Genomic DNA, 54,546 nt, shown 5'->3' with positions numbered 1-54,546 from the left:
TGCCTCCTCGCGCGTGCGCAGGTTCGTCCGGCGCCGCTTCAGGTACGCCGTCCCCGGGCGGCCCGACGGGCTCTCCGACGCGTCGCCGGCCCCCGTGTCGTCCGGTGCGCCGCCCTGCGGAGTGGCGAAGACCTTCACACCCCACTCCCGGCGCCCGGCGACGCGGGCGAGGACGTCCGCGAGCTCCTCGGCGCGGTCGCGCAGGAGACCCCGAATCTGCTCGTCGCCCCGGTAGACGGTCACGAGCCGTACGGGGGCGACCGGGCCGGTCTCCGCCGCCGCCTCGACGACCTGGTGATGGGCCCGCGCCGTCGCCTCCAGCCACGCCAGGTCCTCCAGGTTCCGTTTCAGGGCGGCCTCGCCGAACTGCGCGAGCGGCACCGTCCCCACGTACGCGGCGAGCCCGGCCTCCGTGACCGTCCGGACCGGCGCGCCCAGCAGCCCGGTCAGGCCCGGCGGCAACGGCGCCCCGGTGTCCCGGGCGATGGCGTACAGGTACGTTCCCGTCTCAGTCACGGCGGCGCTCCGGGTCGATCCGACGGCGCTCCGGCTCCTCGGCACGGCGGTGCTCCGCCTCCGAACGCGGCTCCTCGTACGGCGCCTCCATGGCCCGCCGGCCGCGCCGCCCCTCCTCCAGGTCGGCGACCCGCTCCCGCAGCCGGCGGTTCTCCTCTTCCAGGCCGCGCCGGTCGCCGGTCAGCCACGGGTCGTGCTCCCACCAGTCGATCCCCAGCTCGCGCGCGGTCTCCACCGACACGATCAGCAGCCGCAGCTTGATGGTGAGCAGCTCGATGTCGAGGAGGTTCACCTGGATGTCGCCGGCGATCACGATGCCCTTGTCGAGGACGCGCTCCAGGATGTCGCCGAGGTTGGCCCCCTCCCGCCCGCCGCTCGGCCCGGCACCGTACGGGGTGACGTACCCGCCGGTCATGAGGCCTCCTTCGTCGGCCCCATGACCAAGGTGCTCTGCTTACCGATGCCCTCGCTTCGCTCGGTCATGTCGTCGGCCCCATGACCAAAGGTGCTCTGCTTACCGATGCCCTCGCTTCGCTCGGTCATGATGCCTCGCTGCGGCCGCGCGGGTAGCGCTGGATCCGGCGGTACGCGACGAGGCCGCCCTCCTCGTCGACCTCGACCTCGTACAGCGCCAGCGTGTCCGAGGAGGAGGGGACGCGCCGGGCCTCGAGCAGTTCGACGCCGGCGACCCAGCCGTTCTCCGCCGGACGTATCGACACCACGCCCTCCGTGGTCTTGCCCGTGAGCGCGGTGATCTCCCGGCGTGCGGCGTGCGCCGCCTCCGCCGCCGACAGCCGCCGGGACCCGGCCGCACCCCGGCGCCCCGACCGCGGTTCGTCCTCCTCGTAGTCGTCGGCCTCGTACTCGGCGTCGTAGTCCTCGTCCACGTCGTCATCGAGCCGCCCGCGCGCACGTTCCGGCCGGCCTCTGCGGCTGACGGACACGGTTTCTCCCTTCCGGCGGGGCGGCCGGAACCCGCTAGGGGGCGCCGGTGGCCGGACCGCCGATCAGTCGGCCGAGGATCTCCTGCTGGGCCTCGGCCTCTTCCTCCTCCGAGATGAGACCGGCCTGCCGCCGCCGCTCGATTTCCTCCAGCTGCGCGCGGATCGCCGTCGGGCTGGTGAGCTGCTGCTCGACCTGCTGTTCGATGAGCTCACCCAGCTTGATCACGCCCTGCACCGGAAGGAACGGCAACGTGAGGATCGAGGAGACCAGGCCCATGGCTCAGCCTCCCGGTCCGGGCGTGATGACGAAGTCGTACGGCGCCATCGGGCCGAGCAGGCGGAGACCGACCCGCCCCTGCCACTCTTCGGCGATCTTCGCCACCGCCTTCTCGAACTCCGACCGCCGGTCGGTCTCGACGAGGAAGGCCACCTGGACGGCGTCCTCCGGGTGCGTCGGCCGCCGCAGGACGTTCGCCTGCGAGTACTCCGCCAGGGCCTGGGCCGCCCACTGGGTGTCGACGTCGCGCTTGGCGGAGATCGCCTGCTCGATGAACTGCCCGAGCCGGATCCGGGCGTCCCGGGTGAGCTCCTCGGGACGGTCACGGATCCGCTCCAGCAGGCTCGCCGCGTCCGGGTTCTCCGCGATGATCTCCCGGAGCACGGCGCGCTCCTCGTAACGGCCCTTCACGACGTACTCGACCCGCCCCTCGATCTCGTCCAGCGCCGCGAGGAACTGATCGTGGTTGGCGGCCAGCAGCTCCTGCTCCACCGCCTCCCGGCTCGCGAGGACCGCGCCGAACCGTAGCGGGAGGACGGGGACCTCCACGGCGGCGTCGTCCAGGAGCCGCTCGTGCGCGGTGAGGTCCTCCGGCCGGCCGATCGGCCCGCCCAGGTCGATTTCGCTGACGAGTGCCGCGATGTCCCCGTGCCGCACGAGGTCGACGTCGCCGTCCCGCAATCCGCGGGCGTCAGGGGTCAGCTCCACGTCACCCGGCAGGATGCCGTAGACGTAGCAGCCGACGTTCCGGGTCTGCTGGGCCTCGCGGGCCTGTCCAGGCGCCGTCATCTCACTCCTCCCCCGGCCGGCGGCGCCGACGTGGGGCCCGCTCGGCGTCGTCCATGCCCACGAACTCGCGGAGCTTCTCGCCGACACCCTCGATGGCGCCGCGGGTCTTGTACTTCGCGCCGCCCTCCTGCAATCCCTTCATCAGCCCCGGGAGGCCCTGCTCCTCGGTCTGCGTCAGGTCCAGGCGGTTGGCCGCCTCGGCGAACTGCAGGTACGTCTCGACGCTGGCGACGACGATCCGCGCGTCGATGGCCAGCACCTCGATGCCGACCAGCGACACCCGGACGTAGGCGTCGATGACCAGCCCCTTGTCCAGGATCGTGTCGATGACGTCGGCCAGGCCGCCGCCCGATGGGCGTCCGAGCCCCCCTCCGCCCGCCGGCTGTACTGCCGTGGTCATGGTTCCCCCCGTGGTCGCGTCAGTGTCACCTGCGGCGCTCGCGGCGTTCCGAGCGCTCGGACCGGTCCCCTCGCCCGGTGTCGCCGCTTCGTCTCCCGGAGGTCACGCGCTCGCGGCGCCCGTGCTCCTCCTCCTCGGGTTCCCCCTCCTCGTACTCGGGTTCCTCCTCGCCCTCGTACTCCTCCGGGTACTCGCCCGCGCGCTCGCGCTCCGGCTCCTCCTCGGGCCCGGCCCTCTTCTCCCGACCCTCGGCCTCCTCCTGCTCGCGCACGGCGGTCTCGTGGTCCTTGACGACCTCACCGTCGCGGATCTCGCCACGCCATCCCTCGATCTCGTCGGGGCGCAGGATCGCCTGGGTCATGACGTGCCGCCGGAAGTGCTTGAACTCCAGGCGCGCGCGGCGGCCCTGGGCGCGCCAGAGGTTCCCGGTGTGCTCGAACAGCCCTTGCGGGTGGTACTCCAGCACCAGCGCGATGCGGGTCATGTCGGGCCCGATCTCGCTGAAGGCCACGGCGCCGTCCACATAGCCCTTCGGCCCCCGGGACCGCCAGACGATCCGCGTGTCGGGGATCTGCTCGATGATGGTCGACTCCCAGGAGCGATGCGACCAGAAGACCTGCGCCTTCCACCGGACCTTCTCGTCGGACTCCTGCTGGACGTCCTCGACCTTCTTGGTGAACGACGGGAAGTCCTCGAACTGCGTCCACTGGTTGTAGACGAGCTGGAGCGGCGCGCCGACGTCGAGGGTCTCGACGATGTTGGTGACCTTGAGCTTCTTGCCCTTGCCGCCTTTGCCGCCCCCGCCCAGCTTCTGCTCCAGCTTCGTCTTGGCGTACGCCTTGACGGCGGCGAGGCCCGGAGCGAGCCGCTCTCTCAGCGACCCTTCCTTTCCGCCGCCGGACAGGGCGGACAACACCCCACCCCCCGCGCCCTTGGCGAGACCGGACAGCAGGCCGCCCTTGCCGCCCTTGGCGACGCCGGACAGCAGGCTCCCGCCGCCGCGCTTGGCCAGGCCGGACAGCAGGCCCCCGCCGGCGCCTCCCGTCAGGGCGGACAGCAGCCCGCCCTCACCGTGCTCGGAGTAGTCGCCGAGCCGGTCCGCGGTGCCCTCGATCCGCGCGAGCAGGCGCGTCGCGGCCCGCGTTCCCATGGCGGTGACCAGGGTCTGCAGCTCGCTGATCAACCGGTCGGCGTGCAGCTCCTTCAGCAGGTCGCCGCCGGGGAGCTGCTCGGTGGTCTGCTTCAGCGGGTCGGTCACCGAGCGCGTCTCCGTCATCGGCGCTCACCTCCGCGTCCGCCGGACGGGCGGTCGTCGCCCGCTCAGCGGGGCCTCCCGTAGCGGCCGGTCGTCGGTCTCCTCGTCGTACTCGTCCTCCGGCTCCGCTCGGCGGGATGCCCGGCGCCGCACGCCGCGTGGCCGGTCGGGGATCTCGTCCTCGGTGTGCTCATCATCGGCGGCGCCGGGCCGCTCCTCGTCCTCCTCTTCCGGCTCCTCTGGGAGGTCACGGCCCCGTGGCCGGCGACGGATCGCGGACGGTCTGCGCAGCGCGGCGGGCCGGCGCCTCGGCCGTTCCTCGCGCTCCTCTTCGTAGCGCTCGTCCTCCTCGTAGCCGCCCCGCTCCTCGGCGGGCTCCTCCGTCTTCCGTACGGCACCGGGCGTAGGCGGCCGCAGGAGAGACTCGGTCCGTCGCTGAAGACGGTCGCTGAGCGCGTCGATCTGGCTGCTGGCGGCGGTGACGGCCGCCGCCTTGCCGACCTCCACGAGGCGGCCGCGAACGGTGTCGGTCAGGTTCTTCACCTCGGGAGAGGTGTTCAGGAGTTTGGTGCCCTGCTTGACCAGGCTCGCCGGGTTCTTGGCGATGCGTCCCGAGGCTCCGGCCGCGGCGAGCGTCAACGCGAGCCTCATCTTGCGCCGGCGGCCCATCAGGTAGCCCGCGCCGACGGCGAGGGCGATCCGCAGTCCGTCCTTCATGATCGTGTCCCCCTTAGCGCCCGCAGCCGGAGCGGTGCCGTGCCCCCATCCGCCCTGACCGACCGTCGGCCTCGGCCGCCCCTACTGCCGATATCGCCGACATCCAGCGTAAAAACGATCAATACGTAGGTCTGTACCGATCGCCCTACCCGCCGCGTCGTCTGCAAAACCCGCCTGCGTGTGGCCCGGGTAACGGCGGGTACGGCGCAAAGTGAGGCGGTTTGCGGTGATCGGGGGATCACCGCGCCAACGGAACCGGACAGTGGACGCCGGCGAAGGCGCCCATGCTGACAAATACGGGGATTGTCATGACTATGCCGATGAGGCGGCGAGCCAAGGGCGGCCGGCTGCACGGGATGGAGCCGACCGGACTGCTGCACCGGGATCCCTTCGCGGACGTTCAGGAACTGCTCAACCGGATGACCGGGCTCATCCACGCGCCGATGGAGGCCGAGGCCGCGCGTCCGTGGGTACCGGTGGCGGAGATCGACGAGACCGACGAGGGCTACGTCGCCCGGCTCGAGTTGCCGGGCATCATGCCGGACGAGATCGACGTCGGCATCCGTGACCGCGAGCTCTGCGTGAACGGAGAGGTTCGGGAGGAGACCGAGGGATCGAACGCGCTGCGCGTACGGGTCGGGCGGTTCCACTACCACACGTCGCTCCCGTCCGACGTCGACGCGGACAACGTCGAGGCGAACCTGGAAGAAGGTGTGCTGACCCTGCGCATCCCGAAGGCGCGGCGAGCCCACGGGCACCACATCCCGATCATGGGCGGACGCGCCACGGAGATGCCGGCCGGCGGCACGGAGACCACCGGCATGCCGACAGGTGGCATGGAGACCGGTGGCATGCCCGCCGAAGGACAGACGACCGGGATGCCGGCCGGCGGCACGCGGGCCACCGGCATGCCGGGAGGAGGAATGCCGCCGTCCGGGGGCATACCGAGTGAGGGGATCCGGCCCGAGCGCTGAGGAACTCCGCGCGTAGTGTCGAAGGGACGGCCGGCCGCGGACCATGGCCGCGGCGGTGACGCTCCTCGTGGCCAGCCACGGCGTGTACAGCGACGCCTTCGCCCGGCTGCGTCGCCGTGAGCGGATGGAATTGTCGGCCGAGATGGTCTGGGCCTTCATGCCCGGCCACACCATCGCCACCAAGGACGTGGTGATCGCCGCGGCGGCCGAGCCCGCCTACCGGCTCGGCGGGGACGTGACTTCTCCACCATGGGCACAGCCGTCCGCATGACGGTGCTGGACGCCGCCGGGCACGACCTCATCGCCGAGCTGGTGGCGTGCGTGGGCCTGGCCTCCTGCCGCAGCACCCGCCGGGCCGGCGGAACTCTGGCCGAGATCGCGACGGTCGCCGACAGCGCGATCCGGGAACACAGTCCGGAGTGGCGGTTCATGACCGGCCTGCTGCTGAATCTGGAGACGGAGACCGGTCACCTCGAATGGGTGAACTGCGGTCATCCGCCCCCGCTGCTGATCCGCAAGGACAAGGTGATCAAGGAGCTCGCGCCGCTGGCCGACGACGCCACCGTCATGCTGGCCGAGTGGCGGCCCGCGACCCCCGGCTCCATCCAGATGCCGCCGCAGACCCTGCCCGTGCAGCGTCCCGACCGTTAGCCGTCGAAGCCGCGCCGCCCCGGGGTTCGCGTCGGCGGCGGAACCGGCAAGGTCAAGATTCGGTGCGGAGCGGCTCCCGGTTGCCACGTGCCCGGCTGTCGAGCCGGGCACGTGGCGCGGGGTGTCGGACCCTGGTGGGCATGAAGATCGAAGGTCTGTCGCGGTCCGGCACGGGAATGCCCGCCGTCCGCGTACCGCCGTCGTGGGGGCGCCGGGCGGTGGTCGGCGGTGTGGGGCTCCTCGCGGCCGCGTTGCTCGTCTGGGAGTTCTCCCGGCCGCACGCCCTGGTCGGAACGCACCAGCTCAACTCCTACAACGATGGCGTCTATTTCGGCGCGGCGTTGCGGCTGGCCGGCGGAGAACTTCCCTATCGAGACTTCACCTTGCTGCATCCGCCGGGTCTGCCGCTGATGTTGGCGCCTGCCGCGGCCTTGGCCGATATGGTCGGCGAACCGGTGGCCATGGCGATCGCCCGCGTGCTGACGGCCGTGATGGCGGTGGGAGTCGCCGTGCTCGGCACGCTGCTCGTTCGGTATCGCGGGCGGGTCGCGATGATGACGACGGGCGTGGCGCTGGCGTGTTCTCCGCTGACCTTCGATGCCGCCAACACCGTCGAGCTCGAGGCCTATCACCTCGTGTTCTGCCTCCTCGGCGCACTCGCCCTGTTCGGCGGGACCGGCACCCTCACGTCAGGTCGCCGCCGGACGTTCGCCGGTGGCCTGGCGCTCGGCTTCGCCTGTGCGGTGAAGATCTGGGCGGTGCTGCCGATCGCGGCCGTCCTGGCCGTCTACCTGGTCTTCCACCTGAGGGGCGGGCGACGCGGGCCGGTCGGGTGGCTGGTCGGCGGCATGACGGCGGGGGCGGCGGTGCCCGTCGCCCCGTTCTTCGCCCTGGCCCCCGGCAGATTCCTCCATGACGTGTTCTTCGTACAGCTCAGCCGGGGCACCTCTGGATGGGCGTCCATGGCGATCTGGGACCGGTTCGCGTGGATGACCGGCCTTGGCGGGATACCCGGGTTGACCGCGGCATCCGTCGTGGCCACCTGCGTGCTGGCCGCGCTGACGGCGGCGGTCGTCGTCGGTTACACCCTGGCCGGCGACCGCGTCGCGCTGGACTGGTTCATCCTCACCGCCGCGGTCGCGACGGTGGCCGGGCTGTGCGTTCCGCGGCAGTTCTTCAACGGCTACGGCTACTTTCCCGGTGTCTTTCTCGCGCTGCTCCTCGGCGTGGTCGTCGGCAGATTCGCGCGTGCGGTGACGATCAGCCGCTTCGGCACGGAACGCAACGTGAAACTCCTGCGGCGGACCGCGATGACGACTCTCCTGATCGTCGCCTACGCCGCCGCCCTGACGCGGATCGGTTACGCGCGGAACTACACGGCCTACTACGTCGACTCCGGGCGAGATCTCGCCTCCTACATCCGGCGAGGCGCCTGTGTGGTGTTCGACGGTGCCACCGCCCTGATCGAGGCGGACCGTCTCACCACGAACCGGCATTGCCCCGCGACGGTGGACGTCTACGGGCAATGGCTCGCGGCCGACCCGGCGCACCCGCCGCCCTGGACCGGACCGTTCGAGCCACGGCTGGTACGGGAGTGGGAGACCGCCATGCGCCAGGCCGACTACCTGTACCTGGTGTCACCGCGGAGCAGCTTCGTGCCCTGGACCCCTCAGGTGTCCTCTTACGTGTGGGCGCACTACACGCTGGTGTACACGGCGCCCGGCGCCTGCCTCTTCCAGAAGACGGCCGAACTCGATCCGAGACACCTCCCCCGCGACGCCGCGGATCGACTGATCGGCGCGGGACGCTCCGCCCAGGACGGCGGCGACCCGGAGGGCGCCCTGATCGACTACACGGCGGCGGCCCGCATCGCTCCCCGCAACGCGGTCCCGCACTACAACAAGGGCGTGCTCCTCCAGGGGATCGGAAGCTCCACCGAGGCGGAACTCGAGTACCTGAAGACCCTGGCCATCGATCCACGGTTCGGCAGTGCGCTCTACAACCTGGGCGTGCTGCTGTCCGCGACGAGACCGGCGAAAGCGATCTCCTTCTATGAGAGGGATCTACAGATCGAGCCGCGCAACGCGGCGGCTCACCTCAACCTCGGCCTGTTGCTGGTGGGGCGGGGTGAGATCGGCCTGGGCCGGAGGCATCTGCGCACGGCGATCCACCTGAACCCGCAGTTCCGGAACCAGGTGCCCGCGGGGGTCAAACTCTGACGTCCGGCGGGCCCCGGACGATCGACAACTTCTTATCCACACGGATAAGATTATCCACATGGATAAGAAGTTGTACGTGTGGATCCGTGCCCTCTTCGTCACCGCCCTGGTCATCTCGATCGCCACTCTCGGCGTCGCGGCGCTCATCGGCGGCAGCGCCGCCGTGTGGATCCGCGGCACCATCGTCGTCGTGATCGCCGCCCTGCTCATCGCGCTGGCCAGGCGCAGCCGCCACGGCAGTCGCGCCGCCTATCGGCGCATGCGGCTGATGTCCACCGTCGCCCCGGTGGCGATCGTGGTCATCGTCGCGCTTCCGCACGACGGCTTCCCGGCCTGGATGAAGGTCGAGCAGGCGGTCGTGGGTCTCCTGCTGGCCGTGGTCGCGGTTCTGGTGAGCCGCAAGGCCGTCCGCCGCGCCTACGCCGGGACCGACCACTAGGTTTGAGGGCCATGACCACCCGTCAGGCGGCGACCGCGGCCCGCAAGGAGCAGATCATCCGTACGGCGATCGCCCTGCTGGCGGAGCGCGGCCACCAGGCGACCACGTTCGAGGCGATCTGCCAGGTGGCCGGGCTCAGCAGCAAGCGTCTGATCACCTACCACTTCTCCAGCAAGGACGCGTTGTTCGCGGCCGTCGCCGACCAGGTCGTCGCCGACGCCGAGAGCTACATGCGACCCGCCCTCGACGCCGCGACCGGCGCCCGCGAGCTGCTCGCCGCCGTCATCCGGGCGAACGTGGCGTTCATCGCCGGCCATTCGTCGCAGGTGCGGGCGCTGCAGCAGATCCTCCTGAACGGCGGTCTGGGCGACTGGGAACGGCACCACATCGACTCGGTGAGCCGGCTGGCGGACCTGTTCGGCCACGGGCAGCGCACGGGCGCGTTCCGCCCCTTCGATCCGCAGATCATGGCGTCGGCGTTGCGCGCCTCGATCGACAGCGTGGCGCCTCTGCTCTCGGCCGGCCTCGACCCCGACCGGTGCGCGGACGAACTGGTCGTCCTCTTCGACCTCAGCACCCGATCCGCGTGAGCCGGTGCGGCGTCGGCGACGACGCGCAGGCCGTCCGCCTTGGCCAATTGGATGACGTAGCCGCCGACCGCCCCGACGGCACCGGTTACCGCGATGGTCGCGCCCGGCGGGAGGTCCAGCGTGTCCAGCACCAGGCGCGCGGTCAAGCCGTTCATGGGCAAGGATGGGGCTTCGGCGTCGGTCGCTCCTGCGGGAATCCGGCCAGCGCTGCTGGGGCCGGCGTCTTCATGGGTTGCTACCGTCGGCCGCCCGTACCGGCCACCCGCGGGGCAGAAGGGCGATCCGCCTACTTCACGTGCCCATTCAGAAGCGGTGGCTCTTGAAGTCGGCCAGCAGGACCTTGAGTTGCTTCTCCTGCTTGGCGGCTGGGGCCGGCTTGATGTGGCCGTGGTCGATGGCGTACGTCTTGAGGACCGCGTCCATCTGGTTGTCGAGCAGGGTCCAGGTCTTCTTGTTGACCGCCTGCAGCGAGGTGGCGTCGGCGTCCCAGTCATCGCGCATCTTCTGCACGGTGGCGTGGGAGGCGGCGCCCTTCCTGGCCCGGTCCTGGGCGATCGCCGTCTGGGCGAGGTTCTCGTACTTCGCCACTGCGGCGGTCGTCTGGTCGCCGGTCAGGGCCGGCTTCGGGCAGGCCGGCATCGTCTCGCTCTGACCGGTCGGGTCGCAGGTGACGTGGGGCTGGTTGTGGGCCCAGACCATCAGCGCGGCGGTGCCGGCGGCGATCACGCCGAAGGCTCCCAGTGCGATGTGCTCCCGGCGCGGGTTGGTGGTGCCTGACGGCGCGTGCGTCGCCTCGTAGGTCTCGGCGACGTCGCTGCGGCTGATCGTCAGGTAGATGACCGTCGCCAGGATGGCGCCGAGGAAGATCAGGCTCGTGATGAACGTGCCCAGGCCGAGTCCGACCGGGTCGCCGGGGTTGGCCGCGACCTTCGGGGAGGCGAGCCAGTCACCGATGTTGGCGCCGAGCGGGCGGGTGAGGATGTAGGCCAGCCAGAACGAAAGCACCGGGTTGGCGCCGAACTTCCACAGCCCGGTGATCAACACGATGAGGCCAAGCGGCAGGAACACCGACTGCGCGGGCGTCCAGTTGGTCAGCTCCAGCGTCCAGTCACCGGTGGCGGTGCCCAGCGCGAACGTCACCAGGACGGTCAGCCAGTAGAACGCCTCACGCGGGAAGGTGGTGATGCTGTGGATCGACAGGGTCCGCTCACGCAGCCACCAGACTCCGAAGACGATGGCCAGCAGGACCGAGAAGACCGTTGAGCTCAGCCACAGCGGGACGTGTTGCTTATCGGTGAGCATGTCGGTGTACAGCGTGCCGGCGACACTGACCACCACCACGGTCAGCCAGTACGGGAACGGGCTGTAGCGCTTGGTACGGAACTGGACCGTTAGCACGACCGCGAAGACCGCGGTGAACAACAGCATGGTGTTGGTCAGGCCGAAGCCGAGGGTCTCGTTGATGTAGTCGGCGAAACTCTCGCCGACGGTCGTGCAGAGGATCTTGATGATCCAGAACCAGACCGTGACCTCAGGCACCTTGTTGAGCATCTGCCGGCCGGTCGGTTCGCCCATCCGGATCTGCTGGGTTGTCGTCATCGAGGAAGACTGGCACAGCGTGTCTGAACAAAACCTGAGCGCTCGGCAGGCAGGTGGGGTTGGGTTACGGGAAGGTCCGTAACCTGACGATGTGACCATCCACCGCGTCCTGGTCGTCGAGGACGACCACGGACTTCGTGACGTTCTCGCCCGAGGCCTGCGCGAAGAGCATTTTGAGGTGTTGACAGCCGCGGACGGAGCAGGCGCGCTGCGGACGATAGATGACCAGATCGACGCAGTCGTGCTGGACATCGGGTTGCCCGACTCCGATGGCAGGGACGTCTGCCAGGCCATGCGCGCTGCCGGGTTGGACATGCCGGTCATCTTCTTGACCGCTCGTGATGGCCTCACGTCCCGGCTTTCGGGCTTCTCCGCGGGCGGCGATGACTATCTCGCCAAGCCCTTCCACCTGGCCGAACTCGCTGCCAGGGTCCGCGCGGTGCTGCGCAGAGCCGGTCGCGAGGCGGCCACCGAGGTCGACGGGCTGCGGCTGGACCCGGTCGCACACGTGCTGAAGACCGCGGACGGCACACAGATGCCCCTCACACCCACCGAGTTCCGGCTGCTGGCCTCCTTGATGGCGGCCCCTGGCACGGTCGTCCGGCGCCATGCCCTGGTGCGCTCGGCCTGGCCCGAAGGCGCCCAAGTCAATGACAACACCCTCGACCAGTACCTGACGCGCCTGCGCCGTAAGCTCCGTGAAGCCGGGTGTGAGCGGGGCATCAGCACCATACGCGGCGTCGGCTACCGATTCACATGAGGGCCCTCACGCCGGCGACTCTACGCGGCCGCCTCGCCCTGGTCGCGCTGACCACGACGGCGATCTGGGTCACGCTGCTCACCGTCATCTTCAACCTGGCGCTTCACGCACAGCTGCGTAGACAGTCTGATGACCTGCTGCGGACGCGGGCGGCGGCCGTGGCAGCGACCCTGCAGACCTGGCCGGACGGCCATATCCGAGTGCTGGAACCCTCCGACGACCGTGCTTTGGATGTCGGAGTCTGGATCTACCAGGGTCACACGGCCATCGAGCGCCCCAGAGCACCCAAAGGGCTGCAGGCGAGTGCGGACCGCATGGCCGGGCGGCGCAAGACCTTCATGGATATCAAGACGCCTTACGCCTGGAGGGTTTACTCGCTGCCGGTGATGTCCGAAGGCCGGCGGGTGGGCACGGTGGTCAGCGCGGTTGATCTTGACCCCTACAGCGACCTGGCCCGTCTGGTGCTGGCCGGTTCCGCCATCCTCGGCCTGCTGTTGCTCTTCGGCGTCTACCTGCTGACTCGCGCGGTCGTTCGCGGTGCCCTCCGGCCGGTAACACAGATGAGCGAGCAGGCCGCGCAATGGGGAGAGCATGGAACCCACCACCGGTTCGGCGCGGAACACCGTCCTGCCGAACTCGCCGGGCTGGCGAGAAACCTTGATCAGCTACTCGATCGGCTCTCCGCCGTCCTGCGCCACGAACAACAACTCACCGCTGAACTCTCACACGAACTACGGACCCCGCTGGCTCGGATCACTGCGGAGATCGACTGGCTGATCGCGCGAAACCGCACCGCCGCCGAACGAGACACCTCACATCAAGCGATCGCGGCGAGCGCGGCCACCATGCAGCAGATCTGTGAGTCCCTTCTCACGATCCCCGCCGATCGCATCCGTGACCGATGCTCGCTCCTCCACCTGGCCCGTGATCTGGCCGAGCGCAACACGGAGGGGCCGTCGATCGTGGTAACCGGTAAGAACGTGACGGCCGGGGTACCCGCGAACCTGGTCGAGCGCATCCTCGTGCCCCTGCTGAACAACGCACGCCGCTACGCGCGGACCCGGATCACCATAGAGTGCACGGCCGACGTGGAGATCATCATCACCGATGACGGTCCCGGCGTACCGGTGGAACTCCGTAACGCAGTGTTCGAACCAGGCCGGCGCGCCAACCCCGACGACGGTCACGACGGCGTCGGACTCGGGCTCGCGCTCGCTCGACGCCTGGCCCGTACGGCTGATGGAGACATCGCCATCGACGCGGCCGGACGGTTCGTCATCTCCCTGCCCCGCGGCTGATCACCCCGATCCCGGTCAGGGCTCTCCGCTGATCCTCAGGGAGACCGGAAGAAACCGTGGGAAGGCATCTAAAACCTGATGACCATGGGTGAACACCGCGAGCGTGCGTTTGACCTCACGCAGCCCTGCCCCACGGCTCGCCCGTCGAGGCCCGAAGCGCCGCGGTAACCCTTTTGTAGCTGTCATCCGGTTTCGTGCGGATAGCGTCGCCGGGTGCCGTCGGCGATTATCGACGCGACGTGACCGCGCTGCGAAAGGATCGGTTATGCCGTGGCATCCGTGGAGACAGGCATTCCTCAGGGCGGGGGCGGCCGTGGTCGGCTTCGACCCGTCCACGCGCACGTGGGTCACCGACGTTGCCCGGTCTCAGGGGATGGTCGACCTGCCGCCGCTGAAGGGCAAGGTGGTGACCGATCCCGCCTCGCGCGGCGAGGCGGCCGACGACTTCGGGCACTTAGTCCATCGGACCCCCGGGGCCGTGCTGGAGCCCGGCGCCGTGTCGGACATCATGCTGATGATGAAGTACTGCCGGACGCACGGCCTGCAGGTGGCCGCGCGCGGCCAGGGACACGCCACCTTCGGTCAGGGCCAGGTCGCGGGCGGTCTGATCATCGACATGACCCCGCTCAACGTGGTCGAGGTGCGGGAGGACACGGCCGTCGTGGAGGCGGGCGCGCTCTGGAGCGGCTTGGCGCAGGCGACCCTGGCCCACGGCCTGACCCCTCCGGTCTTCACCGACTACCTGGAGCTCTCGGTCGGCGGCACGCTCGCGGTGGGCGGTCTCGGCGGCCAGACCCACCACCACGGAGCCCAGGTGGACAGCGTCGTGGAGCTGGAGGTCGTCACGGGGGAGGCCAGCCTGAGGAGGTGTTCCGCACAGCTGCGCCCCGACCTCTTCCGCGCGGCGCTGGCCGGAAGAGGACAGTGCGGCATCATCACCAGGGCCACCGTTCGCCTGCTGCCCGCCCCCGCGACGGTCCGCCACTACCTGCTCTCCTACCCGAGCCTCGCCGCGCTGACCGCCGACCAGCGGCGCGTGGTCAACGACGGCCGCTTCGCCTACGTGGAGGGAGAGCTCGGGCTGCCGACCGGCTCCGCCGGCTGGAGTCACCAGCTTGAAGCGGTCGCCTTCTTCAACGGCACGACCCCGCCCGACGACGCCAGGCTTCTCGACGGTCTGGCCGACCAGCCCGGCGACCGGCAGATCCAGGACATGTCCTACTTCGAGTTCCTCAACCGGCTCGCCGTGGGCGTCGCCGATCTGAAGTCCACAGGTGAGTGGTACCGCCCGCACCCCTGGTGGAACATGTTCCTGCCCGCGAGCCGCACCGACGCCTTCGTGGAGGCCGCCATCAAGGACCTGACCGAGACCGAGGTCGGCGCCAGCGGCGTGGTCCTGCTCTATCCCTTCCCCCGCGCCCGCCTGCACCTGCCCTTGCTGCGCCTGCCCGACGAGGAGACGGTCTTCCTCTTCACGCTGCTCAGAACAGCCTCACCCGGAGCCGAGAGCCCGCAGGACATGGTGGAGGCCAACCGTTCCCTCTACCTGGATGCCCAAGCCGTCGGGGGTTTCCAGTACCCGGTCGGCTCCATACCCACCACGCCTGAGGAGTGGCGCACCCACTACGGCCCCGCATGGGCCGCCTTCAAGGCGGCCCGTGAACGCTACGACCCCGACGGAATCCTCACTCCGGGCCAGGGCGTTTTCCCTCCGGGACCGTGAAGTCCGCAGCCGGATCAGCGCGGTCCAGAAAGCGGAAGGCCCGGGCGGCCAAGATGTCCGGGGGCAGGGCCTCGGCCCAGGAGTGACAGCGTCGGGCCTCGCCGGCGGCTTCAATAAGGAAGGTTGCCGCCCGCACGGCGGGCGGCAACCTTCCTACTTCCCGACCCCTTACCGCTTGAAAGTGCGACGGGCCTCCTTCGCGGCGTCCTTGGCCTGCTCACCGACCTGCTTGACGCCGCCCTTCATGCGGTCCCTGCGTCCTTCGGACTCCAGGTACGGGTCGCGGGCTCCTCGGCCCGCCGCCTCCTTGCCGCGGCCCTTCGCCTTCTCCATCTTGTTCTTCAACTTGTCCAGGAGACCCATCGGCTCCCCCTTCCGTACGAAGCTGTACGGGCTGGTCATTCCCCTTCGTTGACGACCTATTCGGCTCTTCGACCTCGGCGTACGACTCTCCGTCACCGGTCACTCACTCCGCCGACCGGCGATCTTGAAGAGTAGGCTGGCGGCTCATGGAGGTCCACGATCGGCGGATCGGCCCGCACGGCGAGCTGGTCCTACGCGGCGACGGCGAGCACTTCGAGATCATCAGCAACGGCGTGTTCCTGATGGACACCCGAGCCGGCGCGTCCGAGCGCCTTCTGGTCAGGGCTGCCCTCGACCGCCTCGCCCGCCCGGCCGATCTGCTGATCGGCGGGCTGGGCGTGGGCTTCTCCCTCGCCGAGGCCGTACGCTCCCCGTACACCCGCGAGGTGACCGTCATCGAGCGGGAGCAGGCGGTGATCGGCTGGCACGCCGGCCCGCTCCGGTCGTACTCCGAGGGCGCCCTCGACGACCCGCGCGTGCGTGTCGAGCGCGCCGATCTCCTGGACTGGCTGCGCGCGCCCGGCGAGCCGTACGACGTGATCTGCCTGGACATCGACAACGGCCCGGAGTGGACGGTCAGCGAGGGCAACGCCGCGCTGTACGGCCCCGAGGGACTGGACCTGCTGGCGGGCCGGCTGCGGCCCGGCGGCGTCCTCGCGGTGTGGAGCGCCGCCGCCGTCACCGCGTTCGCGGATCGGCTGCGGAAGCGGTTCGCCGACGTGTCGGCGCATCCGGTCGAGGTCACCCGCGGCGAACCCGACGTCGTCTACCTGGCCGTGACCCGGGCGGCGTAGCGGCGTTCCAGCTCTCCGGCGTCCTCGCCGGGGCCGGGGCGCTCCGCGTCGCGCAGCCGGTCGGCCAGCGACCGCAGTCGCAGGTGCCAGGCGGCCAGGGCGGCGGCGCACCGGCCGCGCTCCTCCGCCGGTCCGGTGTGGGTGAGCGCCACCCGGGTGCCCGCCGGGTGGCCGCCGGTCAGCTCCCATCGCACCCGCCCGAGGGCGTCGCCGCCGGACGGCCAGGCGTACTCCAGCAGCTCCGGCGCGATGACCTCGGTCACCTCGCCCGGCGCGACGGGGTCGGCGACGGCCCCGGGCGGCGGGGTGCCGCCGGGGATGGCCCCGGACCCGGCGAGCGCCGGCCAGACCTTCTCGATGGGATGCGGGACGTTCCGCTCGAACCGGATGGTCCAGCCGCCGGCGTCCTCGAGCAGGTCGCCTTCGTCCAGGCCGAACGCCTCGGCGTACGCGTCGTGCCGCGCGGCGTAGTCCTCCGGAACCGGCGGTGTGGGAGCGCCGGCCAGGGCCGAGTCCAGCGAGGCCAGGCAGGCGTCCCAGCCGGCGGCGAAGCTGCCGGCCATCGGCCGGTCGGTGAACGTGTGGGTGAAGACGAGGAGGCAGCCCTCGCCGTCGGGGCGCAGTTCCCAGCGGAGCGGATCCTCGTACCAGGTGAAGGCCAGCACGTGCGGCGGGTCGAGCTCGGTGATCTCCCCGGTGCCTAGCGGGAGCTCCTGGAACTCCTGTTTGAAGCGAATCTTCCCGCCGGGGCGCAGGTCGATCTCCTCGACCTCGGAGGGGAACCAGTGCGCGAGATGGGCCGGGTCGGTCAGGGCGCGCCAGACCTTCTCCACCGGATGCCCGAGGCGGCGTTCGAACCGGAGGGCGCTGCGGCCGTCCGCGGTCTTCATGGTCGGGTTCATGTGTCGTCGGTCTCCATCCTGTCCAGGTGACGCTCCAGCGCGTCGAGCGAGTCGGACCACAGCCGCCGGTAGGGCGCCAGCCACGCGTCCACCTCGGCCAGCGGCTCGGGGCGCAGCTCGTACCACCTGCGCTGCGCCTCGGGGCGGGCCCTGACGAGACCCGCCTCACGCAGGACCCTCAGATGTTTGGAAGTGCCGGGCTGGGTGAGGCCGAGAGCCTCGGTCAGCTCCCCGACCAGACGGGGACGCTCGAGCAGCAGGTCCAGGATGCGGCGGCGGGCGGGTTCGGCCAGTACGTCGAAGGTCGTGCTCACCCAGGGAACATAACGGCACAGCTATATGTCTGTCAAGGAATACAGCCTGCGTCACCTCCTCCGAGGCGCCGGGACCCGTACGCTGCCGCTCGTGACCGAATTCGACGCGTACGAACGTGAGCTGTGGGCCGGCCGAGCCGACGCGTACGAGCAGGGCTTCGCCCGGCTGACGGCCCATGCGGTCGAGCCACTGCTGGACGCGGCCGGGGTGCGCGCGGGCCACCGCGTGCTCGACCTGGGCACGGGCCCGGGGATCGTCGCTACCGGCGCGCTGCGCAGGGGCGCGGTCGTCGCGGCCGTGGACGCCGATCCGCAGATGGCACGGACCGCGGCGCGCAACGCGCCCGAGGCGGACGTGCGCGTCGCGGTGCTGCCCGCCCTGCCGCACGAGGACGCGGCGTTCGACGCGGTCGCGGGCAACTTCGTCATCAACCACGTCGGCGAGCCCGAGACCGCCCTGCGGGAGCTGCGCCGCGTGCTCCGGCAGGACGGCCGGCTCGCGTTGACGTGCTGGAGGATGCCCGGCAGCGGCGTGCTCGCGCTGGTCCGCGACGCGATGGACCAGGTCGGCGTGCCGTGGCCGGACGACGTGCCGCTCAGCCCGTTCCTGGAGTACGGCCGGCCGGACGCGTTCGGCGATCTGGTGGGCCGGGTGTTCCGCGACGTCGCGGTGGAGGAGCTGACCTGGGACTTCGAGTTCGAGCCGGAGGAATGGTGGCGATCCGGGGCGATGGCGCGCGTCGGCTCGAACGGCGTCGTCCTCGCCCGGCAGGACGCCGCGACGATCGCGCGGGTCAAAGAGGCCTATGACGTGATTCTGAAGCCGCACGCGGTGCCGAGCGGGCGCGTGCGCGTACCCGCCCACGCCCTCCTGGCCCACGGCACGCGCTGACACGCGTTCCCGCCCGGTCGGGTGCCGCTATACGGTGAGCCCCGGAGTCGAAGAAGGGGCGGGCCGGTGCGGGCGGTGGCGTACGACGGGTTCGGGCTGATGCCGGAGGTACGAGAGGTGCCCGATCCGGAGCCGCCTCACGCCGGGGCGGTGATCCGGGTCGAGGCGACCGGGCTGTGCCGCAGCGACTGGCACGGATGGATGGGCCACGACCCCGACATCACGCACTTTCCGCACGTACCCGGGCACGAGCTGGCCGGAGTCGTCGCCGCGGTCGGCCCGGACGTCACCGGATGGCGTGCCGGCGACCGGGTGACGGTGCCGTTCGTGTGCGCGTGCGGCCGGTGCGCGGCGTGCGCGGCCGGCGACCAGCAGGTGTGCGAGCGGCAGACGCAGCCCGGTTTCAGCCACTGGGGGTCGTTCGCGGAGTACGTCGCGATCGACAACGCCGACGTCAACCTCGTGGCCCTGCCCGGGGAGCTGCCGTACGCGACGGCGGCCGCGCTGGGCTGCCGGTTCGCGACCGCCTTCCGGGCCGTCACGGCGCAGGGGCGCGTCGGACCGGGCGCGTGGGTGGCGGTGCACGGCTGCGGCGGAGTCGGGCTGTCCGCGGTGATGATCGCCGCGGCGTGCGGGGCCCGGGTGGTCGCGGTCGACGTCTCCCCCGGCGCGCTGGAGCTGGCCCGCCGCTTCGGCGCCGCCGCCTGCGTGGAGGGCCCGGACGGGGCGGCCGAGGCCGTCCGCGAGATCACCGGCGGCGGCGCGCACATGTCCCTGGACGCGCTCGGCAGCCCGGCGACCTGTGCGGCGTCGGTCGAGAGCCTGCGCCGTCGCGGACGTCACGTCCAGGTGGGCCTGCTGCCCCCGGCCGCCGGGCCCGCCGTCGTGCCGATGCACCGGGTCATCGCGCTGGAGCTGGAGGTCCTCGGCAGTCACGGGATGGCCGCGCACGCCTACGGCCCGATGATGGCCATGGTCGCGTCCGGCACGCTGCGGCCGGACCTTCTCATCACCCGGACGATCGGCCTGGCCGAGGCGCCGGCCGCGCTGGCGGCGATGGGCACCGCGCCCGCCGCGGGCGCCACCGTCATCGTCCCTTAGGCCCCATCGTGCAGATGGGCGAAGATCCGGCGCAGTAGCGAGTGCAGCACGGCGCGCTCACCTTCGTCGAGGGGGGCCAGGACCTCCTCCTGAACGGCCGACGTGTCGGCGGTCAGCTCCGAGAGGGCCGTACGGCCGGCGGCGGTGATCGTCACGGTCACGCGACGCCGGTCGGCCGGGTCGCGCGCCCGCTCGACCTGGCGCGCGGCGGCCAGCTCGTCGAGGACCTTCACCACGTCGCTCGGATCGATCCTCAGTCGGGCGGCGAGGTCGCGCTGCGCGTGCGGACCGAAGTCGGCCAGCGCGGCCAGGACGGCCAGGTGCCAGAGGCGCATCTCGCGGGCCGTGAGGCGTTCGGCGATCCGGCCGCGCGCCGTCTTACCCACCCGTGACAGCAGGTAGGGGGTCAGCGCCAGCAGGCTGGGCGGTGTCTCCTCCATGATCTGTCAAGTGTAGGGTACGCACCAATGATGGGTAATCACCTACTATTTGGGAGTCGTCGTGGACGCGCTGTATCCCCGCCTGCTGGTCGGCCGGTTCGCCGAGTGCTTCGGGTTCTATGACGCGGTGCTGCCCGAGCTGACCGGCGCCACACTGGCCCGGGGCGACGCGGCCGGGCCGTACGCGAGCTGGGACGTCGGGGACGAGGGCCTGCTCGCGCTGTTCGACCGCGCCGCGATGGCCGCGGTCGCGGGCACCGCGGACCTGCCCGTCGACGCGCCGGCCCAGGACCGGGCCATGCTCGTCGGCCGGGTCGCCGACGTCGACGCCGGATACGCGCTGTGCCTGCGCCACGGCGCTCGCCCGGTCGCGGCCCCGGCCGACCGCCCGGAGTGGGGGCCGACCCTCCGCAACGCCCTGGTCCGCGACCCCGACGGGAACCTGCTGGAGCTGCAGGCGTACTGAGCCGGCGCCACCGGCCGCGAGCGACCCCGGCGATAGCCGACATCGGTGATGTTTAGCGCCAGACGTGGCGGCTACCCTGCATTCCGGGCATCACCTCAGACGGGAACCGCCGCGCTGAATCTCGCGAATCGCAGGGGTCCCTGCTGTTTGAACGGGTTCAAATCTCCCGTACAGTGGGATCTCGTGACCCTCGCTGTTGGACTGCCGGAGCGGCTCGCCGTACGCACCGTCCCCGTGCGCGCGCCAGAGGACCTGCTGGCACGACTCCCCCACTCCACCGCCCTGGCCTGGGTACGGCACGGTGAGGGGCTCGTCGGCTGGGGCGAGGCCGCGCGTGTCGCCGTGCCGGCGGGCGAGAACCGCTTCACGTGGGCGCGGCAGTGGCTCGCGGCGCTCTTCGACGCCGCGACGGTAGAGGATCCCCTCCAGGTGCCCGGCTCCGGGCCGGTCGCCTTCGGCAGCTTCTCCTTCGATCCCCACTCCGGGGACTCGGTGCTGATCGTGCCGCGCACCGTCCTCGGCCGCCGGGACGGCCACGCCTGGTACACCACGATCGGCGAGCACGCCGACCCGCTGACCCTCCTGCGGCCCCCGGCGCCGCCCACCGGCATCCGGTGGGCCGACGGCGAGGTGACCACGCCGCGGCACATGCGGGCCGTGGCCGCCGCAGTCGAGCGCATCCGCGCGGGCGACCTGTCCAAGGTCGTCCTCGCCCGCGATCTGCTGGCCGTGTCGGACGAACCCATCGACAGCCGGATCCTGCTGCGGCGCCTCGCCGACCGCTTCCCCTCCTGCTACACCTTCGCCTGCGCCGGACTCGTCGGAGCGACGCCCGAGCTACTGGTCCGGCGTATGGGCGGCCAGGTCGAGTCGCTCGTGCTGGCCGGGACCATCGCGCGCGGCTCGGACGGCGACTCCAGCGCCGCCACCCTGTTCGCCTCGGCCAAGGACCGCGAGGAGCACTCCTACGCCGCCGACATGGTCCGCGCCGCACTGGCCCCGCTGTGCCGGGACCTGACGATGCCCGCCGAGCCGGAGATCCTGCGCCTGTCCAACCTCATCCACCTGGCCACGCCCGTACGCGGCCGGCTCGACGAGGAGCGCTCGGTCCTGGACGTCGTCGGCGCGCTGCACCCGACGCCCGCGGTCGGCGGCACGCCCACCGACCCCGCCCTCGCCCTGATCCGGGAGCTGGAGGCCATGGACCGCGGCCGCTACGCCGGGCCCGTCGGCTGGATCGACGCCCGCGGCGACGGCGAGTGGGGCATCGCGCTGCGGTGCGCGCAGATCGAGGGACCGCGCGCCCGGCTGTACGCCGGCGGCGGCATCGTCGCCGGCTCCGACCCGGCCGCCGAGCTCGCCGAGACCCAGACCAAGTTGCGCGCCATGCAGTACGCCATCGAGGGCTGAACCCCCTCAGGCCGAGCGGGACTCCACGAGCGCGCCGACTCCGTCGAGGATCCGGGCGAGACCGAACTCGAAGGCGTACTCGGGACTGAGGGCGGCCTGGTGAGCCTCGCCCGCGGCGGCGCCCACGCGGGCGGCGACGGGGTACCGGTCGGCCTCGAAGACCTCCGCCAGCAGCGGGGCGTGCGCCGCCCACCACTCCTCGTCGGTCAGGCCCGTACGGCTCTGCGCCTCCGCCGCCTCGACCAGCAGGCGCGCCGAGCTCACCACGTGCTGCAGGACGAGGGTCAGCACGGCGTCCATCTCCACGTCGGTCAGGCCGATCCCCTCGACGGCACGCAGCTCCTCGTCGTACTTCGCCAGCGCGTTCGGCCCGAGGGCGGGGCGGACCGTCGCGACCTGCAGCATCCAGGGGTGCCGGCGGTACAGCGCCCAGTTGGCGCGGGCCACCCCCGCCAGCCGCTCCCGCCAGCCGCCGGACGTCTCGACCGGGCCCGACCGCTCGCCGTAGACGGCGTCGACCATCAGGTCGACCAGCTCCGCCTTGCCGGGGACATACGTGTAGAGCGACATGGCGCCCACGCCGAGCCGCTCGGCGACCCGCCGCATCGACAGCGCGGCCAGTCCCTCGGCGTCGGCCGCCTCGATGGCCGCCCGGGTGATCTGCTCGGTGGTCAGCCGCGGCCTCGGGCCTCTCCGGGGACGTGGCTGGGCGCCCCACAACAGCTCCATGGTCCGCGTGGGATCTCCGCTGCCGCTGTACTCGGTCGTCACCCCGTAATTGTCTCCAAACCCGTCACCGTTCCGCCGATCGGCGCGCGCCCTCGCGACGTGGAACGGTCATCCACGCCGGATAAGGTCCAGATCATGAGCAACTGGATCGAACTGGAGGGCGCGGTCAACGTCCGGGACCTGGGCGGCCTGCCCACGGCCGACGGCGGGGCCATCCGCCCCGGCGCGCTGCTGCGCTCGGACAACCTGCAGGACCTCACCCCGGCCGACGTCCACCGCCTGGTCACGGACTTGGGCCTGCGCAACGTCGTCGACCTGCGCAGCGAGGCCGAGGTGAACCTCACGGGCCCCGGTCCGCTGACCGACGTGCCCACGGTCACGATCCACCACCTGTCCCTGTTCACCGAGGGCGGCCGGTTCACCGACGTCGAGGCCGACTCGCTCGACACCGAAAAGATCCTGCCCTGGCAGAGCCGCGAGGAGGCCGGCCCGGAGAGCGACCGATCCGTCGGGCACTACCTCGGCTACCTCGCCGACCGCCCCGACTCCGTCGTGGGCGCGCTCCGCGTCGTCCCCGGCGGCACGTCGATCGTGCACTGCGCCGCGGGAAAGGACCGCACCGGCGTCGTCGTCGCCTTCGCCCTGCACGTCGCGGGCGTGCCCCGTGAGGAGATCGTCGCCGACTACGCGGCGACCGGCGAGCGCCTGGAGGCCATCCTCGCCCGCCTGCGCTCCAGCCCCGTCTACGCCCAGGACCTCGACTCCCGGCCCGCCGACACGCATATGCCGCACCCGCAGACGATGGAGAAGTTCCTCGCGGTCATCGACGAACGCTACGACGGCCCCCTCGGCTGGCTCGAACGCCACGGCTGGACCGACGAGGACACCGCCGCCCTCCGCGCCACCCTCCGGGTCGAGGTGGGCCGGTTCCGCAACCGGTGACCGAGTGATCATTGCGGCCGGAAACCGGCCGCATTCCCCCGTACGGTGTCGGGCATGGAGATGCTTCGTTCCCCCGGACCGGCGCCGTCCCCCACCGCGGAGGCGGGAGGCGTCCTCGGCCGCCGGGCGCTGAACCGGGCGCTGCTCGCCCGCCAGCTGCTGCTCGCTCGCCAGACTCTGCCGGCGGTCCGGGCGGTCGAGCGTCTGGTCGCGATGCAGGCCCAGGCGCCGCTGGCGCCGTACGTCGGGCTGTGGACCCGGCTGGCCGGGTTCCGGACCGACGAGCTCGCCGACCGGATCGACGGCCGCGACCTCGTCCGCAGCACGCTGATCCGCGGGACGATCCACCTCGTCAGCGCGGCCGACTTCCTGGAGTCGCGCCCGCTCGTCCAGCCCGTGCTCGACCGCGCCCTCAGAACGGGGTACGGCCGCCACCTGGCCGGGCTGGACCTGGAGGAGGTCGCGGCCCTCGGCCGGTCGCTCGTCGAGGAGCGGCCGCGCACGTTCGCCGACCTCGGCGCTGCGCTCGGCGAAGTCCTGCCGGACCGCGACCCCGGCGCGCTCACCGCGGTCGTGCGTACCCAGGTGCCGCTCGTGCAACTGCCGCCCCGGGGAATCTGGGGCCGGGGCGGGCAGGCCGTGCACACGTCGGCCGAGGCCTGGCTGGGCCGGTCGCTGTCATCGGACCCCTCGCCGGAGGACCTGGCGCTCCGTTACCTGGCCGCGTACGGGCCGGCCTCCGTCAAGGACCTGCAGACCTGGTCCGGTGTGACCCGGCAACGCCAGGTGATCGACCGGCTCCGGCCGCGCCTGCTGTCCTTCCGCGACGAGAACGGCACCGAACTGCTCGACCTGCCCGACGCGCCGCGGCCCGACCCGGAGACGCCCGCTCCGCCCCGTTTCCTTCCCGAGTACGACAACCTGCTCCGGTCGCACGCGGACCGTACGCGCGTCCTCTCCGATGACCACCGCGGCCGGCTCGCCACTCCGAACGACTCCCCGCGGCCGACGTTCCTCATCGACGGTTTCGTCCACGGCACCTGGCGGATCACCCGCGAGCGCGACCGCGCCGTCCTCACCGTCGAGCCGTACGCGCCGCTGTCCGCCCGGGACCGTACGGCGCTGCTCGAGGAGGGCGCCCGGCTCCTGGCCTTCGCCGCCGATGGAGCCGACCACGACGTCCGGATCGGCGACTCGCCGGGCTGACGGTACGCAGCAACGAACTTGTTCCGGCCGCTTAATCCCAAAAATCGGTAGCACTCGTACGCAGTTGCGAACTATATTCTGCCGCCATGGATGAGGTGGCAGAGGTGGTCGCTCGGGCGGTGAACAGCCTGGCGCAACGGATGCGGGCCGAGCGGCCGCGTGACGGGCTGAGCCTGTCGATGGTCGGCGTGCTGTCCCACCTGGACCGGGCGGGGGCCCTGACGCCCGGGACGCTGGCCGAGTTGCAGAAGGTCGAGCCGCAGACGATGACGCGAACGCTGTCCCGGTTGGAGGAGGAGGGCCTGATCGACCGGGTCCCCGATCAGGACGACCGCAGACGGCTGCGGATCAGGCTGACCGAGGCGGGCCGGGGGCGCCTGGACGACCATCTGCGGCCGAGGACCGTCTGGCTGGCCCACCGGATGGAAGAGCGGCTGACCCCGACCGAGCGAGAGTTGCTGCGGCTGGCCGGCGAGCTGATGGAGTCGCTGGTCTCGTGGGACGACGACCAGGCGGTCACCCCGTGAGGCCGCCGGCGGCACTGCGGGACTCGCCGCGCTTCCGCGTGCTGAAGGCGCTGGCCGTCGGCTCGCCCGGCCTGCTGACCGGCGCCGTCGTCTTCATGCTCGCCGAGGGACTCATCCCCAACCTCGTCCTGATCGCCATGGGCCGGACCGTCGGCGCGGTTCCGGCGGCCGTACGATCCGGGCTGGGCGGACACGACGGGGAGGTGCTGCTGACCCGGCTGACCGTGGCCGGCCTGCTGTACGCGCTGTCGCTGCTGCGCGGCCCCGCCGAGGACGTCCTGACCGCGATGGTCCAGGCGAGGATGAGCGCCCTGCAGCAGGCACGGCTGATCGAGGCGGTCTGCGCGCCCGCCGGGATCACGCACCTGGAGGACCCGGCCGTGCTCGACCGGCTGGCGTCCGCGCGCGGCGAGCTGTCCGCCTACCAGCCCGCAGGGGCGGCGATGACGCTGATAGGGCAGCTCGGCGACCGGCTCTCGGGCGTGATCGCCTGTGCCGTCCTGGCCGGCTTCCGGTGGTGGCTCGGGCTGGGCCTGTTCGTCATGTGGCTGCTGGTCCGGCGGCCGCTGCGGGCGCTGGTCCGGGCGCGGATCGCGACGTTCCGCAAGGCCACCGAACCGCTGCGGCGCAGCTGGTACTACATTCACCTGGCCTTCCGCCCGGCCGCCGCCAAGGAGGTCCGGGTGTTCGGTCTCGGCCCCTGGCTCGTCGGCAACTACCGGGAGCACAACGCCGAGGCGATGCGGCCCGCCGGCGAGGAGATACGGCGGCTGAACGGCCGGATCGCCATGTCCACCGTGCTGATCCTGGCCGGGTACGGCACCGCCGCCGTCACCCTGGGCACGGCCGCGTACCGTCACACGCTGCCGCTGGGCACGCTCGTCACGATGCTGACCATGCTGCCCGCCACGATGCAGGTCGGCGGGCTGACGGCGGCCGACATCGCGCTGGAGACCATGCTGTCGTCCGTCCCCGACCTGGACGCGCTGACCGCCGACCTGCGGCCCGCCCCCGTGCCCGCGGGCGGCGGGCGTGCCGTGGCCGGACGACCGCACCGGGAGATCCGGTTCGAGGGCGTCTCGTTCCGCTATCCCGGCACCGATCGGGACATGCTGCAGGATCTGGACCTGGTGCTGGAGGCGGGCCGCTCCTTGGCCGTCGTCGGCGTCAACGGGGCCGGGAAGAGCACGCTCATCTCGCTGCTGGCGGCCCTGCGCACGCCGACCGCGGGCCGCGTGCTCGTGGACGGCGTCCCCCTGGAGGAGTTCCCGGTACGGGACTGGCAACGGCACGTCGCCGCGGTCTTCCAGGACTTCACCCGACTGCCGCTCACCGCCCGCGAGAACGTCACGATGGCCCTGTCCGGCGAGCCCGCCGACCCGGAGGTCCTGGCGGCGGTGGCGCGCCGGGCCGGCGCCGTCGAACCGATCGAGGGCCTCCCGGACGGGTGGGACACCATCCTGTCCGCACAGTACGACGGCGGCCGGGACCTGTCCGGCGGGCAGTGGCAGCGGATCGCCCTCGCGCGGGCGCTGTACGCCGTCGAGCGAGGCGCGGGCGTCCTCGTCCTCGACGAACCGACCGCCCAGCTCGACGTGCGCGCCGAGGCCCGCTTCTACGACCGCTTCCTGACCATCACCGAGGGCGTCACCAGCCTGATCATCTCGCACCGCTTCTCGACGGTCCGCCGGGCGGACCGGATCGCCGTCCTCGACGGCGGCCGCATCACCGAGTCCGGGAGCCACGACGAGCTGCTGCGGGCCGGTGGCACGTACGCCGAGATGTTCCGGCTCCAGGCAGCCCGTTTCGCACCGAGCCGGGAGGCACGCCGGTGAAAGGCACTTCCGCCCTCACGGCCCTGATCGGCACCGCCTGGCGGGCGGCGCCCATGACGTTGCTGTGGGCGTTCGCGGCGGCCACCGTCGGGGCCGTCGCCTCTGCCACCTTCCCCCTCGGCTTCCACTACATGGTGGATGGGGCGCTCGCGCACCGCTCCGATGAGATCAGCTTCGGTGTGGCCGTCGTGGCGATCCTCTTCACCGTGGCGACGACGCTCACCACGCTGTCGGTCACCGGGAACTGGACGCTCACCGACCGCCTCAACCTGTTCGTCTCCGAGCGCGTCGCGCTGCTGCTGAGCACCGCGCCCCGGCTGGAGCACTTCGAACGCCAGGAGCTGCTGTCAGAGGTCGACCAGCTTCGCGACGACCGCCGGAGCCTGGCGGCCGCGCCCCGGCAGCTGCTCCGGGCGTGGCAGGTGGCCATCCGGGGTGGCGTGATCATGCTGCTGCTGGCGACCGTGTACTCACCGGTCATGCTCGTGCCGCTGTTCGGGCTGATCCCGGCGCTGGCCGACCGGCGGGCCGGGCGCGTCCAGGCCCGCACCGGCGACGAGCTCGCCCCGGTCCGGCGGCTGATCGGCGACCTGTTCACGCTCGCCACCAGGGCCGAGACCGCCAAGGAACTGCGCACGTACGGCGTCACCGACGCGCTGGCCGCCCGCCACGCCGCGCTCACCGAGGACGCCCGACGGCGCGACGTCCGGGGCGCGATCCGCGGCGCGGCGTGGGAGGCGCTGGGCTGGACCGGGTACGCCGTCGCCTTCGTCGGCGTCATCATCGTGCTGGTGCTGCGGGCGGCGCACGGGCACACCTCCCCCGGGCAGGTCGTCATGGCCGTGAGCCTGATGCGACGCGCCCAGCGCCAGGTCGCCGGCGCCTCCGACACCGCCGGGTCCCTCGCCACGGCCGTCCGCACCGCGCGGCGGCTCGCCTGGCTCGAGGACTACGTCGAGAAGGAGACCCGAATGCCCGCCGCGGCGCCGGTGCCCGACCGCCTTCGCACGGGCCTCCGCCTGGAGGGCGTGGGCTTCCGCTACGCGGGAGCGGCCGAGGACGTCCTCCAGGACCTCACCGTGGACCTGCCCGCCGGGGCGACGGTCGCGATCGTCGGGGAGAACGGCGCGGGCAAGACGACGCTGGTCAAGCTGCTGACCGGGATGTACCGGCCGACCGCCGGGCGGATCCTGGTCGACGGCGCCGACCTGGCCGGCCTCTCCCCCGACCGATGGCGCACCCGGACCACGGCGGTCTTCCAGGACTTCGTCCGCCCCAACCTCATCGCCCGTGAGGCCGTCGGCATCGGCGACCTGCCCCGGATCGAGGACGAGGCCGCGGTCGGCGCCGCGCTGGCCACCGCGGGCGCCGAGGACCTGCCGGCCCGGCTGCCCGACGGGCTCGCCACTCCCCTCGGCCGCTGGTTCACCGGCGGCAAGGAGCTCTCCGGCGGGCAGTGGCAGCGGATCGCGCTCGCCCGCGGCCTGATGCGGGCCGACCCCCTGCTGACCGTCCTGGACGAGCCGACCGCGAGCCTGGATCCCGCCGCCGAGGCCGAGCTGTTCACCCGGTTCGCCGCGCTGTCCCGGTCCGGACGCCGGGCCGGCGGCGTCACCCTGCTCATCTCCCACCGGTTCTCCACCGCGCGCACCGCCGACCTGATCATCGTGCTGGCGGGCGGCCGGATCACCGAGGTGGGCGACCACGAGACACTGCTCGCCCGCGGCGGCGGCTACGCCGAGCTGTTCACCCTGCAGGCCAAGGCGTACGAGACCGGCTGAGCGGCCCTCTGGCGCAAGGCGGACGCCGACGACCAGGTGACGGATTCCGCGGATTCCGCGTCCAGGCGAGCGTTCGAGGTTCGCGAGCAGCGGCCTCAGACGCCGAGGAGCGACCGGACCGCGTCCTGCGCCGCCTCGCGCATCCGGGCATGGAACTCGGCGTTGGCCACGCGGTCGGTCCGTGCCTCCACGATCCGCAGACCCTCCTTGGCCACGACCTTGGACAGGTCGTTCAACGACTCGAGCCGGGCGTACGGGATGCCGTGCGCCGCCGCGATCGAGGCGATGTCCACCTGGTGCGGCGTGGCGAACACCCGCTCGAACGGCTCGGGGAACGACGCCTGCGGCAGCAGCGAGAAGATCCCGCCCCCGACGTTGTTGATCACGATGATGGCCAGGTCGGGCCGCTGGTCCTGCGGACCGATGACCAGGCCGTTCTGGTCGTGCAGGAAGGCCAGGTCGCCCAGCAGGGCGTAGGCGCGGTTGCCGTGCGCCAGCGCGGCGCCCATCGCCGTCGAGACGAGGCCGTCGATGCCGCTGGCCCCGCGGTTGGCGAGGATGCGGATGCCCCGGCGCGGGTGCATCGTCTGGTCCAGGTCGCGGATCGGCATGCTCGCCGCCGCCAGCAGCAGCGAGCCGCCGGGGATGGCCGCGACGAGGTCCCGGGCGAGCCTCGGCTCGGTCAGCTCGTCGGTGGCGTCCAGGACCGAGTCGACCGCGTTGCGCGCGATCAGGTCGGCGGTCCGCCAGGACTTCAGCCACGAGTCGTCGCCCGACACGACCGGGATCTCCGCCTCCTGCGCCACCTGTGTGGCCGACCGGACCGGGTCCGGCCAGCGCGCCAGCGACGGAGAGACGACGACGTGCTGCTCGGCGCGGCGCAGGAACGACAGCAGCGGACGCGACAGCCCCGGTTTGCCCAGCGTGACGACGACGTCCGGGTGGTGCCGGTCGACGAACTCGGGCACGCCGAGCAGGAAGTGGTGCGCCGACAGGGCGTGGTCGCCGTAGCGGGCGTTGCCGTTCGGCTCGGCCAGCACGGGCCAGCCCGCCATCGACGCCGCCGCGACGTAGCGCTTGACGTTGACCGCGCCGTCGCCGACGACCAGGACGCCGCGACGGGTCGGGGGCACGTGCAGCACCGAGCCGGGCGTCGCCGCGCGCACCTTGGTCCAGGCGCCGGTGACGTCGCCGTCCAACGGCTCGCACCAGTCCTCGTCCCCGTCGGGGATCAGCGGCTCGCGGAACGCGAGGTTCAGGTGGACCGGGCCGGGGTCGGGCTGCTGCGCCGCGTGCCAGGCGCGGCTGGCCAGCGACCGCCAGTACGCCACCATGCCCGGACGCTCCTCCGGTGTGCCGACCTCACAGCTCCAGCGCACCGCCGTGCCGTACAGCTTGACCTGGTCGACCGTCTGGTTCGCGCCGGTGTAGCGCAGCTCCGGCGGCCGGTCGGCGGTCAGGATCAGCAGCGGCACCCCGGCCTCGTGCGCCTCGACCACGGCCGGGTGGAAGTTGGCGGCCGCCGTCCCCGACGTACAGATCACCGCGACCGGACGGCCGCTGCGCTTGGCGATGCCGAGCGCCAGGAACGACGCGGACCGCTCGTCGATCCGCACGTGCAGCCGGATCTTCGACTGCTGATACAACGCCAGGGCCAGCGGCGCGGACCGGGAACCCGGCGCCAGGACGGCGTCGGTCATCCCGCAGCGCGTCAGCTCGTCGACCAGTACGGTCGCCAGCGCGGTCGCCGGGTTCATCGAGCCGCCTCTGCGTCCGTCACCAGCGGCGCCCCGCCCAGCTCCCGTTGCGCGTCACCCGCGCGCCGTCGCCAGGCCGCGCCGTCCACCTCGTATCGCCGCAAGGCGTCCTCGTCCACCTCGGGACGGCGCACGTCGATCGCGCCGTCGGTCACCGTGAGCGGGTCGGCCACGACGTCGCCGTCCAGCAGCGACAGGGTGCCGAGCCCGCAGGCGTAGGGCAGTTCGGGCAGCGCGGCGGCCAGCGCCGCGCCCGCGGCGAGCCCGACCGAGGTCTCCACCGCGCTGGAGACGACCACCGGCAGCCCGCACGCCTCGGCGACGCGCAGCGCGGCGCGTACCCCGCCCAGGGGCTGCACCTTGAGCACGACGACGTCGGCGGCCTCGGCGGCACGGACCCGCAGCGGGTCCTCGGCACGGCGGATCGACTCGTCCGCGGCGATCGGCGTCTCGACGCGACGGCGTACGGCGGCGAGCTCGTCCAGCGTCGCGCAGGGCTGCTCGGCGTACTCCAGCTCGCCGAGGAGCCGCAGCATGCGGACGGCGGTGTCGGGGTCCCAGGCGCCGTTCGCGTCCACCCGGACCTTCCCGCCGGGGCCGAGCGCGTCGCGGACCGCCTCGACGCGCGCCAGGTCGTCGGCCTCCGGCTGCCCGGGTTCGGCGACCTTCACCTTGGCCGTACGGCAGCCGGACGCGGCGGCGATCCGGTGGGCGGTGTCGGCGTCGACCGCCGGCACCGTGACGTTGACCGGGATCCGGGACCTCAGTGGCGCGGGCCATCCGTCATGCGCCGCCTCCCGGGCCGCGGCGAGCCAGCGGGCGCACTCCTTCGGGCCGTACTCCGGGAAAGGGGAGAACTCCCCCCATCCGGCAGGGCCCCGCACCAGCATCCCCTCTCGCCGTGTCACCCCGCGAAACCGCGTGCGCATCGGGATGGCGAACACGCGCAATGGCCTGACCCCCCTGTCCGGAGACGCTGCTTCCCGCATTACCTTAGGGCCGCGTGTCCCCCGCTCGTGCACGGGCCGGTCGGTACCGGGGCCGACGATCTCGGAGGTCCGGGCGGCTCCGGCGCGCGGGCCGCGAGGCGACGCCGAGGCGGAGCCGGGAGGTCAGTAGTACCAGGGGAAGCGGGACCAGTCGGGCGCGCGCTTCTCGAGGAAGGAGTCGCGACCCTCGGCGGCCTCGTCGGTCATGTACGCCAGGCGGGTCGCCTCACCGGCGAAGACCTGCTGGCCGACCAGGCCGTCGTCGATGAGGTTGAAGGAGTACTTCAGCATCCGCTGCGCGGTCGGGCTCTTGCCGTTGACCTTCCGCGCCCACTCCAGCGCGGTCCGCTCGAGTTCGGCGTGCGGCACGACGGCGTTGACCATGCCCATGCGGTGCGCCGCCTCGGCGTCGTACGTGTCGCCCAGGAAGAAGATCTCCCGGGCGAACTTCTGCCCCACCTGCCGGGCCAGGTACGCCGAGCCGAAGCCGCCGTCGAAGCTGGCGACGTCCGCGTCGGTCTGCTTGAACCGCGCGTGCTCGCGGCTGGCCAGGGTCAGGTCCGCGACGACGTGCAGGCTGTGCCCGCCGCCGGCCGCCCAGCCGGGGACGACGCAGATGACGACCTTGGGCATGAAGCGGATCAGCCGCTGCACCTCCAGGATGTGCAGCCGGCCCGCGCGTGCGGGGTCGATGGTGTCGGCCGTCTCGCCCTCGGCGTACCGGTAGCCGTCCCGGCCGCGGATCCGCTGGTCACCGCCCGAGCAGAACGCCCACCCGCCGTCCTTCGGGGACGGGCCGTTGCCGGTGAGCAGCACGCACCCGACGTCGCTGGACATCCGGGCGTGGTCGAGCGCGCGGTAGAGCTCGTCGACGGTGTTCGGCCGGAACGCGTTGCGGACCTCGGGCCGGTCGAACGCGATGCGCACCGTGCCCTGGTCCACCGCCCGGTGGTACGTGATGTCGGTGAAGTCGAAGCCCTCGACCGCCTTCCACGCGTCCGGGTCGAACAGCTCGGAGACCATGCGGTGTTCCTTTCCAGCCCGCCGGCGGCCCGCTGCCTGTCGGCGCCGGCTCTATTCAAGCGCGTCGGTGGTGCGGTTCCGTAGTCGGTATCCGGGATCGTCGCCGACGCGGCGGCCGCCTTTACATAGTAATTTGAATGATCAATCAAGTCTCGTCACTGCACTAGGCTGATCGGCGTCATGAGCCGAAGCCTGCACGCCGTCATCCTGCCGCCCGGCCCGTCGCTGTTCCGCCGCCTGGAGGCGGCGCTCGACGGCACCGGCCCGGCGATCTGCCCGCTCTCCCCCGAGCTGCCCGCCCCCGCCCTGACCCGGCTGCTCGACGCACTCCGCCCGTCCTGGGTGGAGACCACAGACGGAAAACGGCGGTACGACTGCGGTACCGGCTGCGCGCCGGGGCCGGCGGTGGCCGACGACACGGCGGTGCTGATCGCCACGTCCGGATCGACCGGCGCGCCGAAGGTCGTGGAGCTGGCGGCGACGGCGCTCCGGCACTCCGCCTCGGCGACGCTTTCGCGGATCGGCGCCGAGCCCGGCGACCGCTGGCTGTGCTGCCTGCCGACCAGCCACATCGCGGGCGTCCAGGTCCTCATCCGGTCCCTGGTCGCCGGCACCGACCCGGTGATACACCCGCGCTTCGACGTGTCAGAGGTCGCGGGATCCGGCGCGGCGCACATCTCGGTCGTGCCGACCCAGCTCCGCCGCCTCATCGACGCCGGCGTCGACCTGCGCGGCTTCCGGTCGATCCTGCTCGGCGGGGCGGCGCCGCCGCCCGACCTCGTGGCGACGGCCCGCTCGCGCGGTGGCCGGGTCTTCACGACCTACGGGATGAGCGAGACCTGCGGCGGCTGCGTCTACGACGGCGTCCCCCTCGACGGCGTGTCCGTCGAGATCGGCGCCGACGGGCGCATCCGGCTGGCCGGCCCGGTGCTGTTCGGCGGCTACCGGCTGCGGCCCGACCTGACCGCCGCCGTACGGGACGGCGCGTGGTTCGTCACCCAGGACCTCGGCGTGCTCGAGGACGGGCGGCTGCGGGTACGGGGCCGGGCCGACGATGTCATCGTCACCGGCGGGGAGAAGGTCGTGGCGGGCGAGGTCGCGACGGTGCTGGCCCGGCATCCCGGCGTACGGGACGTCGCCGTCGTGGGGCGCGACGATCCCGAGTGGGGCCAGCGGGTGACGGCCGTCGTCGTCCCCGGCGACGACCCGCCGGACCTGGAGGAGCTCCGCGCCTGGGTCCGCGCGGAGCTCCCCGCGTACGCGGCGCCGCGCCGGCTCGAGCTCGTCGAGGAGTTGCCGCTGCTCCCCTCCGGCAAACCCGACCTGGAGCGCCTGCGCCGGGGCTGACGCCGAGGGCGTGCCCGGTGGATCTCGCCCGTGGCGCGCGGCGACCCGCCGGACGCGCCTACAGCTGGTAGAAGTCGGTGTAGTGGTTCGGCGAGAACCAGGTCACGCCGGTGCTGCGGTTCACCACGATCCGGTACGCGTCGCGCGCGGCGCCCTTCGCGCGGGAGTACACGTCGTACTCGTAGTAGGTCGCGCCGCTGGGCAGCTCACCCTCGCGGTTGTAGAACCGGCCCCCGGTGTAGTTGTACTTGCCGTCCGGCCAGGAGTACCAGCCGCTGGTCGTGGGGTAGCCCTTGGACGCCCAGATCGAGTCGGCCGAACGGGCGTCGGCGCACCGCGAGATCGTGCAGGAGCCGTAGACCGACGCGCCGGCGTGGGTGACGCCGACCACGCCGGCCACGGACGCGGTCGCCGCGACGGTGACGGCGAGCCGGACCGGCCAGGTGGAGCGAGAGCGTTGGCGGGTGTGCACGGAGCCTCCTTGTCAGGGGGACGGTCACCCGTCATGATCAGTCTTGTCAGGGCGTCGTTGAAGCCCCGAACCGCCAAAAAATGGTGAATTCTTCTACTGGTCGAGGTAACCGCCCGCGCGACGTCGCGGTCCGGCGGGCCCTGCGGCTCTGGGAGAATCCGTCGTCGTGGTGGTACGCCCTGCATTCGCCCTGTTGATGTTGGTCGCCGCCGCGGGTTGCGCGAGTGAGCGCCATCCGCAGGCGCGGCCGACCAGGCCCCTGGTGATCCCGACCCCGTCACCGTCCCCCACCGGCCGGCCGCGGCTCGCTCGTCCCGGTACGGAGTGCGGCCAGGTCACCACCGTGACCGGAGGCCGTGCCACGGTCCAGGTCGTACGCGGCCGGACGAGTTGCGTCGAGGCGATGAGCGTCTTCGAGAAGTACAACGACCCCGACACTCCGGCGGAGGGCACGGCCGGCCTGGTGGTCATCGGCCACTGGACCTGCGGCACTCATGGCACGATCACCACGTGCACGTCGAAGATCGCGACGATCCGCACCCATCGCTGAGGCCGGCCACGCAGAGTGGTCTTGGTCACACCTGGTGACGACCCACCGAGGCGCTTACCCCGCAGGTCGGACGGGGTGCTGATAGCCTGTGCGGCTGGCAGGCGAGGGGGGCTTTGCCGTACCCGGGCGCGTGCACACGTGAAAGTTTCCGCTCTGCGGGAACAACCCGGCCACAATCGCGCGTTTCCGATAGTGCGCGCGCAAGCAGACGACATACGTCCCATACCGCTAGGACACGAAGGGAGGGAGGTGTCCTCATGCCGCGAACCGCTGCTGCGACCATGCCCGCAGGGCTGACGTCCTTCGAGGAGCTTCTCGACCGTGGCCGTTCTCAGGGGCACCTCTCGCTGGATGAGGTGCGCAATGCCTTCCAGGAAGCCGGCATCACCCCCGCGCAGGGCCGCTCCATCATTCGCCAGCTGACCGACGCCGGAGTCCGACTGGCCAGCGAGGACAAGACCGAGGCCGCGTCCACCAAGAAGGGTACGGCCACTGTCAAGAAGGCCAAGCCCGCCCGCGCCAAGAGCAGGACCGCGGGCAAGGCGAAGGCCGCCGAGGCCGAGGCGCCGCAGGCCGAGACCGGGTCCGAGCACCCGGCCGACCCCGACGCGGTGGACGTTCCCGCCGCCGAGCTCGAGTCCGATGACTACGAGGTCGACGCCCCGACCGACCTGGACGACCAGTCCTCGGTCATGGGCGACTCGGTGCACACCTACCTCAAGGCGATCGGCCGCCGGCAGCTGCTCACCGCCGCGCAGGAGGTCGAGCTCGCCAAGCGCATCGAGGCCGGACTCTACGCCGAGCACAAGCTCGAGACCGAGACCGGGCTCTCCGAGGACGACCGCGATGATCTCGAGCTGGTCGCCGAGGACGGCCGCCGAGCCAAGGCCCACATGCTCGAGGCCAACCTGCGGCTCGTCGTCTCGGTGGCGAAGAAGTACGCCGACCGCGGCCTGTCGCTGCTCGACGTGGTGCAGGAGGGCAACCTCGGCCTGATCCGCGCGGTGGAGAAGTTCGACTACACCAAGGGTTACAAGTTCTCCACCTACGCGATGTGGTGGATCCGGCAGGCCATTCAGCGTGGCTTCGCCGACTCCGCCCGCACGATCCGGCTGCCGGTTCACGTCCTGGAGATGCTGAGCAAGCTCAGCCGCGTCGAGCGGGACATGCACCAGCGTCTGGGCCGCGAGCCCACTCCGGAGGAGCTGGCCGAGGAGCTCGACAAGAGCCCCGCCCAGGTCCAGGAGCTGCTGCGGACCAGCCGCCAGCCGATCAGCCTGGACTCGACGATCGGCGAGGACGGCGAGACGCGCATCGGCGACCTCATCGAGGACACCGACAGCCCGGAGGCGTCCGAACTGGTCGACCGCCAGCTGATGGCCGACCAGCTGCGCCGCGCCCTGTCGGTGCTCTCTCCGCGGGAAGAGAAGATCATGGCGATGCGGTTCGGGCTGTACGACGGCACACCGCGCACGCTGGACGAGATCGGCAAGCACCTCGGGCTGACCCGTGAGCGGATCCGTCAGCTCGAGAAGGAGTCGCTGTCCAAGCTGCGGCACCCGAGCAACGCCCAGCCGCTGCTCGACTTCGCCAGCTGAGCGGACCGAGCCGACCGTACGAAGGCCCGCCGGGAGCACCCGCTCCCGGCGGGCCTTCGCGTTCCAGGTCGCAGGCGACCGCTCAGGCGTCGCGCCGCCGGAGCAGGAGTCCGGCGATGAAAAGCGCGGCGACCGCCCACCCGCCGAGGACTCCGAGGCCGGCCCAAGGGGCGATGGGGAGGGAACTGAGGTTGGTGGTGGCCTGGCCGGCCAGCCCGGCGGTCATGGGGGCGATCTGTTCGAGGTGTCGTCGCAGCGGGTCGGCGACGGCTTGGGCGAGGATCGGGGGCAGGTAGAGCAGGGCGAGGACGGCTCCGATCGAGACGGCGGTCTCGCGGATGGCGGTGGCGACGCCGAGGGCGAGCAGGGCGATGAGCATGAGGTAGAGGCCGCCGCAGGCGGCGGCCCGCAGAGTAGGCCCGTGGCTGATCGAGATGAGTGCGTAGCCGTGAGCTGGGTCGAGGCCGGCGCCGGGGAGCATCAGTCGCCCGATGAGCAGGCAACCGGCGACGGCGAGCAGTCCGGCGAGGAGGGTGAGGCAGGCGACGTTGACGGCTTTGGCGGCCAAGACGACCACGCGACGGGGCATGGCGGTGAGGGTGAGGCGGATCATGCCGTTGCCGTACTCTTCCGAGACGGCGAGGACGCCGAGGACGGCAACGACCGCCTGGCCGAGAGTGATGCCGGTCAGGGCGAGTTTGGTGGGGTCCTGCCCGCGGTCGGAGGATACGTGGGTGGTGGCGGCGATGCCGGCGCTGACCGCGACGGTCAGGACGGCGGCGCCGATGAGGAGCCAGGCCGTGCTGGCCAAGGTGCGCAGTTTGGTCCATTCGGCTCGCAGCGCGTCGATCACGCGTCTCTCCGGCGCAGCGTGACGGCGGCGATGCCGAGGGCGAGGGCGGCGTAGGCGCACAACACGGCAAGGCCGGCCCACCAAGAGAGCGGATAGTAGCCGTTTGCCATGGTGTAGGGGTAGGCGACCTGCGCAGATCTGGGGAGAGCGCCCAGGACGGAAAAGCCGGCGGCTGGAGTGAGGCGGAACAGCCACTGCTCAGCGCCACCGGACATCGATGAGCCGATGATGTATGGCAGGACGAACACGACGATGCCTGCCGTGACGGCACCGGCGCTCTTCCGGACGATGGTGCCGACGGCGAGGACGGCGACGGCGGTGACGGCGACCAGCGCGCCGGCGCCGGCGATGATGCGCGCCATGGTGGGAGTGCTGACCGGAAAGACGTAGGCGCCGTTCGCTTTGAGGATGTGCTCGCCGAGGGGGACGGCGACCGCAGCGGCGAGTGCTCCGATGACGAAGGCAGCGGCGCCGATGACGACTGCCTTGGCCGCGAGCACGCGATGCCGGTGCGGGGTGGCAGCGAAGGTGGTGCGGATCAGGCCGCGGCGGTACTCGACGGTGATGAACATCGTGGCGACCACGATGATCGCGATCAGGCCGACGATGAGCCCGAACACGATGGTGCTGGAGGGGGTGTCGGTGCCGAGGAGCCCTTCCACCACGGCGGGGGCGATGTCACCGGAGCCGCGCAGGACGAAAGAGCTGCCGATGCGGTGGTAGCTGCCGCCTGGCAGTTTCGGGTAGAAGTCCTGAGCGCCGATGCTCTGCTCGCGCCAGGCGCCTTGGGTGACGTGATCGAAGGTGGCGGTGGCCTGGGTGGCGAATCCACTGCTTGAACGATCGAACGACACGGGCGAGGTGACGAACAGCCCGACATGCACGGTGGAGGGAAGCCCCGCCAGGTGCGCGGTGCCGATCTTGGTCCAGGCCGTGCCGTCGGTGGAGTCGTAGCCGGTGAGCGTGTCGCCGGTCCGGGTCAGCCGCAACCAGCGTGGCGAGGTGTCGGAGACCGGCCCGGGCCGGCCGGCCTGGTCGTGGGTGTAGTTGTCCTGGAAGCGGACGCCGTGAGCGCCGGTCGCCATGACCGCGGCGTAGGGCGATCCTTGCTTGGTGCTCGGCCGCAGAAGGATTCCGGCCTTCGCCCAGGCCGCCAGGCCGGGGCGGGTCTGGGCGAGTGACGGGGCGACGTTGGTCGGGTTGGACGAGGTCACGCCGGTGAGTGAGCGGACCTGCGCGGTGATCGTGCCGTCGCCGGTGAGCGGTTGCTCAACGAACTGGTAGCTGTCAGCGACCGCTTCGCCGTCCGGTCCGGTCGCCACGTAGGGATGACCAGACTGACAGGTCGAGCCGGTGCCGGTGCAGGTGCCTTCGTGGGTACCGTTGGCGACAAGGAACGTGAACGTGGTGCACAGCACGACGGCGACGCCCAGGCCGATCAGCCAGCCCCGGATCGTGCGGAACTTGGTCCACTCCGCCCGAAGAACCGGCCGAAAGCTCTCCCGCTCAGGTTGGGCGGTCGGGCGGGGCGCCGCGGTGGTGGTCATCGTCGCGCCTCCCGGTGCAAGGTGCCGGCCTGGTACTCGGTCTCGCTGCTGGTGAGCTGAAGGTAGACGTCTTCGAGCGTCGCCCGGTGCGTGGTGACCTCGGAGAAGGGCACGCCCGCTTGGCTGAGGATTTCCACGACGCGCTGCGCGGGGACCCCGGACGCGGTGACGGTGTGGGCGTCGGTGACGGTTGCGTCGGTCGCGGACCGGTGCAGCGCCGCGGCAGCGTCGGCCGGCGCCGAGGTGCGCAGCCGGACCTGGTCGCCCGAGGCGCGGGCGACCAGGTCCTCGACGCGGGCGTCGGCGAGTACACGGCCGCGGCCGACCACCACGACGTGATCGGCGATACCTTGCAGCTCGCCCATCAGGTGGCTGGAGACGAGGATGGCGCGTCCCTCTGCGGCGAGGGAGCGCAGCAGCCCGCGCATCCAAATGATCCCTTCGGGGTCCATGCCGTTGAAAGGCTCGTCCATGATGATCATCGGGGGGTCGCCGAGCATGGCCGCGGCGATGCCGAGGCGTTGGCGCATGCCCAGTGAGTAGCCGCCGGCTTTCCGACGTGCCGCGCCGCCGAGGCCGACGCGCTCGATCGCGTCGTCGGCGTGGCCTGCGGACATGCCCTGGGAGTGGGCCAGCCACAGCAGATGGTTTCGCCCAGTGCGGCTGGGCTGGAGGGCGGCGGCGTCGACCAGCGCACCGACGTGGTGCAGCGGGTGCGGCAGCTGCGCGTAAGGCCTTCCGCCGATCAGGGCGTGGCCCTCGTCTGGGGCGTCCAGGCCGAGGATCACCCGGATGGTGGTGGATTTGCCCGCACCGTTCGGGCCGACGAAGCCGGTCACCGTGCCGGGCGTGACCGTGAAGGTCATACCGTCGAGGGCGACTGTCGGCCCGAAGCGTTTACGTAGGCCGCTGACCTCGATCGTTGCGTCGCTCACGTGCTCGTCCGTCCTTGGTCATGGGGATGGTCTTCGCCACCAGATGTACGGCACGGCAGGTGTCAGCCCGGTGGCAGCCGCCGACACCGGACTGACACCCTGTGCCTGTCATCGTGAAGAGCGACGTGGTCGATGTTCCGAACCGGGCCTCGCCGCCACAGGTAGGAACCCGAATGGAGAACGGTCGTGAGAGTGCTCGTCGTCGAGGACTTCGAGGTCCTGGCACGCTCGATCGGGACCGGCCTGCGCCGCGAGGGCATGGCGGTCGACGTCGTCCTCGATGGCAGCGACGCGCTCGATCACCTGGCTGTCACCCGATACGACATCGTGGTCCTCGACCGGGACCTGCCCGGAGTCCACGGGGACGAGGTGTGCCGGCAGATCGTCGCAAAACGGTCGAACAGCCGCGTACTGATGCTCACCGCCGCCGGCACCGTCAAGGACCGCGTCGACGGCCTCGGGTTGGGCGCCGATGATTACCTTCCCAAGCCGTTCGACTTCTCCGAACTGGTGGCCCGTGTCCGCGCTCTCGGGCGGCGAGCCGCGCCCGCGACACCACCGACCCTGCACGCTGGTGACGTCGCACTCGACCCCAGCCGTCGGGTCGCTTTCCGTGCTGGACGGCGCCTGGAGCTGAGCCCGAAGGAGTTCGCGGTCCTCGAATGCCTCCTCGCCGCAGGAGACCGGGTGGTCTCCGCCGAAGAGCTCCTCGAACGGGTCTGGGACGAGGCAGCCGACCCCTTCACCACCGCGGTCAAGACGACCATCCGCCGGCTGCGGGCCAAGCTCGGCGGCCCGCCCCTCATCCACACCATCCGCGAGGCCGGCTACCGGATCGGAGACCAGTGATGCGCCCGGTGAAGAACGTCATGTCCCTCCTGCGTCGCCGGCCCATCTTGCGGGTGCAGCTCACTCTGCTCTACTCCGGCCTGGCTCTCGGTCTGCTGGCAGCGGTCCTGCTGGCCACCAACCTCCTCTACGGCCACAGCGAACAAAGAGCCCCGGCCGGCACCCCCGCCGCTCCGGCGACCGGCGGCCGCACCTTTGACGTCGGTCCCGCCGCCATCGGCCTGGGTGCCGTGGCCATCGCCATGGCCGGAGCCTGGTGGCTCGCCGGCAGATTCCTTCGCCCCCTGCGCGTCATCACCACCACCGCCCAGGAGATCTCCGCCACCAACCTGGACCGACGGCTCGACCTCACCGGCCCGGCTGACGAGCTCACCGACCTCAGCAGGACCCTCAACGATCTCTTCGGACGGCTTCAGGCCGCCTTCGAAGCCCAACGCCACTTCGTGGCCAACGCCTCCCACGAACTGCGCACCCCCCTCGCCGGCCAGCGCACGCTTCTCCAGGTCGCTCTCGCCGACCCTGCCGCCGATACCGAAAGCCTGCGGGCCGCCTGTGAAGAGGCCCTCCAACTCGGAGACCAACAAGAACGGCTCATCGAAGCCCTGCTCACCCTTGCGACCGGCGAGCGGGGAGTCGAACGCTGGGACCCGATCGACCTCGCCGAGATCACCCAGGGCGTCATCTCGGGCCACCGGCGCGAAGCGGACCGCCGCGGCATCCGCATCGACGCCGGCCTCGCCCCCGCACCAACCGTCGGAGATCCCCGACTGGTCACCAGTCTGATCGCGAACCTCCTCGACAACGCCCTCCACCACAACATCGCCAGGGGCCACGTCACGGTCTCGACCACCTCATCGACGGAACATGCGAACATCGCGATCAGCAACACCGGCCCGTCGATTCCCCGCCAGGACCTCGAACGCCTCTTCCGGCCCTTCCACCAAGCCGGCGCGGAGCGGGTACACCGCGACGGACACGGCCTTGGTCTCGCCATCGTGCTGGCCATCGCCAAAGCACACGGCGCAAGACTCGCAGCGCATCCCCGCTCAGAAGGAGGACTCACGGTCGAGGTGAGTTTTCGGCTGAAGCGGAAGTCGTACCGGGACTGACCGCCGAGCTCCCTATCCATCCTTCGGACAACACCGCCACCCTCACCGTCCCGGCCTGAACCGCCGCCCATGGCGCGTGACCGGCCGAGCGCACCACGCTCGGCCGGTCGCCCCGGCGATGAGGACCGTTCCCGGCGGGCGGTCACCGGCTCAGGGCACGAGCACCGGGCGGCCGCGCAGGCCGCCCTTCTCCAGGAGCCGGTGGGCCGTCGCCGCCTCGGTCAGCGGGAACGTCCCGGCCACCCGCGGCGTGAGGCGTCCGTCCGCCGCGAGCAGCGCCAGCTCGGCCAGCCGCGGCCCGTCGGCGCGGATCCACACGTTGGCGACCCGGGTGCCGCGCAGCGCCGGCGGGGCCGCGCCGCCGGCGACGGCCACGAACGCGCCTCCGCCGCGTACGGCCTCCAGCGCGGGGAGACCGACGACGGCCGCGTCGATCGCGGCGTCGACGCCACCGGGCACCACCGAGCGGACTGCCGCCGACAGCTCCCGCGTCCGGGGCACGAAGATCTCGGCGCCCAGCCCGCGGACCGGTTCCTCGTCCTGCGCCCCCGCGACCGCGACGACGCGGATCCCGCGCAGCGCGGCCAGTTCGGTGGCGAACCCGCCGACGGCACCCGCCGCGCCGGTGATCAGGAGGGTCTGCCCGGCCCGGAGGTCCAGGAGGTCCAGGGCCTGGTCGGCGGTAAGGACGTTCAGCGGCAAGGTGGCCGCCGTCTCCGGGGACAGCCCGGCCGGCCTGCGCGCGATGGCGTCCGCGTCGAGGACGACCTGGTCGGCGTGGGTGCCCAGGGGCAGGTCGAGCCGGTCGGACAGCCCGATGACCTCCTCTCCCGGTACGAACCCGGCCACGCCGGGGCCGGTCGCCTCGACGACCCCGGCGACGTCCCAGCCGAGGCCGGTCACCTCGCGCGCCGCCATGATCCCGCCCTCGACGAGAAGACCGGCGCGGGCCGCGACGTCGACGGGGTTGACGGCGGCGGCGCGGACCCGGACGCGTACCTGGCCGGGGCCCGGCTCGGGAACCGGGACCTCGGCGAGCTCCAGGGCCTCCGGGCCCCCGTAGGAACGAACGACGACCGCGCGCATGGCGTAGTCCTTTCTCCGTGTGTCGATTTGCGGTACACCGGAAACCTACGGATTGCTACTCTCTACTGGGAAGTACGTACCTGGAAGTGCGTAAGCCACCCTCAGGAGAGCCATGCCGACCCAGACCGCCACCGAACGGCGGGCCGAGGCCCGCGCCGCCTTCGACGCGTACCTCGCCACCTGCCCCGCCCGGGAGCTGCTCGACCGGATCAGCGACAAGTGGGTCACCCTCATCCTCAACGCGCTGGCCGACGGCCCACGGCGCTACAGCGACCTGGGCCGGACCATCGCGGGCGTGAGCCAGAAGATGCTCACCCAGACGCTGCGGACCCTCGAACGGGACGGCATGGTGACCCGCACCGTCACTCCGTCCGTGCCGGTCCGTGTCGACTACGAGCTGACCCCGCTCGGTATGAGCCTGCTGCCGCTCGTCCAGGCGGCGAAGGAGTGGGCCGAGACGCATATCGGCGAGGTCCACGCCGCCCGCGCGACCTACGACGCGCCGGACGCCCCCTGACTTCGCGGCCCGGGGCGAAGGGGGCCGGTGCCGGTCCGGGAGAATGGCCGACCGTGAACCCACGCGTAGAGATCCACTGGCCGACCTCAGCCGACGAGCGCCTACGCGCCGGTGTGCACCGGATGATCCACTCTGTCGTCGAGCTCGGCGGGGCGGTGGGCTGGCTGACCCCGCCCGAGCGGGCGGAGACCGACCGGTGGCTGGACGAGGTCCTCGACCGGGCCCGGGCCGGCGACGCCGCTCTGGCGCTGGCCCTCCTCGACGGCGAGGTGGCCGCCGGCGGCCTGTGGCGTCGCGGCGCCACCGACGTCTTCCGTCACAACGCGGAGGTGCAGAAGGTCATGGCGCACCCGAAGGCGCGCGGGCTCGGGCTGGGCCGGCGTGTCCTGGAGGCCGTCATCGACCACGCTCGCGCGAACGGAATCGAGGTGCTGACCCTCGGCGCCCGGGGCAACAACCATGGCGCCATCGAGCTGTACGAGCGGCTCGGCTTCCGCGAGTGGGGACGCCTGCCCAACGCGATCGAGGTCGGCGACCTTCGGTACGACGACGTGCGGATGTTCCTCGAGCTGGGGCGTCCGGCCCACGTCATCCTGCGCGGCTCACCGCCCGACGGCCCCGGATCCTCGCCCCGGCGGCCGCGGCCGTGACCGCCTCGTCGTAGCGACGGAGGACGACCCGCGCCAGCGCGTCGTGCACGCCCAGCGGCGGTGCGACCGCGTCGGCGCCCGCGGCGAGCATGCGGTCGTGGAAGTGGCCGGGCGCAAGCAGATAGGAGGCGACCGCGATCCGGCGCGCGCCCCGGGCCCGCAGGCCTCGCACGACCTCGGCGAGTTCGGGGCCCGCTCCGGCCGCCAGGCCGTACGACACGGGGCGGCGCAGGCGACGGCCCAGCAGGTGCGCGGCGGCGGCCGCGTCGGCGACTCCCCGCTGGTCGGAGGTGCCGGCCGCGCCCAGCACGACCGCGTCGGCGTGCCGGTCCCGTCCCAGCCGGTCGGCCAGTGCCCCGGCCAGCAGCGGGTGCGGTCCCAGGGGCCGGGCGACCGTGACGTACGGGCCGGCGCGGCCGGGGATGTCGACCAGCGTGTGATAGCCGCGGCCGAGCATCAGCGGAACCGCCACGACCGGGCTCCGCACGGCGGGCAGCCCGGCGAGGGCGTCCTCCAGGGACGGCTCGGTGATCTCGGCGTACGACTCGACGACGGGCAGCCCGGGGCGCAGGACGCGGAGCCGGTCGAGAAGGGCGCGGATGACGGCGGCTCCGGCCGGGTCGCGCGTGCCGTGCCCGACCGCGAGCAGCGTCATACCGCCTCCGGGGCACCGGTGCGCGGGGTGGTGCGGATCGGTTCGCAGGCCAGCCGGTAACCGCGTTTGACCACGGTCTCGACGAGTCCGCCCCGGCCCAGGCCGCGGCGCAGCCGCGCGACCGCCATCTCTACGGCGTGCTCGTCCGGGTACGGGCGTCCCTGGCTCGTGCCGCCCGGCAGGGTCCGGCTCGGCAGCACGGTGCACAGCTCGGCGCGCGAGACCACGTGGCCGGGACGGCGGGCGAGGGCCCGCAGGATCGCCATCGGCGCCGGGGCGATCGGCTTGAGCTGCCCGTCGATCACCACGGCGTGTCCGCGCAGCTCAAGGGCGTGACCGGCCACGGCGACCCGGCTGGACCGCCGCACGGGCAGCTCGGCGGCGAGCGCCCGGACGAGCGCGCCGAGGCGGGCGCGCTCGGGTCGTACCGTCGCGACGTCCCGCTCCTCCAGCGGCGCGGCGGTCACCGGACCGACACACGCGGCGACCACCTGGGTGCGCAGCGCGTCCAGCAGCGGATCCTCGAGATCGTCCTCGGCCGCGACGGCCAGGGTCGCGGACACCGCCGGGGCGCTGGTGAAGGTGATCGCGTCGACGGTGCCGGCCACCGCCTGCCCGACGAGCCTGCGCAGCGGCGTCGGGTCGTCCGTGCGGGCCCAGCGGTAGACCGGGACCTCCACGACGTCGGCGCCCGCGCGCCGCAGCGCGCCGGTGAGGTGCGGCGTCGGCTCGCCGTAGAGCTGGACGGCGATCCGCCGGCCCCGGATGTCCTCCTCCAGGAGGTGACGCAGCACCTCGTCGCAGTTCTCCGATTCGGGCGACCAGGCCTCGGCCATCCCGGCGGCGCGCACGGCACCCTTGGCCTTCGGGCCGCGCGCCAGGATGCGCACGTCGCCCAGGCGCTTGATCAGATCGTCCCGCAGCCCCCAGCCGTCGGCCGTCTCCAGCCAGGCCCGAAGGCCGATGCCGGTCGTGACGATCACGTCGTCCACCGGGTCCGCGAGGATCTCGCGGGTGGCCGCCAGCAGCTCGGCGTCGTCGGCGAGCGGCAGCAGCCGGATCGCGGGGGCGTACACCACGCGGGCGCCCTTGCGCTCCAGCAGCGCCGACAGCTCCTCGTGCCGACGCGCCGCCGTGACGCCCACGGTGAATCCGGCCAGGGGCGCGTCGTTCACGACTCGGCCACCTCCACGCGGCCACCGGCACGCCGTATTCGGAAGGTCGGCACGGCCACGGCCGGGTCGTCCAGGCAGCGGCCCGTGGCGAGGTCGAACACCTGCTTGTACATCGGGGAGGCCACGGTGGGCAGCCCGCCGCGGGTCCCGACGATCCCCCACGCCAGGACGTTCGCGCCGCTGAAGGGGTCGTGCCCGGACAGGGCGTAGAGCGCGCCGTCGTAGGTGCGGAAGATCGCGACCTGCCGGTCGCCGACCAGCGCGCAGACGCCGCGTTCGGGCTGCAGGTCGTCGTAGTCGCAGACGGTCGTCCACGTTCGCACGGCCGGTGTGCCGGTGATCGCGGGCGCCGGCGCCAGGGTCTCGGTCAACGGGTGCTCCCTTCGCTCCGCCCGCCCGGTCGCCGCCCGCCGACCGGGAACGCGCACGTGCCGGTCAACGGGCCACCTCCTCCATCGCGGGCTTGATCTGGTCACGTTCGGGCTCGAAGACGATGCTCGGATCGGGCATGCCGGGCGCGTTGACGAAGGAGACGAAGCGGCGCAGCTTCTCGGGATCCTCCAGGATCGCCCGCCACTCGTCGGCGTAGTCCGACACGTGCCGTTCCATGGCCGCGTCCAGCTCGGCGCAGATGCCGAGCCGGTCGTCGACGATGACCTCGCGCAGGTAGTCGAGGCCACCCTCGAGGCCCTCCAGCCAGGACGCGGTGCGCTGCAACCGGTCGGCGGTGCGGATGTAGAACATCAGGAACCGGTCGACGTAGCGGACCAGCGTGTCCTCGTCCAGGTCGCCGGCGAACAGGTCCGCGTGGCGCGGCCGCATTCCGCCGTTCCCGGCGACGTAGAGGTTCCAGCCCTTCTCGGTGGCGATGACGCCGAAGTCCTTGCTCTGCGCCTCGGCGCACTCGCGGGCGCACCCGGACACCGCCGACTTGATCTTGTGCGGGGCGCGCAGGCCCCGGTAGCGCAGCTCGAGGCGGATGGCGAGGGCGACCGAGTCCTGGACGCCGTAGCGGCACCAGGTCGAGCCGACGCAGGACTTGACCGTACGGAGCGCCTTGCCGTACGCGTGGCCGGACTCGAACCCGGCGTCGATCAGCCTCTTCCAGATCTGCGGCAACTGCTCGACGCGGGCGCCGAACAGGTCGATCCGCTGTCCACCGGTGATCTTGGTGTAGAGCCCGAACTCCCGGGCGACCTCGCCGATGACGATCAGCTTCTCGGGCGTGATCTCGCCCCCGGGGATGCGCGGCACCACCGAGTAGGTGCCGTTCTTCTGCAGGTTCGCCAGGAACCGGTCGTTGGTGTCCTGGAGGCCGGCCTGCTCGCCGTCGAGGATGTGGCCGTTGCCGAGGCTGGCCAGGATCGAGGCGACCGCCGGCTTGCAGATGTCGCAGCCGCGGCCGCGCCCGTGTTCGGCGATCAGCTGGGAGAAGGTCGCGATGCCACGCACCCGGACGATGTCGAACAGCTCGGCGCGGCTGTGGTCGAAGTGCTCGCAGAGGGCCTTGCTGACCTCGACGCCGGCGGCGGTCAGCTCCCCGTCGAGGATCTTCTTCACCAGCGGCACGCAGCTGCCGCAGCCGGTGCCCGCCCGGGTGCAGGCCTTCACGGCGGGCACGTCGGTGAGCCCGCCCTCGGCGATCGCCCCCCGGATCGTCCCGGCGGTCACGTTGTTGCAGCTGCAGATGATGGTCGACTCGGGCAGCGCGCCGCCCGCCGCCTCGGTGCCGCCGAACAGCGCCTGCTCGGGCGTGCCGGGCAGCTTCGCGCCGACGTACGCGCGCAGCGTCGGGTAGGACGAGGCGTCGCCGACCAGCACGCCGCCCAGGAGGGTCTGCGCGTCGTCGCTGACGACGAGGCGCTTGTAGATCCCGGCGATCGGGTCGGTGTAGATGACGTCGAGGGCATCGGCGGACGGGTCGCCGAAGCTGGCGACGTCCACGCCCATCAGCTTGAGCTGGGTGGACAGGTCCGCGCCGGTGAACCGCGCCTCCCCGTCCAGCAGCCGGTCCGCGACCACCTCGGCCATCGTGAAGCACGGCCCGACCAGCCCGTAGACCATTCCGCCGACCAGGGCGCACTCGCCGATGGCGAAGACGCGCGGGTCCTCGGTACGGCAGGCGTCGTCGACGACGACACCGCCGCGCGGTCCCACCGGCAGGCCGGCCGCGCGGGCGAGGTCGTCGCACGGGCGGACGCCGGCCGAGAAGACCACCACGTCGGCGGCGAGGACGACGTCCCCGGCCAGGCGCACCGCGCCGGGTTCGACGCGTTCGAGGCCGACGCCGGTGTGCACGGTCATGCCGAGGGCCTCGATGTGGCGGCGCAGCATCGCGCCGCCGCCCTCGTCGAGCTGGCGCGGCATCAGCCAGGGCGCCAGCTCGACGACATGGGTGTCCAGGCCGAGCCCCTGCAGCGCGCGGGCGGCCTCCAGTCCGAGCAACCCCCCGCCGACGACCACACCGGCCGCCTGCCTTGACATAGTAAGGTCGCCACCGGCCGCGGCGCGCAGCGCGTCGAGGTCCTCGATCGTCCGGTAGACGAAGGCGTGCTCGGCGCCCGGCACCGGCGGCACGAATGGCACCGACCCGGTGGCCAGCACCAGCGCGTCGTAGGGCAGGGTCTCCCCCGCGTCCGTGCGGACCGTACGGGCGGCGCGGTCGATCGCGGCGACCCGCTCCCCGGTCCGTACGACCACGCTGTCGTCGTGCGGCGGGTAGCCGAGGTCGGCGCCGTCGGTGAGGTAGGACGTCAGCGCGACGCGGTCGTAGGCCGCGCGCGGCTCCTCCCCGACCACCGTGATCCGCCACCGATCGGCGGAGTCGCGCTCCCGCAGCGCCTCGACGAGGCGATGCGCCGCCGGGCCGTGGCCGACAACGACAAGACGGCTGGTCATCCGAATTCAGTCCTCCCCGACACGACCTGACCTCGATCTTGACCATCAGGCGTTTCGCGTCTGCGTCCCGCTTGTTACCGCTGTGCTACATGCCGCTCACGTACGGCCTGACCTGGTAGGAGCTGTCACCTCCTGGGTTCCGAGCCAGTCGAGGATCCCCTCGACCGTGTCCCGGCAGCCGCCGCAGCCCGTGGTGGCACGGGTCTCGGCGGCGACGTCGGAGACGTCCCGCGCGCCCGCCTCCCAGCAGGCGCGGATGCGGCCCTTGCTGACGTTGTTGCACGCGCAGACCGTCGCCGCGTCCGGCATCCGCACCGGCGTCTCGGCGGGCGTGACCGGGTTCAGCCCGTGGAACAACAGCGCCAGGCGGTCGGACGGCACCGGCGCCGCCCGGTCGTACAGCTGGGTGAGCATCCCCGCGGTGGTGGTCTCGCCGACCAGGATCGCGCCGATCAGCCGGTCGTCCCGGATCACGACCTTCTTGTACGTGCCGCGCGCCGGGTCGGCGAAGCGGATCACCTCCGCCTCGTCGTCGCCGACGGCGGTCTCGCCCATGGCGGCCAGCTCGATCCCGGCCGCCTTCAGCCGGGTGACCTGCCGCGATCCCTCGTACCGCGCGTCGCCGCCGGTGAGCAGGTCGGCGAGGATCCGGGCCTGCTCCCACGCGGGCGCGACCAGCCCGTACACCGTGCCCTGGTGCTGGGCGCACTCCCCGATCGCGTGCACGTCGGGGTCGTCCACCGAGCGCAGCCGGTCGTCGACGACGACGCCCCGGTCGACCGTGAGTCCCGCCTCGCGCGCGAGCCCGGTCCGCGGCCGGATGCCGCAGGCCAGCACCACCAGGTCGGCGGGCAGCATCGTCCCGTCGTCGAGTTCGATCCCGGTGACCCGGCCGCCGTCCGTCCGGGCCCCGGTCAGCCGCGCTCCGACGAGCGTGCGGACGCCGAGGTCCCCGATCGTGCGCCGCAGGACGCCGCCGGCCTCGGCGTCCAGCTGCCGCTCCATCAGATGCCCGCCGAGGTGGACGACGGTCACCCGCAGCCCGCGCCCGGCCAGCCCGCGGGCCGCTTCGAGGCCGAGCAGCCCGCCGCCGACGACCACCGCGGACTCGGCGACATCGGCCAGCCGGATGATGGCGCCGCAGTCGTCGAGCGTGCGGAAGGCGACGACGCCCTCGGCCTCCAGCCCCGGCAGCGGCGGCACGACCGGGGCGCTGCCGGTGGCGAGCACGAGCGTGTCGTACCCGGTGACGGTCCCGTCGTCGCAGGTCACCGTCTTGCGTTCCCGGTCGACCGCGACGATCTCCTGCCCGAGGCGCGCGTCGACGCCGTTCGCGGCGTACCACGCCGGATCCGTCAGGCCGATGTCGCCGGGCGCGGTGACACCGGCCAGGACGTTCGACAGCAGCACCCGGTTGTACGGCTGGGCGGTCTCGGCGCCGAAGACGGTGATCCGCAGGTCGCGGTCGTGGGCCCGTAGCTCGGAGACGAGCCGGGAGCCCGCCATGCCGTTGCCGACGACCACGATGTGTCCGTTCACTTCTTCTCCAGTCGGACGGCGCACACCTTGAACTCCGGCATCCGCGACGTCGGATCGAGCGCCGGGTTGGTGAGCAGGTTCGCGCGGGCGGGACCGGCCCAGTGGAAGGGCATGAAGACGGTGTCGCGGCGGATGGCCGTGCTGAACCGCGCCTTGGCGACCGCGTGGCCCCGCCGGCCGGTGACGCGGACCTCGTCGCCCTCCCCGATCTCCAGCCGGCCGGCCAGGTCGGGGTGGATCTCGACGTACGCCTCGGGCACCGCGTCGAGCAGCGCCCGCACCCGGCGGGTCTGCGCGCCGCTCTGGTAGTGGGCGAGCACCCGCCCGGTGGTCAGGTAGATCGGGTAGTCCGCGCACACGTCCTCGGCGGGCCCCTGGTGCTCCACCGGGACGAGGCGGGCGCGGCCGTCCGGCGTGGCGAACCGGTCGAGGAACACCCGCGGTGTGCCCGGGTGCCCCTCCCCCGGGCACGGCCAGAAGACGCCGGTCTCGGCGACGATGCGGTCGTAGGTGATGCCGGAGTAGTCGGCGAGCCCGCCGGCGCTCGCCGCCCGCAGCTCATCGAACACCTCGGCCGGCTCGGCGCTGAACCGGCCGGGGGCCGCCAGCCGCCCGGCGAGGGCGGCGATGATCTCCAGGTCGGTGCGGACCTCCGGCGGCCTCGGCACGGCCGCCCGCCGCAGCAGGACCCGGCCCTCCAGGTTGGTGACCGTGCCGGTCTCCTCCGCCCACTGCGCCGTCGGCAGCACGACGTCGGCGCGTACCGCGGTCTCGGACGGCACGAAGTCGGACACCACGAGGAGGTCGAGCGCGTCGAGGCGGGCCTCGACGCGGCCCGCGTCCGGCGCGGACACGACCGGGTTCGAACCGAACAGCAGCAGGGCACGCGGCCCGCCGGGCGTGCCGAGCGCGTTCAGCAGCTCGGTGGCCGACAGTCCGGGGCCCGGCAGGTCGCCCGGGTCGATCCCCCAGACGCGGGCGACCTGCTCGCGCGCGGCCGGGTCGCCGATCTTCCGGTAGCCGGGCAGCTGGTCGGCCTTCTGCCCGTGTTCGCGGCCGCCCTGCCCGTTGCCCTGTCCGGTCAGGCAGCCGAACCCGGAGCCGGGACGCCCCGGAAGGCCGAGCGCCAGGGCCAGGTTGATGAAGGCGGTCACCGTGTCGGTCCCGGTGGCGTGCTGCTCGGCGCCGCGCGCGGTCAGGATCAGCGCGTCCGCCGCGTCGCCCAGCATGCGCACGGCCGCGCGCATCGCCGGCACCGGCACGCCGGTGATCCGCTCGACGCGCTCGGGCCAGTAGCCGTTGACGACGGTGCGGACGGCCTCGAAGCCCGCGGTGCGCTCGTCGAGGTAGGCCTTGTCGACCAGTCCCTCGGTGATCGCCAGGTGCAGCAGGCCGTTCGCGAGGGCCAGGTCCGTGCCCGGCGTGACCTGCAGGTGCAGGTCGGCGCGGCGGGCTGTCGGGGTCTCCCGCGGGTCGATGACGATCAGTTTGCCGCCCCGCTCGCGCTGGGCGGTCAGGTGCCGGACGAACGGCGGCATCGTCTCGGCGACGTTGCCGCCGGCCAGCAGGATGGCGCCGGCCGCGGCGACGTCGGTGATCGGCACGGGCAGGCCCCGGTCCAGGCCGAACGCGCGGTTCTGCGCCGCGGCCGCCGACGACATGCAGAAGCGGCCGTTGTAGTCGATGTTGGGCGTACGGAGCGCGACGCGGGCGAACTTGCCGAGCTGGTAGGCCTTCTCGTTGGTCAGCCCGCCGCCGCCGAAGACCGCGACGGCCGAGCGGCCGTACGCCTCCTGGATCCGGCGGACCTCGGCGGCGATCCGGTCCAGCGCGGCGTCCCAGGAGACCGGCTCGAGAGGAGCGTCCCGGTGCGCCCGCATCAGGGGCACGGTCAGCCGGTCCGGCGTGCGCAGGAGGTCTCCGGCGGTCCACCCCTTCTGGCACAGTGCTCCACCCCCATGGCTACGCCCCGCCACCTCCGGGGCCCCACCGGGATCCCCGTTGGCCGGGACGTCGTCGCGGGGCGCGACGGTGCCGGGGCCGACGAGCATGCCGCACTGCAGCGCGCAGTACGGACAGTGGGTGGGTATGGGCGACATGCCTCGATCGTGTGGTCGAGGCGTTTCACAGCCGGGTCCGCGGTGTTACCGGGCCGCTACAACCACTTCACCGATGCCGCTGACCTGCGGTGCGGTGAGTGAACTCTCACAGCCCGCCCCGGCTCGGGTGCGGGGAAGTTATCACCATCGCATTACGCGACACACACCGGAGAAACGGGCCGTTCCTAGCTTCGGCGCAGCACCCCAGCCAGGGCACCGCAGCCAGGAGGACCCGAATGACCATCATCGAACAACGCCTTCCCGGCGGCGGCACGGCCGGACGCCGGTGGATCGCGGACTGGCGCCCGGAGGAGCGGGGCTTCTGGGAGGAGACGGGAGCGAGGGTCGCGCGGCGCAACCTCGCCTTCTCGATCTTCTCCGAGCACATCGGGTTCTCGGTGTGGAGCCTCTGGTCCGTGCTGGTGCTTTTCCTCGGACCGGCGTACCACGTCGACCCCGCCGGGAAGTTCCTGCTGACGACGGTCCCCACGGCGCTCGGCGCCGCCCTGCGCCTGCCGTACACCTTCGCGGTCGCCAGGTTCGGCGGGCGCAACTGGACGATGTTCAGCGCCGCGCTGCTGCTGATCCCGGCGGTGTCGGCCGCCGTCCTGGTCCGGCCGGGCGTCTCCTTCACCACCCTCCTGGTCCTCGCGGCGGTGGCCGGGGTCGGCGGCGGCAACTTCGCCTCCTCGATGGCCAACATCAACGCGTTCTATCCGCAGCGGCTCAAGGGGGGGGCGCTCGGGATCAACGCCGGCGGCGGCAACATCGGCGTGGCCGTCGTCCAGTTGGTCGGGCTGGCGGTGCTGGCGACGGCCGGCAGGGACCACCCCCGACTGGTCGCCGGGATCTACATCCCCTTCATCGTGCTGGCCGCGCTGGGCGCCGCGCTGCGGATGGACAACCTCGCCGGGATGCGCAACGACAAGCGGGCGATGCGGGACGTCATGACGGAACCGCACAGCTGGATCATGTCACTGCTGTACGTCGGGACGTTCGGTTCCTTCATCGGGTTCGGCTTCGCCTTCGGCCAGGTGCTGCAGGTGCAGTTCAAAGCGGACTTCGACACGCCGATCAAGGCGGCGTACCTGACGTTCCTCGGCCCGCTGCTGGGCTCGCTGATCCGGCCCGTCGGCGGCTGGGCGGCGGACCGGATCGGCGGAGCCAGGGTCACCTTCTGGAACTTCGCGGCGATGGCGGTCGGCGCCGCGATCGTCCTCACCGCGTCCGCCGTGCGGTCGCTGCCGCTCTTCCTCACCGGGTTCGTGCTGCTGTTCGTCTTCAGCGGCGTCGGGAACGGCTCGACCTACAAGATGATCCCCGCGATCTTCCGGGCCAAGGCCCCGACGGAGGACGAGGCCCGCCGGCTGTCCGGTGCGCTCATCGGCGTGGCGGGGGCGGTCGGGGCGTTCGGCGGCGTCCTGGTCAACCTGGCCTTCCGCCAGTCGTTCCTGACCTACAAGACGGGCAACGGCGCGTACATCGCCTTCATCGCCTACTACGTCCTCTGCGCCGCGGTGACCTGGGCGGTCTACCTCCGCCGATCCCCGCGGCGACTGCCGGGCGTCTGAACGGGCGCGGCACCGCCCCGCCGAGTGACCGGGCGCGGCACCGCCCCGCCGAGGGGCCAGGCGCGGTGCCGCCCCGCCGAGGGGCGGCACCGGGCCGTCAGAGCGTCGGCGGCAGGCCGAACCGCGGGAACAACTCCGGGCCGAACGTCGTGATCTCCTTGAGCCGGTCGTCCTCGACGCGCAGGACGTCGAACTTGAACGCCCGGAACTCCGAGTCGCCCGGCCGCCGCAGGTAGCTCGCAGCGGTCGGCATCCGGTTCGCCGACGTCGGGACGAGGCGCCAGTCGCCGTCCCGGTCCTCCCCGAACGCCCGCTCCAGGAGCGGCGCGAGCGCCGTCAGGCCCTCGTAGCGGTACGGGTACGGCGGCATCGTGACGCGCACGTCCTCGGCCGCGATCGCGATGGCGGCCGCGGCGTCGCAGCGCTCGTGCGCGTCGATGAACCGGTCGAGCAGCGCACGCTCCGCGCCGCTCA

The 54,546-nt window shown here is 72.1% G+C and carries 57 protein-coding genes (2 of these 57 only partly in view); 27 read left to right on the top strand and 30 right to left on the bottom strand.

Annotation, left to right across the window (positions count from 1 at the left end):
* The 9 genes in view from AB0L00_RS36220 to AB0L00_RS36180 are tightly spaced (at most 34 nt apart) and all read right to left on the bottom strand, a layout consistent with a single transcriptional unit that may run on beyond the window.
* Positions 1-516: the 5' portion of a GvpL/GvpF family gas vesicle protein gene (locus tag AB0L00_RS36220; RefSeq protein ID WP_364441868.1), read on the bottom strand. 276 nt of this gene lie to the left of the window's left edge; 516 of the gene's 792 nt are visible here — the first part of the coding sequence; the start codon lies at positions 514-516; the stop codon falls past the left edge of the window.
* Positions 509-931 carry a gas vesicle protein gene (locus tag AB0L00_RS36215; protein ID WP_364441867.1) on the bottom strand — a complete coding sequence of 141 codons (423 nt, stop codon included), beginning with the start codon at positions 929-931 and terminating at the stop codon, positions 509-511. The genes AB0L00_RS36220 and AB0L00_RS36215 overlap by 8 nt, the downstream gene beginning before the upstream one ends.
* Positions 928-1,059, bottom strand: a complete 132-nt coding sequence (locus tag AB0L00_RS36210) for a hypothetical protein (protein WP_364441866.1) — start codon at positions 1,057-1,059, stop codon at positions 928-930. Before AB0L00_RS36210 ends, AB0L00_RS36215 begins: the two co-directional genes overlap by 4 nt.
* Positions 1,056-1,460, bottom strand: coding sequence for a gas vesicle protein GvpO (gene gvpO, locus AB0L00_RS36205; protein ID WP_364441865.1), 405 nt, complete (start codon positions 1,458-1,460; stop codon positions 1,056-1,058). Before gvpO ends, AB0L00_RS36210 begins: the two co-directional genes overlap by 4 nt.
* A gap of 34 nt (positions 1,461-1,494) precedes the next feature.
* Complete coding sequence (locus AB0L00_RS36200) at positions 1,495-1,737, bottom strand: gas vesicle protein GvpG (protein ID WP_364404357.1); 243 nt, start codon at positions 1,735-1,737, stop codon at positions 1,495-1,497.
* Between the two features lie 3 nt (positions 1,738-1,740).
* A complete protein-coding gene (locus tag AB0L00_RS36195; protein ID WP_364441863.1) occupies positions 1,741-2,526 on the bottom strand; it encodes a GvpL/GvpF family gas vesicle protein in 786 nt (261 codons plus the stop codon).
* 1 nt (position 2,527) lies between these two features.
* Entirely contained in the window at positions 2,528-2,926 is a 399-nt protein-coding gene (gene gvpJ / locus AB0L00_RS36190) for a gas vesicle protein GvpJ (protein ID WP_364404361.1), read from the bottom strand.
* 25 nt (positions 2,927-2,951) lie between these two features.
* Positions 2,952-4,202 (bottom strand): SRPBCC family protein, encoded by a 1,251-nt coding sequence (locus AB0L00_RS36185; RefSeq protein ID WP_364441861.1) that lies wholly within the window; start codon positions 4,200-4,202, stop codon positions 2,952-2,954.
* A 6-nt stretch (positions 4,203-4,208) separates the two neighbouring features.
* On the bottom strand, positions 4,209-4,898 hold the full coding sequence (locus AB0L00_RS36180) for a hypothetical protein (protein ID WP_364441860.1): 690 nt from the start codon (positions 4,896-4,898) through the stop codon (positions 4,209-4,211).
* 320 nt (positions 4,899-5,218) lie between these two features.
* Here AB0L00_RS36180 and AB0L00_RS36175 point away from each other — a divergent pair, with 320 nt between their 5' ends.
* From AB0L00_RS36175 to AB0L00_RS36150, 6 genes are all read left to right on the top strand, one after another.
* Positions 5,219-5,872, top strand: coding sequence for an Hsp20/alpha crystallin family protein (locus tag AB0L00_RS36175; RefSeq protein ID WP_364441859.1), 654 nt, complete (start codon positions 5,219-5,221; stop codon positions 5,870-5,872).
* A gap of 55 nt (positions 5,873-5,927) precedes the next feature.
* Positions 5,928-6,143, top strand: a complete 216-nt coding sequence (locus tag AB0L00_RS36170; protein WP_364441858.1) for a hypothetical protein — start codon at positions 5,928-5,930, stop codon at positions 6,141-6,143.
* On the top strand, positions 6,122-6,523 hold the full coding sequence (locus AB0L00_RS36165) for a SpoIIE family protein phosphatase (RefSeq protein WP_364441856.1): 402 nt from the start codon (positions 6,122-6,124) through the stop codon (positions 6,521-6,523). The genes AB0L00_RS36170 and AB0L00_RS36165 overlap by 22 nt, the downstream gene beginning before the upstream one ends.
* A gap of 140 nt (positions 6,524-6,663) precedes the next feature.
* Positions 6,664-8,742, top strand: coding sequence for a hypothetical protein (locus tag AB0L00_RS36160; protein WP_364441855.1), 2,079 nt, complete (start codon positions 6,664-6,666; stop codon positions 8,740-8,742).
* Positions 8,743-8,800: 58 nt separating this feature from the next.
* Positions 8,801-9,181, top strand: a complete 381-nt coding sequence (locus AB0L00_RS36155) for a hypothetical protein (protein WP_364441853.1) — start codon at positions 8,801-8,803, stop codon at positions 9,179-9,181.
* Between the two features lie 11 nt (positions 9,182-9,192).
* Positions 9,193-9,771 carry a TetR/AcrR family transcriptional regulator gene (locus AB0L00_RS36150; protein WP_364441852.1) on the top strand — a complete coding sequence of 193 codons (579 nt, stop codon included), beginning with the start codon at positions 9,193-9,195 and terminating at the stop codon, positions 9,769-9,771.
* Positions 9,772-10,074: 303 nt separating this feature from the next.
* Here the strand turns inward: AB0L00_RS36150 and AB0L00_RS36145 are convergent, their stop codons facing one another.
* Positions 10,075-11,370, bottom strand: coding sequence for a hypothetical protein (locus AB0L00_RS36145; protein WP_364441850.1), 1,296 nt, complete (start codon positions 11,368-11,370; stop codon positions 10,075-10,077).
* Positions 11,371-11,461: 91 nt separating this feature from the next.
* On the opposite strand from AB0L00_RS36145, the gene AB0L00_RS36140 reads away from it, so the two are divergent.
* The 3 genes from AB0L00_RS36140 to AB0L00_RS36130 all read left to right on the top strand — a co-directional run bounded on the left by AB0L00_RS36140 (position 11,462) and on the right by AB0L00_RS36130 (position 15,151).
* Positions 11,462-12,130: a response regulator transcription factor gene (locus AB0L00_RS36140; protein WP_364441849.1), complete on the top strand. Its 669-nt coding sequence runs from the start codon at positions 11,462-11,464 to the stop codon at positions 12,128-12,130.
* A complete protein-coding gene (locus AB0L00_RS36135; protein ID WP_364441848.1) occupies positions 12,127-13,428 on the top strand; it encodes a HAMP domain-containing sensor histidine kinase in 1,302 nt (433 codons plus the stop codon). The genes AB0L00_RS36140 and AB0L00_RS36135 overlap by 4 nt, the downstream gene beginning before the upstream one ends.
* A 265-nt stretch (positions 13,429-13,693) precedes the next feature.
* Positions 13,694-15,151: an FAD-binding protein gene (locus AB0L00_RS36130; protein ID WP_364441847.1), complete on the top strand. Its 1,458-nt coding sequence runs from the start codon at positions 13,694-13,696 to the stop codon at positions 15,149-15,151.
* A 168-nt stretch (positions 15,152-15,319) separates the two neighbouring features.
* Here the strand turns inward: AB0L00_RS36130 and AB0L00_RS36125 are convergent, their stop codons facing one another.
* Complete coding sequence (locus tag AB0L00_RS36125; protein WP_364441846.1) at positions 15,320-15,553, bottom strand: CsbD family protein; 234 nt, start codon at positions 15,551-15,553, stop codon at positions 15,320-15,322.
* A 107-nt stretch (positions 15,554-15,660) separates the two neighbouring features.
* Here AB0L00_RS36125 and AB0L00_RS36120 point away from each other — a divergent pair, with 107 nt between their 5' ends.
* On the top strand, positions 15,661-16,308 hold the full coding sequence (locus AB0L00_RS36120; protein ID WP_364441844.1) for a spermidine synthase: 648 nt from the start codon (positions 15,661-15,663) through the stop codon (positions 16,306-16,308).
* Here the strand turns inward: AB0L00_RS36120 and AB0L00_RS36115 are convergent.
* The gene (locus AB0L00_RS36115) at positions 16,281-17,210 is read right to left on the bottom strand and encodes an SRPBCC family protein (RefSeq protein ID WP_364441843.1); all 930 of its coding nucleotides are present in this window, start codon (positions 17,208-17,210) and stop codon (positions 16,281-16,283) included. The genes AB0L00_RS36120 and AB0L00_RS36115 overlap by 28 nt on opposite strands.
* Complete coding sequence (locus AB0L00_RS36110; RefSeq protein ID WP_364441842.1) at positions 17,207-17,524, bottom strand: metalloregulator ArsR/SmtB family transcription factor; 318 nt, start codon at positions 17,522-17,524, stop codon at positions 17,207-17,209. The genes AB0L00_RS36115 and AB0L00_RS36110 overlap by 4 nt, the downstream gene beginning before the upstream one ends.
* Positions 17,525-17,615: 91 nt before the next feature.
* Between AB0L00_RS36110 and AB0L00_RS36105 the strand changes: the two genes are divergently transcribed.
* Both AB0L00_RS36105 and AB0L00_RS36100 read left to right on the top strand, forming a co-directional pair.
* Entirely contained in the window at positions 17,616-18,416 is an 801-nt protein-coding gene (locus AB0L00_RS36105; protein ID WP_364441841.1) for a methyltransferase domain-containing protein, read from the top strand.
* Positions 18,417-18,482: 66 nt separating this feature from the next.
* Positions 18,483-19,517 (top strand): zinc-dependent alcohol dehydrogenase family protein, encoded by a 1,035-nt coding sequence (locus tag AB0L00_RS36100; protein ID WP_364441839.1) that lies wholly within the window; start codon positions 18,483-18,485, stop codon positions 19,515-19,517.
* Here AB0L00_RS36100 and AB0L00_RS36095 read toward each other — a convergent pair.
* Entirely contained in the window at positions 19,514-19,957 is a 444-nt protein-coding gene (locus tag AB0L00_RS36095) for a MarR family winged helix-turn-helix transcriptional regulator (RefSeq protein WP_364441837.1), read from the bottom strand. The genes AB0L00_RS36100 and AB0L00_RS36095 overlap by 4 nt on opposite strands.
* 61 nt (positions 19,958-20,018) lie before the next feature.
* On the opposite strand from AB0L00_RS36095, the gene AB0L00_RS36090 reads away from it, so the two are divergent.
* Positions 20,019-20,423: a VOC family protein gene (locus AB0L00_RS36090; RefSeq protein WP_364441834.1), complete on the top strand. Its 405-nt coding sequence runs from the start codon at positions 20,019-20,021 to the stop codon at positions 20,421-20,423.
* A 183-nt stretch (positions 20,424-20,606) separates the two neighbouring features.
* Entirely contained in the window at positions 20,607-21,833 is a 1,227-nt protein-coding gene (locus AB0L00_RS36085) for an isochorismate synthase (RefSeq protein ID WP_364441833.1), read from the top strand.
* A gap of 6 nt (positions 21,834-21,839) precedes the next feature.
* Here the strand turns inward: AB0L00_RS36085 and AB0L00_RS36080 are convergent, their stop codons facing one another.
* Positions 21,840-22,604, bottom strand: coding sequence for a TetR/AcrR family transcriptional regulator (locus AB0L00_RS36080; RefSeq protein WP_364441831.1), 765 nt, complete (start codon positions 22,602-22,604; stop codon positions 21,840-21,842).
* Between the two features lie 93 nt (positions 22,605-22,697).
* Here AB0L00_RS36080 and AB0L00_RS36075 point away from each other — a divergent pair, with 93 nt between their 5' ends.
* The 5 genes from AB0L00_RS36075 to AB0L00_RS36055 all read left to right on the top strand — a co-directional run bounded on the left by AB0L00_RS36075 (position 22,698) and on the right by AB0L00_RS36055 (position 28,853).
* Positions 22,698-23,504: a tyrosine-protein phosphatase gene (locus AB0L00_RS36075; protein WP_364441830.1), complete on the top strand. Its 807-nt coding sequence runs from the start codon at positions 22,698-22,700 to the stop codon at positions 23,502-23,504.
* Between the two features lie 54 nt (positions 23,505-23,558).
* Positions 23,559-24,710: a winged helix DNA-binding domain-containing protein gene (locus AB0L00_RS36070; RefSeq protein ID WP_364441829.1), complete on the top strand. Its 1,152-nt coding sequence runs from the start codon at positions 23,559-23,561 to the stop codon at positions 24,708-24,710.
* Between the two features lie 86 nt (positions 24,711-24,796).
* Positions 24,797-25,237: a MarR family transcriptional regulator gene (locus AB0L00_RS36065; protein ID WP_364441828.1), complete on the top strand. Its 441-nt coding sequence runs from the start codon at positions 24,797-24,799 to the stop codon at positions 25,235-25,237.
* A complete protein-coding gene (locus tag AB0L00_RS36060) occupies positions 25,234-27,072 on the top strand; it encodes an ABC transporter ATP-binding protein (protein WP_364441827.1) in 1,839 nt (612 codons plus the stop codon). Before AB0L00_RS36065 ends, AB0L00_RS36060 begins: the two co-directional genes overlap by 4 nt.
* Complete coding sequence (locus tag AB0L00_RS36055; protein WP_364441825.1) at positions 27,069-28,853, top strand: ABC transporter ATP-binding protein; 1,785 nt, start codon at positions 27,069-27,071, stop codon at positions 28,851-28,853. The genes AB0L00_RS36060 and AB0L00_RS36055 overlap by 4 nt, the downstream gene beginning before the upstream one ends.
* 95 nt (positions 28,854-28,948) lie before the next feature.
* On the opposite strand, the gene menD is transcribed toward AB0L00_RS36055, so the two are convergent.
* From menD to AB0L00_RS36040, 3 genes are all read right to left on the bottom strand, one after another.
* Positions 28,949-30,610 carry a 2-succinyl-5-enolpyruvyl-6-hydroxy-3-cyclohexene-1-carboxylic-acid synthase gene (menD, locus tag AB0L00_RS36050; RefSeq protein ID WP_364441824.1) on the bottom strand — a complete coding sequence of 554 codons (1,662 nt, stop codon included), beginning with the start codon at positions 30,608-30,610 and terminating at the stop codon, positions 28,949-28,951.
* Entirely contained in the window at positions 30,607-31,599 is a 993-nt protein-coding gene (locus tag AB0L00_RS36045; protein ID WP_364441823.1) for an o-succinylbenzoate synthase, read from the bottom strand. Before AB0L00_RS36045 ends, menD begins: the two co-directional genes overlap by 4 nt.
* A gap of 123 nt (positions 31,600-31,722) precedes the next feature.
* Entirely contained in the window at positions 31,723-32,622 is a 900-nt protein-coding gene (locus tag AB0L00_RS36040; protein WP_364441821.1) for a 1,4-dihydroxy-2-naphthoyl-CoA synthase, read from the bottom strand.
* A gap of 180 nt (positions 32,623-32,802) precedes the next feature.
* Here AB0L00_RS36040 and AB0L00_RS36035 point away from each other — a divergent pair, with 180 nt between their 5' ends.
* A complete protein-coding gene (locus AB0L00_RS36035; protein WP_364441820.1) occupies positions 32,803-33,969 on the top strand; it encodes an AMP-binding protein in 1,167 nt (388 codons plus the stop codon).
* A gap of 58 nt (positions 33,970-34,027) precedes the next feature.
* Here the strand turns inward: AB0L00_RS36035 and AB0L00_RS36030 are convergent, their stop codons facing one another.
* Positions 34,028-34,441 (bottom strand): ribonuclease domain-containing protein, encoded by a 414-nt coding sequence (locus AB0L00_RS36030; RefSeq protein ID WP_364441819.1) that lies wholly within the window; start codon positions 34,439-34,441, stop codon positions 34,028-34,030.
* Positions 34,442-34,784: 343 nt separating this feature from the next.
* On the opposite strand from AB0L00_RS36030, the gene AB0L00_RS36025 reads away from it, so the two are divergent.
* Complete coding sequence (locus AB0L00_RS36025) at positions 34,785-34,991, top strand: hypothetical protein (protein WP_364441818.1); 207 nt, start codon at positions 34,785-34,787, stop codon at positions 34,989-34,991.
* Between the two features lie 257 nt (positions 34,992-35,248).
* Positions 35,249-36,589 (top strand): RNA polymerase sigma factor, encoded by a 1,341-nt coding sequence (locus AB0L00_RS36020; RefSeq protein ID WP_364441816.1) that lies wholly within the window; start codon positions 35,249-35,251, stop codon positions 36,587-36,589.
* 82 nt (positions 36,590-36,671) lie between these two features.
* Here AB0L00_RS36020 and AB0L00_RS36015 read toward each other — a convergent pair whose 3' ends face one another.
* From AB0L00_RS36015 to AB0L00_RS36005, 3 genes are read right to left on the bottom strand one after another with little or no spacing between them, the layout of a single operon-like run.
* Positions 36,672-37,442 carry an ABC transporter permease gene (locus tag AB0L00_RS36015; RefSeq protein ID WP_364441815.1) on the bottom strand — a complete coding sequence of 257 codons (771 nt, stop codon included), beginning with the start codon at positions 37,440-37,442 and terminating at the stop codon, positions 36,672-36,674.
* Positions 37,439-38,989, bottom strand: a complete 1,551-nt coding sequence (locus AB0L00_RS36010) for an ABC transporter permease subunit (protein WP_364441814.1) — start codon at positions 38,987-38,989, stop codon at positions 37,439-37,441. Before AB0L00_RS36010 ends, AB0L00_RS36015 begins: the two co-directional genes overlap by 4 nt.
* Entirely contained in the window at positions 38,986-39,924 is a 939-nt protein-coding gene (locus AB0L00_RS36005) for an ATP-binding cassette domain-containing protein (RefSeq protein WP_364441812.1), read from the bottom strand. The genes AB0L00_RS36010 and AB0L00_RS36005 overlap by 4 nt, the downstream gene beginning before the upstream one ends.
* A 186-nt stretch (positions 39,925-40,110) precedes the next feature.
* Here AB0L00_RS36005 and AB0L00_RS36000 point away from each other — a divergent pair, with 186 nt between their 5' ends.
* Together AB0L00_RS36000 and AB0L00_RS35995 are read left to right on the top strand one after the other, a co-directional pair.
* A complete protein-coding gene (locus AB0L00_RS36000; RefSeq protein WP_364441811.1) occupies positions 40,111-40,773 on the top strand; it encodes a response regulator transcription factor in 663 nt (220 codons plus the stop codon).
* Positions 40,773-41,882: a HAMP domain-containing sensor histidine kinase gene (locus AB0L00_RS35995; protein WP_364441808.1), complete on the top strand. Its 1,110-nt coding sequence runs from the start codon at positions 40,773-40,775 to the stop codon at positions 41,880-41,882. The genes AB0L00_RS36000 and AB0L00_RS35995 overlap by 1 nt, the downstream gene beginning before the upstream one ends.
* 150 nt (positions 41,883-42,032) lie before the next feature.
* On the opposite strand, the gene AB0L00_RS35990 is transcribed toward AB0L00_RS35995, so the two are convergent.
* Entirely contained in the window at positions 42,033-42,968 is a 936-nt protein-coding gene (locus AB0L00_RS35990; RefSeq protein ID WP_364441806.1) for an NADP-dependent oxidoreductase, read from the bottom strand.
* Positions 42,969-43,080: 112 nt separating this feature from the next.
* Between AB0L00_RS35990 and AB0L00_RS35985 the strand changes: the two genes are divergently transcribed.
* Entirely contained in the window at positions 43,081-43,485 is a 405-nt protein-coding gene (locus AB0L00_RS35985; RefSeq protein ID WP_364441805.1) for a helix-turn-helix domain-containing protein, read from the top strand.
* A 53-nt stretch (positions 43,486-43,538) separates the two neighbouring features.
* Positions 43,539-44,135 (top strand): GNAT family N-acetyltransferase, encoded by a 597-nt coding sequence (locus AB0L00_RS35980; protein WP_364441803.1) that lies wholly within the window; start codon positions 43,539-43,541, stop codon positions 44,133-44,135.
* Here AB0L00_RS35980 and AB0L00_RS35975 read toward each other — a convergent pair.
* The 6 genes from AB0L00_RS35975 to AB0L00_RS35950 form a co-directional block, all read right to left on the bottom strand.
* Positions 44,074-44,790, bottom strand: coding sequence for a CbiX/SirB N-terminal domain-containing protein (locus tag AB0L00_RS35975; RefSeq protein WP_364441802.1), 717 nt, complete (start codon positions 44,788-44,790; stop codon positions 44,074-44,076). The genes AB0L00_RS35980 and AB0L00_RS35975 overlap by 62 nt on opposite strands.
* Positions 44,787-45,965: a uroporphyrinogen-III synthase gene (locus tag AB0L00_RS35970; RefSeq protein WP_364441801.1), complete on the bottom strand. Its 1,179-nt coding sequence runs from the start codon at positions 45,963-45,965 to the stop codon at positions 44,787-44,789. The genes AB0L00_RS35975 and AB0L00_RS35970 overlap by 4 nt, the downstream gene beginning before the upstream one ends.
* A complete protein-coding gene (gene nirD, locus AB0L00_RS35965; RefSeq protein ID WP_345348858.1) occupies positions 45,962-46,336 on the bottom strand; it encodes a nitrite reductase small subunit NirD in 375 nt (124 codons plus the stop codon). Before nirD ends, AB0L00_RS35970 begins: the two co-directional genes overlap by 4 nt.
* 64 nt (positions 46,337-46,400) lie before the next feature.
* Complete coding sequence (nirB, locus tag AB0L00_RS35960) at positions 46,401-48,863, bottom strand: nitrite reductase large subunit NirB (protein WP_364441799.1); 2,463 nt, start codon at positions 48,861-48,863, stop codon at positions 46,401-46,403.
* Positions 48,864-48,959: 96 nt separating this feature from the next.
* Positions 48,960-50,402, bottom strand: coding sequence for an FAD-dependent oxidoreductase (locus tag AB0L00_RS35955; protein ID WP_364441797.1), 1,443 nt, complete (start codon positions 50,400-50,402; stop codon positions 48,960-48,962).
* Entirely contained in the window at positions 50,399-52,501 is a 2,103-nt protein-coding gene (locus AB0L00_RS35950) for a molybdopterin-dependent oxidoreductase (protein WP_364441796.1), read from the bottom strand. The genes AB0L00_RS35955 and AB0L00_RS35950 overlap by 4 nt, the downstream gene beginning before the upstream one ends.
* Before the next feature lie 236 nt (positions 52,502-52,737).
* Between AB0L00_RS35950 and AB0L00_RS35945 the strand changes: the two genes are divergently transcribed.
* The gene (locus tag AB0L00_RS35945; RefSeq protein ID WP_364441794.1) at positions 52,738-54,072 is read left to right on the top strand and encodes a nitrate/nitrite transporter; all 1,335 of its coding nucleotides are present in this window, start codon (positions 52,738-52,740) and stop codon (positions 54,070-54,072) included.
* Between the two features lie 97 nt (positions 54,073-54,169).
* On the opposite strand, the gene AB0L00_RS35940 is transcribed toward AB0L00_RS35945, so the two are convergent.
* Positions 54,170-54,546, bottom strand: the 3' end of a protein-coding gene (locus AB0L00_RS35940; protein WP_364441792.1) for an RNA polymerase subunit sigma-70. 628 nt of this gene lie beyond the right edge of the window; only the last 377 of its 1,005 coding nucleotides appear in the window; the start codon falls outside the window, past its right edge — the gene reads right to left on this strand; its stop codon occupies positions 54,170-54,172.

Origin of the sequence: Actinoallomurus sp. NPDC052308, from assembly GCF_040679195.1 — a bacterium.
GTDB classification, from domain to species: Bacteria; Actinomycetota; Actinomycetes; order Streptosporangiales; family Streptosporangiaceae; genus Actinoallomurus; species Actinoallomurus liliacearum.
Note: the sequence above shows the minus strand (reverse complement) of the source record. Positions and strands in the feature narration are given on the sequence as shown.

What these genes read in the sequence shown, in the direction of transcription:
- AB0L00_RS36155 (WP_364441853.1), top strand. Translation starts at nt 8,801, where the DNA reads ATGGATAAGAAGTTGTACGTGTGGATCCGTGCCCTCTTCGTCACCGCC.
- AB0L00_RS36095 (WP_364441837.1), bottom strand. Translation starts at nt 19,957, where the DNA reads ATGGAGGAGACACCGCCCAGCCTGCTGGCGCTGACCCCCTACCTGCTG.
- gvpJ (WP_364404361.1), bottom strand. Translation starts at nt 2,926, where the DNA reads ATGACCACGGCAGTACAGCCGGCGGGCGGAGGGGGGCTCGGACGCCCA.
- AB0L00_RS36195 (WP_364441863.1), bottom strand. Translation starts at nt 2,526, where the DNA reads ATGACGGCGCCTGGACAGGCCCGCGAGGCCCAGCAGACCCGGAACGTC.
- AB0L00_RS36150 (WP_364441852.1), top strand. Translation starts at nt 9,193, where the DNA reads ATGACCACCCGTCAGGCGGCGACCGCGGCCCGCAAGGAGCAGATCATC.
- AB0L00_RS36160 (WP_364441855.1), top strand. Translation starts at nt 6,664, where the DNA reads ATGAAGATCGAAGGTCTGTCGCGGTCCGGCACGGGAATGCCCGCCGTC.
- AB0L00_RS36125 (WP_364441846.1), bottom strand. Translation starts at nt 15,553, where the DNA reads ATGACCAGCCCGTACAGCTTCGTACGGAAGGGGGAGCCGATGGGTCTC.
- AB0L00_RS36200 (WP_364404357.1), bottom strand. Translation starts at nt 1,737, where the DNA reads ATGGGCCTGGTCTCCTCGATCCTCACGTTGCCGTTCCTTCCGGTGCAG.
- AB0L00_RS36145 (WP_364441850.1), bottom strand. Translation starts at nt 11,370, where the DNA reads ATGACGACAACCCAGCAGATCCGGATGGGCGAACCGACCGGCCGGCAG.
- AB0L00_RS36130 (WP_364441847.1), top strand. Translation starts at nt 13,694, where the DNA reads ATGCCGTGGCATCCGTGGAGACAGGCATTCCTCAGGGCGGGGGCGGCC.
- AB0L00_RS36210 (WP_364441866.1), bottom strand. Translation starts at nt 1,059, where the DNA reads ATGACCGAGCGAAGCGAGGGCATCGGTAAGCAGAGCACCTTTGGTCAT.
- AB0L00_RS36010 (WP_364441814.1), bottom strand. Translation starts at nt 38,989, where the DNA reads ATGACCACCACCGCGGCGCCCCGCCCGACCGCCCAACCTGAGCGGGAG.
- AB0L00_RS36020 (WP_364441816.1), top strand. Translation starts at nt 35,249, where the DNA reads ATGCCGCGAACCGCTGCTGCGACCATGCCCGCAGGGCTGACGTCCTTC.
- AB0L00_RS35945 (WP_364441794.1), top strand. Translation starts at nt 52,738, where the DNA reads ATGACCATCATCGAACAACGCCTTCCCGGCGGCGGCACGGCCGGACGC.
- AB0L00_RS35975 (WP_364441802.1), bottom strand. Translation starts at nt 44,790, where the DNA reads ATGACGCTGCTCGCGGTCGGGCACGGCACGCGCGACCCGGCCGGAGCC.
- nirB (WP_364441799.1), bottom strand. Translation starts at nt 48,863, where the DNA reads ATGACCAGCCGTCTTGTCGTTGTCGGCCACGGCCCGGCGGCGCATCGC.
- AB0L00_RS36065 (WP_364441828.1), top strand. Translation starts at nt 24,797, where the DNA reads ATGGATGAGGTGGCAGAGGTGGTCGCTCGGGCGGTGAACAGCCTGGCG.
- AB0L00_RS35990 (WP_364441806.1), bottom strand. Translation starts at nt 42,968, where the DNA reads ATGCGCGCGGTCGTCGTTCGTTCCTACGGGGGCCCGGAGGCCCTGGAG.
- AB0L00_RS36035 (WP_364441820.1), top strand. Translation starts at nt 32,803, where the DNA reads ATGAGCCGAAGCCTGCACGCCGTCATCCTGCCGCCCGGCCCGTCGCTG.
- menD (WP_364441824.1), bottom strand. Translation starts at nt 30,610, where the DNA reads ATGAACCCGGCGACCGCGCTGGCGACCGTACTGGTCGACGAGCTGACG.
- AB0L00_RS36075 (WP_364441830.1), top strand. Translation starts at nt 22,698, where the DNA reads ATGAGCAACTGGATCGAACTGGAGGGCGCGGTCAACGTCCGGGACCTG.
- AB0L00_RS36180 (WP_364441860.1), bottom strand. Translation starts at nt 4,898, where the DNA reads ATGAAGGACGGACTGCGGATCGCCCTCGCCGTCGGCGCGGGCTACCTG.
- AB0L00_RS36070 (WP_364441829.1), top strand. Translation starts at nt 23,559, where the DNA reads ATGGAGATGCTTCGTTCCCCCGGACCGGCGCCGTCCCCCACCGCGGAG.
- AB0L00_RS36040 (WP_364441821.1), bottom strand. Translation starts at nt 32,622, where the DNA reads ATGGTCTCCGAGCTGTTCGACCCGGACGCGTGGAAGGCGGTCGAGGGC.
- AB0L00_RS36215 (WP_364441867.1), bottom strand. Translation starts at nt 931, where the DNA reads ATGACCGGCGGGTACGTCACCCCGTACGGTGCCGGGCCGAGCGGCGGG.
- AB0L00_RS36135 (WP_364441848.1), top strand. Translation starts at nt 12,127, where the DNA reads ATGAGGGCCCTCACGCCGGCGACTCTACGCGGCCGCCTCGCCCTGGTC.
- AB0L00_RS36175 (WP_364441859.1), top strand. Translation starts at nt 5,219, where the DNA reads ATGAGGCGGCGAGCCAAGGGCGGCCGGCTGCACGGGATGGAGCCGACC.
- AB0L00_RS36120 (WP_364441844.1), top strand. Translation starts at nt 15,661, where the DNA reads ATGGAGGTCCACGATCGGCGGATCGGCCCGCACGGCGAGCTGGTCCTA.
- AB0L00_RS35985 (WP_364441805.1), top strand. Translation starts at nt 43,081, where the DNA reads ATGCCGACCCAGACCGCCACCGAACGGCGGGCCGAGGCCCGCGCCGCC.
- AB0L00_RS36045 (WP_364441823.1), bottom strand. Translation starts at nt 31,599, where the DNA reads ATGCGGGAAGCAGCGTCTCCGGACAGGGGGGTCAGGCCATTGCGCGTG.
- AB0L00_RS36115 (WP_364441843.1), bottom strand. Translation starts at nt 17,210, where the DNA reads ATGAACCCGACCATGAAGACCGCGGACGGCCGCAGCGCCCTCCGGTTC.
- AB0L00_RS36185 (WP_364441861.1), bottom strand. Translation starts at nt 4,202, where the DNA reads ATGACGGAGACGCGCTCGGTGACCGACCCGCTGAAGCAGACCACCGAG.
- AB0L00_RS36165 (WP_364441856.1), top strand. Translation starts at nt 6,122, where the DNA reads ATGGGCACAGCCGTCCGCATGACGGTGCTGGACGCCGCCGGGCACGAC.
- AB0L00_RS35950 (WP_364441796.1), bottom strand. Translation starts at nt 52,501, where the DNA reads ATGTCGCCCATACCCACCCACTGTCCGTACTGCGCGCTGCAGTGCGGC.
- AB0L00_RS35995 (WP_364441808.1), top strand. Translation starts at nt 40,773, where the DNA reads ATGCGCCCGGTGAAGAACGTCATGTCCCTCCTGCGTCGCCGGCCCATC.